This is a genomic window from Kitasatospora sp. NPDC051705, from assembly GCF_044453265.1.
In the GTDB taxonomy this organism is placed as follows: Bacteria; Actinomycetota; Actinomycetes; order Streptomycetales; family Streptomycetaceae; genus Kitasatospora.
The window spans coordinates 111934-168650 of the sequence record NZ_JBITCO010000009.1 but is presented as its reverse complement, the minus strand read 5'-3'; the positions used below and the strand labels follow the sequence as shown (position 1 = coordinate 168650).

Sequence of the window (56717 nt, the reverse complement as noted above, 5' to 3'; positions counted from 1 at the left end):
TCAGCAGCAGGGCGGCGGCCAGCGCCCCGCCCGCCCAGCGCAGCCGCCGGCCGGCCGCGTCGACGCCGGTCACGTCGCGCGCCGCCCGGACCTGGAACGCCGCGATCAGGCCGGTGTTGAGCAGCAGGACGGCGGAGGTCGTCCAGCGGGGGGCCGAGGTGTGCCCGACGATCCACAGCGGGAGCGCGAACGCGGGCACCGAGTAGTGCAGCTCCAGCAGCCCGTTGGCCGCCGTCGCGACCAGGAAGGGGCGGTTGCGCAGGGCCGTCCAGCCGGACCGCGGCCGGTCCGCCCCGGCCGCCCGCGGGGCCGGCCGGGGCAGCCGGGCCAGCACCAGCGCGCAGGCCAGGAAGGCCAGCACCCGGCCGACCAGCAGGGCGGTGTAGGCGCCGCGGGTGTCGGCCTGGACGGCCAGCCCGGCCAGCACCGCGCCCAGCGACAGGGCGAGGTTGGTCACCGCCTGCAGGTAGGCGCGGAACGCGGCCGGCCGGGTGCCGCCGAACGCGCGGACCAGCGGGTCGCGGCTGGCCGGGTTGGCCGCGTGCACGGCCGCGGTCAGGCAGGCGACGGCCAGGAACGGCCAGAACCCGCGGACGAACAGGTAGCCGGTCGTGAAGGCGGCGCCGAGCAGCATGACGCCGATCTGGGTCCGGCGGGCGCCCCAGCGGTCGGCGATCCGGCCGCCGGCGAGCCCGGCGAACAGCCCGGTGACGCCGCCCGCGGTGAGGCCGAGCGCGACCTGGCCGGTCGGCAGGCCGACCACCCGGGTGAAGTAGAGGGCGCTGCTCGCGACGAACAGGCCGCTGCCGAAGGTGTTCACCACCGTCGCGGCGGCGAGGACCCGCTGCGGCCCCGGCTCGGGGAGCAGCCGGGCCCACGGCGCCGGGCGGTGGGCAGCGGCGGGTGCGGCCGGTGTCCCGGGTGCCGCGGGTGCGGTGGGGGTCGGGGCGGTGAGCGTCATGCCGGGACCCCGACCGGCGCCGCGGACCCGTTCGGCACGGTGACCAGCCGGTCGTCGAACCAGCGGCGCAGCTCGTCGAAGCGGCGCAGCAGCGCGGCCTCGGACTCCGCGGCCACCAGGACCTGGGCGGCCCGCTGGTCGGTGCTCGCGAGCGAGTCGGACCAGCTGGTGCCCGGGGCGGCCTCCACCCGGGCGTACTCGACGCCGGGCAGGGCCTCCAGCTCCCCGGCGGAGGGGCAGGCGACCACGGTGCCCGGCCGGCCCGGCAGGAAGCTGCTGCCGATCACCCGGGGGTCGGTGCGCACCTCCCGGTCCGGCAGGCGGCCCAGCCCGCAGAGCAGCATGGCCTCGCCGAGGTCGATCCCGAACTTGGCCAGCGTCTCCTCGTGGATCAGCCCGCCGCCGCGGCGGGCCGCGCACTCGCTGAAGACCAGCCGGCCGTCGGCGGGGTCGTGGAAGAGCTCCATGTGGAACACCCCGTCGGTCAAGCCGAGGGCGGTGAGGGAGCGGCGCACGAGCGGCTCGGCCAGGGCGTACCGCCAGGCTTCGCGCTGCGGGTCGATCCGGCGCATCCAGAGCGGGCGGTCCTGGTCGACCACGCTCAGGCAGGGGCTGCCGTAGGCGCCGAGGGCCAGGAAGCGGACCTCGCCGTCGAGCACGAAGCCGTCCGCGATCCACTCCTCCCCGCTGACGAACTCCTCCAGCAGGAACGTCCGTTCGGTGGAGCGCCCGGCCCGCAGGCGGTCGCCGAAGGCGCGCAGTCCGGCGAGGTCGGTGACGGTGGCGGTCAGCCGGGTCGAGGCGCCGGCGACGGGCTTGACCACCGCGCGCGGGTAGGGGAGCGCGGTCAGCCCGGTCAGGTCGTGGACGTCCTCGATCACCGTGGTGCGGGCGGTCGGGACGCCGGCCGCGCGGACGGTGCGCTTCTGGACCTCCTTGTCGCGGAAGCGCACCGCGGTGTCCGGGTCGATGGCCCGGCAGCCCAGGTGGCGGGCCAGCAGTCCGGCCGTCACCAGGGCGAACTCGTCGGTGGTGACCACCGCGTCGTAGCGCAGACCGGCGAGGCCGGCCCGGTGCAGGGCGGCCAGTACGGACTCGGCGTCGCTCTGGCTGTCGGCGTGGACGGCGGTCAGCTGCGCCGGGACGGGCACCGCGCCGGCGTCCCGTTCCGGGGCGCCGGTGACCACGACGGCGTCGACGCCGAGGCGTACGCACGCGTCGAGGGTGTACCTGGCCGCGCCCAGGAGCAGGACGAGCGGCCGGGGGTCGTTCTCTGTCACGTTCCCTCCCTGTTCTCCGGCCGAGCATATACAGATGTTGCCAGTGAGAGGCAAGTTATTGCCAAGAGTTGCCAGGCCTTCTAGAGTCGACCCCGACAACCGGCGCCCAGCGCAGCCGCCCACTCAGACAAGGAGGGCATCCGGACCCATGTGCCGCCTGATCCTGGCCTCCGGGACGTTCGACCCGGCGGACATCGTGGCCGCCGCCGTACAGATGAGCCGTGGCCTGACCGCCGACCACGACAACGCCACCACCGTGCACGCACACGGCTGGGGCGCGGTCTGGCGCGACCCCGGGAGCGGAGCGCTGCGGGCGCACCGGGACGAGCGCCCGGCGGCCGAGAGCGCCCCCGACTCCCCGGTGGCCACCGCCCGCACCGACTTCCTGGCCATCCACGTCCGTAACGCCACACTGCCCGAGAACCGCGGCCCCGCCTTCACCCACCCGCTCGAACGCCCCGGCGACCCCTGGTACTTCATGCACAACGGGTACCTGCCGACGGCCTACCGCGGGCTCGGGCTGGCCGCCTCCGCCTTCGACTCCGCGGAGTACTTCGACTACCTGATCCCGCCCGGCACCGACCGGCTGGACGAACGGACGGCGCTCGCCCGGCTCCGGGCCCTGGAGCCCGGCGGCACCTCCGGCAACGCCGTCGCCGTGCACCCCGACCGGGCCCACCTCGTGCACTGGAGCCCGCCGGACACCCGCACCCCGCGCTTCTTCGCGATGCGGCGCACCACCACCGCGACGGCGCAGATCGTCGCCTCCGAGACCGTCCCGGCCCTGGCCCCGCCCGCCGCCTGGCGGCCGGTGGCCCCCGGCGCCGTGCTGACCTTCCCGTTCACCGCCCCCACCACCGAGAGGACCCCGACATGCCCGAGCTCTGGGGCCGCGTCGTCCACCACCTCGACCAGCCCGGCGAGCCCGCTCCGGACGGTCCCGGCCTCCTCAAGGGCCTGATCTCCGGCGACCACGCCGTCGTCGTCCTGCGCGGGCTGCTGTCGGAGGAGGAGTTCACCGCCAACCGGGAACGCGTCGTGCCGCTGTTCGGCCGGGCCGACACCACCGAGTACAGCAACGGCAGCCTGACCACCCTCGGGCCCTACCTGGCCAAGCACCTGGCCGCCCCGGACACGTACTTCGAGCAGGCGGCCGCCGCCGAACGGCTCACCGCCGGCGTCGGCTTCGACCTCGCCGACCGGGTGCGCGCCCGGCTCGCCGAGGTGCTCGGGCTGGACGCCTTCGACGTGGCCGCCGAACCGGACGGCCGCGAGTACGCCCGGAAGAACGTCCGGATCTACTCCGACGGCGTCCGCACCCCGCTGCACAACGACAACATGATGCGCGACGCCGCCGGGACCGGCCTGGTGCTGGCCGGGCTGCTGCACCACCTGAGCGTCGTGGTCTGCATCCAGGAGTGCGACGGCGGCGGCGAGTTGGAGATCCACCGCAAGCAGTGGGAGCCCCTGGACGAGGAGTTCAAGGTGGTCGGCGGCCTCGGCTACGACCAGGCCGTCACCCGCGGCGCCCCCGCCCACCGCTTCAAGCCGCAGACCGGCGACGTCTACCTGCTCAACCCGACCCACTACCACTCGATCGAGAAGCCGACCGGGACGGACCGGGTCACCATGGGCTTCTTCTTCGGGTTCTTCGACCCCGCCCTGACCCGCGCCGTGGCCTGGGTCTGACCCCCACCGCCCCCGGCCGCGCGGCGCCGTCCCCCGCCCCCGCCCCCGCGGGCGGCGGACGGGCCGGCGCCGCGCCCGAACCCCGGCCGCACCGGCGGCCCGGACCCCGGCCGTACCAGCGACCCGAACCCCGGCCGCACCAGTGGGCCCGAGCCCCCGGCCCGAACCCCGAGAGAGAGCCGAACCGACGATGGCGAGCCCTGACAGCAACGGCGGCGTGCCCGCCGCCGAATCCCGCGCGAGGATCCAGCGGATCGTCGAGCAGGAGGACATCGAACTGATCCGCTTCCTGTGGGTCGACCACAACTCCGTCACCCGCGGCAAGGCGGTCTCCCGCCAGGCCCTGCCCGGCCGGATGGACTCCGGCATCGGCCTGGCCCGGAGCCGGCAGGCGTCCAGTCTGCTCGACCTCGGCCAGCCCGTCCCCGGGTTCGACGCCGTCGGCGAGGTCCGGCTCGTCCCCGACCCCGACTCCTTCGTCCGCCTGCCGCACGCCCCCGGTTCGGCCGCGATGCTCTGCGACCTGCTCACCGTGGACGGCGACCCCTGGGACGCCTGCCCGCGCACCTTCCTCAAGGAGGCCCTGGCCGCCGCCGGCGAGTACCAGGTGGTCGCGGCCTTCGAGCCGGAGTTCACGCTCTGCTCCACCCAGCCGTCGCCGGGCGTGCTTGACCTGTTCGACGACAGCCTCTGCTTCGACAACGAGGGCTTCGACGCCGCCGACTCCTACACCGTGGACCTGCTGCGCGCGCTGCGCTTCCAGGGCCTGACCGTGGAGACGTACCACCCCGAGTTCGGAGCCGGCCAGCACGAGATGACGCTGCGGCACGCGCCGGCCCTGCGCGCCGCGGACAACTACGTCTGGCAGCGCGCCACCACCCGGGGCACGGCCCGACGCAAGGGCCTGTGGGCGACCTTCGCACCGGTACCGGCCCCCGGCATGCGCGGCAACGGCAACCACGCCCACCTCTCGCTCTGGCAGCCCGGCCAGGACGGCCGCCCCCCGGTGAACCTGTTCGCCGACCCCTCCGACGAGCTCGGACTCTCCACCCTGGCCCGGCACTTCATCGGCGGACTGCTGGCGCACCTGCCCGGGCTCACCGCGCTCACCAACGCCAGCGTCAACAGCTACCACCGCCTGCGGCCCGGCATGTGGGCGGGCGCCTTCGGCGCGTACGGACTGGACAACCGCGAGGCCGCGATCCGCATCCCCACCCGGCTGCGCGGTGACGAGGCGGGCTCCACCAACGTCGAGGTCAAGATCTGCGACTCCACCGCCAACCCCTACCTGGCGCTGGGCGCCCTGGTCCACGCCGGGATGGACGGCGTCCGCCGAGGCCTGGACCCGGGCGAGCCGCTGCACGCCGACCCCAACCGGCTCTCCGCCGACGAGCTGCGCCGGCTCGGCGTCACGGCGCTGCCGCGGACGCTGGAGGAAGCCGTGGACGCGCTGGAGCGGGACGAGTTCCTGATGTCCGTGCTCGGCCCGGCCCGCGCCGCCCTCTACCCGGCGATCAAGCGGGCGGACGTCCGGGACATGAAGGAACTGGGTTCCGACTCCGAGTACTTCACCCACGCCGTGCGGTTCTGAACCGGCACGGTCCGCACCGCCACCCGGCGGTCCGGACGGTCCCGTCCCGGACAGCCCCGTGGACTCCCGTCCTGAGCGCCGCCCCGGACCCCCGTCCCGGACCCCCGTCCCGGACCACTGTCCCGGGCCGCCGGACGGCAACGATCGGAGGCGCCAGCCATCGCGGCCGGCGCCTCCGATCGTGTGCGTGCGGGCTCCGCTCAGCGCCGTGCCGCCCGGGCCGCCAGCGGCGGTGCCAGCACGGCGGCGGCCGCGTAGCCCAGTCCGAGCACCACCCACCCGGCGCCGCCCAGCCCGGACAGCGCGAGCGTGATGACGAACGGCCCGCAGGAACGGCCCAGTTGGGTCCCCACGCTCCAGGCGCCCTGGTACTCGCCGAGCCGGCCGTCGACCGCGAGCTCGTAGGACAGGCCCCAGGCGCCGGCCGACTGCAGCAGCTCGGCGGCGGTCAGCAGGGCCACCGCGAGGAGCAGCACCGCCACCGCGGGCAGCGGCGGCAGCGACCCGGTGGTGGCGAAGACCAGCGAGCAGGCGAGCACGGCCAGCCCGCCCCGGCGCATCGCCCGGGCCGCGCTGCCGGTGTCGGTGACGCCCCGCCCCGCCCGCATCTGGAAGCCGATGGCCAGGAACACGTTGGCCAGCAGCAGCGCCGAGGCCGTCCAGGACGGCGCCGCGGTGTGCTGGGTGACCCACAGCGGCACGGCGATCTCCAGCAGCTCGCCGTGCAGGATCAGCAGCCCGTTCAGCAGGGCGAGGCCCAGGTACCAGCGGTCGCGCAGCACCGCGGCCCCGCCGCCGGTGCCGGCCGGGCGGCCGCGCGGCGTCTCCGGCAGGCGCAGCGCGACGAGCCCGACCAGCAGGACGCACACCGCGCCGCCGGCGATCAGCAGCCGGAAGGCGAACGGGGTGCCGACGACCAGCGCGGCGCCGAGCGCGGGCGTGCCCAGGGTGGCGCCGACGTTGTGCACCACCCGGTTGTAGGCCAGCGTGTCCACCCGGTTCTCCGGGGTGGTCAGCGCCCCGAGGTAGGCCTGCCGCACCGGGTCGACGGCGCTCTCGGCGAGCCCCGCCAGGCAGACCACCAGGAGGAACTCCGCGAAGGAGTCGACCAGCAGGTAGCTGCCGAGCAGCAGGCCGCGGACGACGCCGAGCCCGACCAGCAGCCGCCGGTGGCCGATCCGGTCGCCGAGCAGCCCGGCCGGCAGCGCGGCCGAGAGCCCGATGAGCGTCGCCATCGAGAGCCCGGTGCCGACCTGCACGGCGCCGAGCCCGGCGACCCGGGTGAAGAACAGCACGCCGCCCGCGAGCATCACCCCGCGGGCGAGCGAGTCGAAGAACGACAGGGCGGCGTAGACCCGCAGCGGCCCCCGCGGGGGCACCGCCCGGGCCCACCGGCCGGCGGCCGGGCCCGGCTCCGCGGCCGGCGGGGCGGCGGTGCCGCCCTCGGCGGTCCCCGGGGCGGTCCGGTCCGCGGCCGACGTGGTGGCGGCCAACCCGGAGGTGGCCGTCGTCGCGGTGGCCGCCGGGCCGACGGCGGTCGTGGTGGTGCTGGTGGCCGTCCCGTCGCCCGACGGGTTGTCACCGGCCATGGTCTCTCCTCTCCCGGTGTGCGGCGGCGGGGCCGGTGCGCACTGCCCCCGGCCCCGCCCTGGTCCCCGTGCGCTCAGCGCAGGCGGTACACCCGGTCCTTGAGGGTGTCGACCACCTCGCGGTCCCGGCGCAGCTCCTCCTGGTCCGCGCCGGCCATGAACAGCCGCAGCGGGCTGGACAGCAGGTCCACCGTCGGCCGGATGCGCCGGCCGGGCGCGGAGCGGACCACCACCGAGTGCACGGTGGGCAGTGCCGCGATCCGGTCCACGACGGACTCGTCGACCGAGTCGACGACCCCGTCCAGCGCGGTCGGGCTCTCGTAGACCGCCGCGGCCAGCCGCGGCCGGTAGACCCGCCCGCCGAGGCGGCGGGCGAAGTCCTCGGGCTCCAGCAGCGCGCGGGCGACCAGGGCCGCCGGGTTGGTGCCGAGCACGTGGTCGTAGAAGTCGGGCTGCATGGCGCCGTTGAACCGGGCGCCGATCTCCACCAGCGCCGGCCCCTGCGGGGTCATGATGACCTCGGCGTGCGAGGCGCCGTGCCGGATGCCGAGCGCGTCCAGCACCCGGCGCACGTACGCGACGAGGGCGGGCACCGGCTCCGCGTCCGGGTCGCGCAGGACGTCCCGGTCGTAGATCTTCCGGCCGCCGTCCACGACGTTCTTCTCGTACTCCCACACGGCCGCGACGAAGCTGTGGCCGTCGGCGCTGACCGAGTCCACGCAGTACTCGGTGCCCGGCAGGAAGGACTGCACCAGCACCTCGGTGTTGCGCTCGGCGAACATCGAGGTGCCGGCCAGCACCCGGTGGGCCGCGGACTCCACCTCGGCCTCGTCGTGGCAGATGTAGACGTTGTCCGAGGAGGCGGAGGACAGCGGCTTGACGACCACCGGGTAGTCGGCGCGCGCCCGGGCCCAGCCGACCACCGCCTCCGCGGTGTCGGCCTTGAACTGCTCGGCGCAGCGGATGCCCGCGGCCCGCAGCGCCTCGATCATCCGGAACTTGTCACGCCGGGCCGCCGACAGCGCGGTGCCGTTGCCGGGCAGGCCGAGCCGCTCGGCGAGTGCGTCGGCCAGCGGGACGCCCGGCTCCTGCCCGGCGACGACGGCGACCGGCGCGAGCGCGGCCAGCCGGGCGACGGTCGCCTCGAAGGCGGAGGCGTCCGGGCAGACCAGGCTCTCCCGGTAGTCCTCGGCGCGGGGCGGGATCATGGCGGGCCTGGGCTCGGCAGTGCTGAGGACGTGGACGGCCGGGTGGCCCGCGGCGGCGAAGGCGCTCACCAGGGCCGAGGCGTTGGAGTAGCCGTCCACGATCACGACGGGCCGGTCGGAGGGCACGGGGTGGGCGGCGCGCGGCGCCGGCGCGGTAGACGTGGTCAACGTGGGGTCGCTTTCTGGGAGTTCTGCCGGGAGGTGGCGCCGTGGTGCGGCACGTTCCCCGAACGGTCGAGGGCGGGGCTGGGCGGTCGAGGGCGGGGTGGGGCGGTCGACGGCGGGGCGGTCGAGGGCGGGGCGGGCGGGGAACAGGTCGGGCGGAGGGCGGGGCCGGTCAGCGGGCCAGCGCGGCGCGCCCGGCGAGCACCTTGCGGAAGGCCGCGGCGAGGTCGCGCACGTCGGACTCGTCGCCCAGCAGCGCGGCGTGGTGGAAGGTCAGGAAGCCGGCCGCCACCCGGCGGCTGACCGGCAGGTCGTAGCGGCCCGGGTCGAGCCGCTTCAGGTGGTCCGGGCCGAGGTCGAAGCGGCGCCTGGTGGCCGGGGCGTACAGCGGGCTCTCGTACAGCGGCCGGTACACCGGCCTGACGTGCAGGCCGAGTTCGGCGGTCAGGGCCTCGGCGACCAGGCCCGCGGGCAGGCCCCGGAACTCCTGCTCGGGCAGGCCGACCGCGTAGCCGAAGTACGTCCGGTCGGTGGTGCCGGGCGCGCTCGTCTGGGGGCGGAAGCCGTCCGCCGCGAGCAGCGCGTCGAGCCGCTCGGCGTTGGCCCGGCGGGCGGCGTTCTGGGCGTCCAGCTCCCGCAACTGCGCCACCAGCAGGGCGGACTGGAACTCGGACAGGCAGCGGTTGCTGCCCATCAGCTCGCCCGTCTCCACCAGCTCCGGCAGACCGACCGGTGGCGGTGCGGCGGCCCGGGTCCGGCCGTCGGCCCGCAGGTGCGCGATCCGGCGGGCGAGGGCCGGGTCGTCGGTGACGGCGGCCCCGCCCTCGCCGCTGGTGAGCACCTTGGTGTGGTGCATGCTGAACGTCCCGACGTCGCCCAGCGTGCCGGCCCGGCGGCCGCGGTAGACCGCGCCGTGGGCCTGGGCGGCGTCCTCGATCAGCGCCAGCCCGTGCCGGTCCGCGACCGCCCGCAGGCCGTCCAGGTCCGCCACCGCCGAGTACAGGTGCACCACGACGACGGCCCGGGTCGCGGGGGTGACGGCCGCCTCGACGGCCGCCGGGTCCAGGCACAGCGTGTCCGGGTCGACGTCGGCGAAGACCGGCACGGCGTTGACGCCGGCCACCGTCGAGGCCGAGGCGGCCCAGGACACGGCAGGGACGATCACCTCGTCGCCCGCGCCGACCCCGCAGGCCTCCAGGGCCGTCATCAGGGCCGCCGTGCCGCTGGCGGTGGGGACGCAGTGGGCCGCGCCCAGGTATCCGGCGAACGCGGCGGCGAAGCGCTCCTCCTGGGTCGGGGCCCCCAGGTACGGGCTGGCGATCGACCAGCGGCCGGAGTCCAGCACCTCGTTCAGCGCGGCCCGCGCGCCGGCCGCCGGGCGGGGCCAGCGCGGCCAGGCCCGGCCGGTCCGGACGGGTGCGCCGCCGTGGACGGCCAGTGCCGTGCTCATGCGCGCACCTCGCCGGGCCCGGCGGGGGCCGCCGCCCCGGCGCACCTCGCGGTGCCGAACTGGTCTCGCTCGCGCATGGGACGTCCTCCTGAGGGGGGTGCGGGGTGGGTGCCGCCGGGGCCGGCGGCACCGGACGGGCCGGGCCGGTGGGCGCCGACCCGGGCCGGAGCCGGCCGGCGCCGGTTCAGAGCAGGCCGCGGACGGTCCCGCCGTCCACGCCCCAGACGGAGCCGGTGACGAAGGACGCGGCCTCGGAGGCCAGGAAGGCGATCACCCGGGCCACCTCCTCCGGCGTGCCCATCCGGCCGAGCGGCAGCTGGCGCTTGCTCAGCTCGTGTTCGACGGCGGCCTTGGCGTCGCGGCCGTGGACGCTGCCGAGGGTGTCGGCGAAGCCGCCGGGGCGGGTCCACAGCGGGGTCCAGACCGGGCCCGGCGCGACGGCGTTGACCCGGACGGCCGGGCCCTCGGACAGGGCCAGGCTCTTGGTCAGGCTGAGCAACGCGACCTTGGAGACCTGGTAGTCGGCGGGCCCGGCCTCCGGCTGGCGGGCCAGGTCGGAGGCGTTGGTGACGATGCTGCCCCGGCCGCGCCGGCGCATCCCGGGCAGCACCAGCCGGGCGGCCCGGACGGCGCTCAGGAAGTTGAGCTCGAAGGTGTCCAGCCAGTCCTGGTCCGAGAGCTCGTCGAAGGTCCGGGCGTAGCACTGGCCGACGTTGTTGACCAGGACGTCCACCCGGCCGCCGAGGCCGTCCAGGGCCGCGCCGACGGCGTCGGCCACGCCGCCGGCGGTGGCGAGGTCCCCGGTCACCGTCAGGACGGCGGGTACGCCGTCCGCCCCGCCCAGCTCGGCCGCGAGCTGCTTCAGCCGGTCCTCGTCGCGGTCGACCAGGGCGAGCCGGGCGCCCTCGGCGGCGAACAGCCGGGCCGTCTCGGCGCCGATGCCGCTCGCGGCGCCGGTGATCAGGGCGTGCTGCCCGTCGAGTCCGAGCCTCATCCGACCCCCACCTCCGTGCTGATCAGCCGGAGGCGGTCCGAGACACCGGTGTTGGCCACGGTGACGGCGTACCCGGGGGGTACGGCCACCGACAGCCCGGCCGAGCCGACGGTGGGCACGCCGTCCACCGAGATCACGGCGCTGCCCTCCAGGACGTGCAGCACGATGCTGCGCCCGGCCGGCACCCGCTCCTCCAGCCGGCCCGAGGCCGGCACCTCCAGCAGCCGGAACCGGTGCCAGTCCCCGGTGAAGTACGGGGTGAGGTCGACCTCGGCGGCCAGGCCGGTGCCGGCCGGGGCGAGCAGGTCGGGGACGTGGATCCGGCCGGGGGCGGCGGCGGGGCCCTCGCCGGGGAAGACCTCGGTCACGAAGAAGTGCATGTCCTCGGTGCCGCGGTTGGCGATCGAGTGGGCGGAGCCGATCGGGGTGGTGACGAGGTCGCCGGCGGCCACCTCGATCTCGACCCCGTCCATGGTGACCACGGCCCGGCCGGAGACGATGTAGTAGATCTCCTCGGTGCGCAGGTGCACGTGCTCGCCGACCGAGCCGCCCGGCTCGATCACCACGTACTCGACGCAGTTCCACTCGCCTTCCAGGTGCATGCCGTTCATCAGCATCTTCCAGCGGCACACCCCCTCGCCGCCGACCTGCGCCCGGGTGACGGCGGGTCCGGAGACGTCGTTGGTGATGGGGCCGAAGGGGCGGCGCTCGCCGCGGACGACGGTGGCCATCAGGCGCTCACCAGCTCGGCGCGGCGGGCCAGCACGGAGTCGATGCCGATCCGGACCACGGCCTCCTCGACCTGGGTGATCTGGGCGCCGCCGGGGCGGTGCGGGCGGCCCAGGCCCTCCAGGAGGATCAGGTCGCAGCTGCCGTCGCGGTGCGGCAGGTAGCCGCGCTTGTTGTCGAGCCGCACGACGCCCAGCAGCGCGTCGGTCTCCAGCCCCGCGGGCAGCGCGGTGGGCGCGCCGTTGAGTTCCAGCAGGCGGCGGTGGGCCGCCTCGTCGGCGCGGTCGAGCAGCCCCAGCTCGCGGGAGACGCGGGCGGCGGCGAGCATGCCGACGCCGATGGCGAAGCCGTGCCGCAGCCGGCCGTCCGTCAGCAGCTCGGCCGCGTGGCCGACGGTGTGCCCGTACTCCAGGGCCAGGGCCCCGTGCTTCTCGGTCGGGTCGTCGTGCATCACCGAGGTCTTGGCGTCCACGCACAGGTCGATGAACGAGGTGATCACGTCGGGGGAGTAGCGGCCGTCCGGGCGCAGCAGCGCGGCGACCTCGTCGTACCGCTCCGGCACGATGGCCAGCACGTTCTTGATCATCTCGCAGAGCGCGGACTGGGTCTCCGCGGCCGGCAGCGACTCCAGGAAGTCCAGGTGGTTCCAGACCAGCACGGGGGCGTGGAAGGTGCCCAGGTGGTTCTTGCCGCAGCGGGAGTTGACCGCCTGCTTCAGCGAGAGCACCGAGTCGGACATGCCCAGCAGGGTGGTCGGCATGTGCACCAGCCGGATCCCGCGGAAGATCAGCGCCGCCAGCAGGCCGGCGATGTTCCCGACCACGCCGCCGCCGAGGGCCACCACGACCGAGCGCCGGGTGATGCCGCTGCGCAGCGCCTGCTCGGCGAGGCGGTCCAGGGTGGTGAGGCTCTTCTCGGTCTCGTCGGCGGCGGCGCTCAGGACGACGGTGGGGGCGAGCAGGGACAGCTGCCGCTCGGTCTCGGCGACGACGTGGGCGGGCAGGCCGGCGTCCGCGACGACCACGAAGCGGTCGGCGTCCAGCCGGGCGAAGCGGGTGCGCAGGTCGAGCCAGGCGGTGCGTCCGTGCCGGACGTGGAAGTCGTAGCGGACGTCGCCGAAGCGCACCTCGCGGTCGAGGCCGGCGGTCGGGGCGGTCGGGGCGGTCATGACGCTCATGGGTTCTCCCTCACGGAGACGGGGCGGTGGGTGTCGGTCGGGTGCGGGGCCGGGTGCGGCCCGCGCGGGAAGAGGGCGTCGACGAAGCCGTTGCGGAACTTGCCGTCGGGGTCGAGCCGGTGGGCCAGCGCCGCGAAGTCGGCGGCCCGCCGGTAGCCGGCGGCGGTCGCGGCCGGGGCGGCGGCGGTGAGCTTGCCCCAGTGCGGCCGGGCGCCCAGCGGCATCAGCCGCCGCTCCACGGCCTCCAGGACGGGCCGGACGACGGGCAGGTCCCGCACCCAGGTGAAGTGGAAGGTCGCCGAGTCGCGCCGGTAGGCGGGGCTCAGCCACAGGTCGTCCGCGCGGACCGTCCGCAGTTCGGCGACGTGCAGCACCGGGGCGACCAGCTCGCCGAGTTCGCGCACCGCGGCGATCGCGGCCGGGGCGGCCTCCCGCGGCAGGTAGTACTCGGACTGCAGTTCGGCGCCGGCGCCCGGGGTCAGGTCCGGCCGGAAGTGCGGCAGGCGTTCGTGCCAGGGCCCGGCGACGCCCAGCTGCGGCGTGCTGGAGCCGGCCGGCATGCCGGGGACGGGGTGCATCGGGCGGTCCGCCGGGCGGCCGCCGCTCCAGGTGCCGGCGGGGCGGTCGACGCGGTGCTTGAGCCAGACGTCGGCCCGGCCGCTGCGCCAGTCGGTGAATGCGCTGACGCTGTAGGCGGCGCCGAACACCTCGTCGTAGCGGTCGGCGACCTCCTCCAGCGGCACGTCGACCCGCACCCGCTGGGCGACCCGGTAGGCCGGTTCGACGGCCAGGGTCAGCCGGGTGACGACGCCGAGCGCGCCGAGCGCGACCACCGCGCCGGGGAAGACCTCCGGGTCGTCGGCCCGGCTGAGCCGGACGGTCCCGCCGTCGGGGCCGACCAGTTCCAGTGCGGTGACGGCGCCGGACAGGCACTGCTGCCCGTCGCCGGAGCCGTGCGTGCCGGTGGCGACGGAGCCCGCCACCGAGATGTGCGGCAGCGAGGCCAGGTTCGCCAGGGCCAGGCCGGAGCGGTGCAGGGCGGCCGCGACGTCGCCGTAGCGCAGGCCGGCCGCCACGGTCGCCGTCGACCGGTCGGGGGCGACGACGACCTCGGGCGGGAGGCCGTCCAGCACCACCTGGTCGTCGACGGTGTCGGCGACCAGGCTGAAGGAGTGGCCGCTGCCCAGGGCGCGGATCCGGGCGGTCCGTGCCACCAGACGGCGCAACTCCTCGACGCTGCAGGGGCGGTGGAGCCGCTTGCGGGCGTAGACGACGTTCCCGGCCCAGTTCGCGGCCGGTTCCCGGGCGCTCACCGGGCACGCTCCGCGCGGCCCGCGCCCGCCGGGGACGCGCCGCTGAGGCCCGCGCCCACCGGGGGCGCCTGGGTGGGCGGCGCCAGCTCGTCGACGGTGACGAAGCGGTAGCCGCGCCCGTGCAGCCCCTCGATGATGGCGGGCAGCGCGTCCACGGTCTGGGTGCGGTCGCCGCCGCCGTCGTGCAGCAGCACGATGGAGCCCGGCCGGGCCTGCTCCAGCACCAGGGCGGAGATCGCCTCGGCGCCCGGCATGGTCCAGTCGTCGGGGGCGACGTCCCAGAGCGCGATCCGCGCGAAGGTCTCCTCCAGCCAGCCCAGCACCTCGGGCGTCCGCGCCCCGTACGGGGGGCGGAACAGGGTGGGGGCCGGGCCGCCGGAGGCCGTGGCGATGGCCTCGTCGGTGCGCTCCAGCTGCTCGACGAGCTGCGCGCGGGTCAGCTCGGGCAGGAACGGGTGCGACCAGGTGTGGTTGCCGATCCGGTGGCCCTGCTCGCGCATCCGGACCAGCAGGTCGGGGTGCGCGCCCGCGTTCATGCCGACGCAGAAGAACGTCGCGGGGACGCCGTAGCGCTCCAGCACGTCGAGGATCCGGTCGGTGTAGGGCGGCAGCGGGCCGTCGTCGAAGGTCAGCGCGACCTCGCGGCGTCCGGGCCCGCCGTGGCTGATCAGGCGTCCGGCCCGGGTGAGGGCGGCCACTTCGGCGGTGGTGGAGGCGATCCAGGCCTCCAGCTCGCCCTCCCGGCCGGTCTGGGTGCCGCGCCGGCGCTCCAGCGGGACGAGTGCGGAGGGCCGCAGCCGTGCGGTGCGGGCCAGTTCCCCGGCGCCGACCGAGCTGAACGGCGGGCGCGCGGGCAGGGCGTGGGCGTCGATCCGGTGCACGGTGATCCCGGCGGCCATCAGGCGGCCGTCGAGGATCCCGTTGGTGCTCTCCACCACGGTGACCAGCGGCCCGTCGAGGCCGCGCAGGTGGCGGATCAGTTCCTCGGTGCGCGCCGGTGCGAAGTGCAGCGGCGCCGCTGCGAGGCCGTCCTGGTCGACGGTGTGGACGTGGTACCCCTCGGCGCTCCAGGAGACTCCCGAGTAGAACATCCGAGTTCCTTCCTTGGGTGGTCCGGTGGTCCGGTCACGCGGGCTTGCGGTACTCCGTGAAGTGCCGCTCCGCGAAGAGCTCCGGCCGCGTCCCGCGGTCGAGCTCCAACTCGCGTGCCCGGCGCAGCATGTGGCGCCAGTACGGCTTCACCGGCGGCCACAGGGCGCCGGTCTGGCAGTACGACGCGTCGACGAAGTAGCGCTCCTTGCCGGGGTGGTGCGGGTTCGGCCGGCGGGCGTGGAACAGCGCCGAGTGCAGCACCACCGTGGAGCCGGGCGGGAGTTCGTCGACGACGACCTCGCCGGGCAGCACCCCGGTGTCCAGGTGGGCGAGGGCGGTCTTGGGCGCGGCCCGGTGGTGCGAGCCGGGCAGTACGACCAGGGCCGAGGTCTCGCGGTCGAGCCCGTCGAGGTAGTGCAGGGTGTGCACCATGCCGTACGCGCGGTCCGAGGCGAGGGCCTGCTCGTAGTCGTGGTGCCACTGCTTGCCGGCCAGGCCGGGGGCCTGGCGGTCGCTGTGCAGGTGGTGGAAGACGAAGGACGGGCCGAGCAGCCGGTCGAGCACGGCCAGCAGCGGCGGGTGACCGATCAGTTCGCCGTGGGCCGGCAGTTCGAGTTCCAGCACGGGCGGGTCGCCGTGCACCGCGGGTTGGAGGCAGCAGGCGATGGAGCGGGCCCGCAGGCCCTCGTCGACCCAGCGGTCGACCTCCGGTCTGAGCCGGTCCACCAGGTCTGCGGGGAGGAACGAGGGGAGGATCAGGTAGCCCTGTTCCGCGAACCGGTCGAGCTGTTCGGGGCTCAGCGGCGCCGTGGCGTCGAGTGGGGTCGCGGTGGCGTCGAGGCGGGTCGGGTAGTGGAGCGACACGTGCGTTGACTCCGTTCGGCTGGTTCGGACGAGCGGGCGTGGGGGCCGCTTACGGCCAGTCGATGCCGTTGCCCGGGGTGTTGATCCCGGGGCCGTGGGTGCCGCCGGTGGCGGTGGGCGTCGGGGTGGCGGTGGGAGTGGCGCCGGACGGCCCGGTGGGCCAGTCGATGCCGTTGTCCGGGCCGCTGGCGGCGCTGGTGCGGGTCGGCGGGGCCGGCCAGTCGATGCCGTTGCCGGGACCGTTCAGGCCGGCCACGGCGGCGAGGCCGAGGACGGCGAACAGGGCGGCGGCGGTCAGCCGGGTGCGAGCACGCATGGGTCACTCCAGGACATGGGTGTGTGTGGGGGGTGTTGCCGGTGGCAACTCGTGGTGTCTGCCGTTGCCAGCGAGGCCAACTTAGTCAGGCCGTCCGAGCCTTGGCAATAGGTTGCCTCAAGTTGGCAAGTCTAGACCAACTGACGTAGCCTAGGTTTGCCCATCTGTCCCGATTTCCACTACGCTGCGGTGCTGTCATCAGCTCTCGCCCGCCATCGGATGCTGAATTCAGGCGGCTTCGCACTCGCTGAGCAGCACCTGAATGCGGGCCTCCGGACATCAGGGACTCACATTGATGGAACAGCCTCTTTTCGGGCGCCGACTGAAGGAATTGCGCGCCAAGCGCGGCCTCTCCCAGGCGGCACTGGCCGGCGAGGAGATCTCCACCGGATACCTCTCGAGACTGGAGTCGGGGCTGCGGCAGCCGACCGACCGGGTGGTGGGTTACCTCGCCGGGAAACTCGACGTGGACCGGTCCGCCTTCGACCTGCCGCCGTCGGGCAACTCGCTTGCCCAGGCGCTGAGCATCGCCACCTCGATGGAGGGCGACGAGGCCGTCGAGGGGCTCATCACCGCCCTCGAGTCCGGCGACGAGCAGGACCCGCTGCAGCGCTGGCAGGCGCTCTGGCTGGTCGCCCGGCACTGGCGCACCCTCGGCGACCGCCCCCGGGAGCTGGCCTGCCTGCAGGAGCTCGCCGCGATCGGCGGCGAGCTGGCGCTCCCCGAGCTGCAGTGCCGGGCGTGGACCCAGCTGGCCCGATTCGAGCGCTCCGCCGGCGAGATCGACGAGGCCATCGGGCACGCGGCCGGCGCGCACCGCCTGGCCAAGGAGTCCGGGCTGTCCGTGCTCACCGTGGCCGGGGCCCTGCTGGCCCTGGTCTCCGCGGAGGCCGAGGCGGGCCGGCTGCCGGACGCGCGGGCGCACGTGGACGAGCTGCTCGGCCTGGTCGGGGACCGCACCGACGCGCTGCGCGCCGAGGCGCTCTGGGCGGCCGCCACCGTGCGCTACCGCCAGGGCGACCACGAGGGCGCGATCGAGCACCTGGAGCGGGCCATCGAATGGCTGGACAGCCGGGTGGACCTCACCCTCTGGATGCGGCTGCGCCTGGCCGGCGCGTCCCTCGCGCTGCAGCTGACGCCGCCGCGCACCGAGCTGGCCCGGGCCAGGATGGCGGAGGCCGAGTCGGCGCTCGCGCTGGTCGGCACCCCGATGCTGCGCCAGGAGTTCCGCACGCTGCAGGCCTACCTGGCCTTCGAGGAGGGCCGCCACGCCGACGCGCGGGCCGCCCACGACGAGCTGTTCCGGGGCGACCTGCGGCTGACCTACCGGGACCAGATCCGGCTGAGCATCATGAACAGCCGGCTGCTGATCATCGAGGGCCGGCGGAGCGAGGGCATCAAGCAGCTGAAGGAGCTGGCCGAACAGGCCCGGCAGGCCTCCAACATCGATCTCGCGGCCGAGGTCTGGCGCATTCTGGCGGAGATCCTGGAGGAGGGTCCGGCCTGAGACACTTTTCTTGTCACGTCGTTGCCTGAGAGTTGCCTACTCTGGCACAGTTGCTTCATGGCCCGCGGTCGCGACCCTCACTGCCCGCGGGCCTGACCCCGGCAACTGAAAGGAGACCCAGGCCGTGACAAGACGTGCCAACGGGCACCACCAGGCAGCAGCGCACCGGCCCGCCCCCCGGTCGGAGCGGACATGAGCGCCACCACCGCCGAACTGCGCCGTCGCACCGCCCGCTGGCTCTCGGTGGCCCGGCTGCTGCGCCACGTCCCACCCGGGACCCTCGCGGCGACCCTGCTGCTGAACGTGCTGCTCGGGATCCTGCCCGTCGGCTTCGTCGTGGCCATGAGCGTCCTGCTCCAGCGGGTGCCCGCCGCCGTCACCGGCGCCGCCCCGCACGCCTGGACCGCCGTCCTGACCGCCCTCGGGGTGGCCGCCCTCGCGCTCGCCCTGCAACAGGCCCTCGCCCCCTTCCAGGCCGCCGCGGGCGAACTGGTGATGCGTCACGTCGACCAGCGCTGCCGCGGCCTGCTGATGCACGCGGCCCTCACCGACGCCCCCGCGATGGCCCTCGACGACCCGCGCCTGCTCGACCGGCTCGACGCCGCCAGGACCGCCTTCGACCGTGAGTCCGCCTCCCCCGGCGACGCCGCCGCCGGCGCCCTCGCCCTGGTCGCCCGCTACACCCAGCTCACCGGCTCGGTGCTCCTCGTGGGCTTCGCGCTGTCCCCCGCCGCGGCCGTGGTGATCGGCCTGACCGCCCTGGTGATCCGCTTCGGCCAGCGCGGCTCGCTCGGCGCCTTCGGCGACTTCTACGACGGCATCACCGGCCACAAGCGCCGCGTCGGCTACCTGCGCACCCTCGCCTCGGGCACGCACGCCGCCAAGGAGATCCGGCTGCTCGGCCTGATCGGCTGGCTGCGCGACCGGTACGCGCGCGAGAACCTCGGCTACCTGACCACCATGTGGCAGGGACGGCGGCGCATCCTCGGCCGCCCCTTCGTCCTGCTGTCGGCCGTCGGCGTGGCCGGATCGGCCGCCACCGTCGCCATGCTCGCCGTCGCCGCGGTGGACCACGGCCTCGGCTTGCTGGAACTCGGCATCGCCCTGCAGGCCGTCCTCACCCTGATGCGCTTCGGCGTCTACTTCCCCGAGTGCGACGTCCAGACCCAGTACGGCGCCATCGCGCACCAGGCCCTGCTGGACTTCCGCGACGGCGCCCGCGCCCTGCCCGCCCTGACCCCCGGCGCCGACCGCCCGGCGGCCGGCCTGCCCGAACGCTCGATCCGCTTCCACGACGTCGGCTTCCGCTACGGCGCGGGCGGCCGCGCCGTCCTCGACGGCCTCGACCTGGAACTGCCCGCCGGCACCTCGACCGCACTGGTCGGCCTCAACGGCGCCGGCAAGACCACCCTCGTCAAGCTCCTCACCCGGATGTACGACCCGACCGCCGGCCGGATCACCGTCGACGGCCACGACCTCACCGACATCGCGCCCGAGGAGTGGCACCGGCGGCTCGCCGTCATCTTCCAGGACTACGTCCGCTACGAGCTGAGCGCCCGCGAGAACATCGCCCTGGGCGCACCCGGCTTCGCCGGCGACGAGGCCGACCTGCTCGCCGCCGCCCGCCGCGCCGGCGCCACCGAGGTCCTCGCCGCGCTCCCGCAGGGCCTGGACACCGTGCTCTCCCGCCAGTACCGCGACGGCCGCGACCTCTCCGGCGGCCAGTGGCAGCGGATCGGCCTCGCCCGCGCCATGTACGCCGTGCGCGCCGGCGCCTCGGTCATGGTCCTCGACGAGCCCACAGCCCAACTCGACGTCCGCGCCGAGGTCGAGTTCTACGACCGCTTCCTCGAGATGACCCGCGGGCTCACCACGCTGATCATCTCCCACCGCTTCTCGACCGTCCGCCGGGCCGACCAGATCGTCGTCCTGGAACACGGGAAGGTCGTCGAACGCGGCAGCCACGACGAACTGGTCGCCGCCGGCGGCCGGTACGCCACCCTGTTCCGCCTGCAGGCCGAGCGCTTCACCGACCAGGCCGAGCCGGCGGAACCCGACCTGCTGACGGACGCCGCCTCATGACCCACCTCGCCCGCACCATGCGCTGGCTGTTCGGACTCGCCTGGCGCACCGACCGCGGCCGGTTCCTCAAGGCCGCCACCCTGATCTCCCTCGGCCACCTGGCCGTCCCGCTGGGCGCGCTCGCCCTGCGGGCCTTCACCGACGACCTGCTCGACCACCGCCTCGCCCCCGCCCTGCTGCTGGCCGGTGTCATCGCGGCGGCCCTGGTGGCCGAGCTGATGATGGGGCACTTCGCCCACCTCCACTACTTCGAGCTCGGCGAGCAGGCCGAGGGCGAGGTCACCTCCGAACTGATGGCCCTCGCCAACGGCACGCCCGGGATCGAGCACCTGGACAGCTCCGAGTTCGCCGACACCGTCGAGCTGGTCCGGGAGGAGGTCCAGCGGATGCGGGCCTACGTCGAGGCCCTGCTGCAGATCGTGGCCCTCGTCGTGCAACTGGCCATCACCACGGCCGTCCTCGGCTCGCTGGAACCCTGGCTGCTGCTCCTCCCGCTCGCCGCCCTGCCCCCGGTGCTGACCGGCCGGTCCGCACAGCGCCGCATCGACCGCTCGCGCACCGCCGCCGCCGAACAGAACCGCCGCGCCCGCCACCTGCTGCACACCGCGACCACCGCCAGGTCGGCCAAGGAGGCCCGGCTGTTCGGGACGGAGTCCGCGCTGGTCCGCCTGCACGACCGCAGCTGGGAGCAGGCCGCCGGGCGGCTCTGGCGCGGCCAGCTGTCCGCCGCCGCGTTCCGGGCGCTCGGCCAGCTCGCCTTCGCCGCGGCCTGTTGCGGGGCGGTCTACCTGGTCATCCGGCAGGCCGTCCGCGGCCGGCTGACGATCGGTGACGTCGTCCTGGTGATCACCCTGGCCGTCCAGGTCAACGGCCAGGTGGCCGCCGCCCTGAGCACCCTGTCGACGCTCCAGGCGGCCGGGCACACCGTCCAGCGGCTGCTCGGCCTGCGGGCCTGGCCCGCCCGGCAGGCCGGCACCGCCACCGCGGGCGGGGCCGCGCCGGGAGCCGGCCCCGCGGCCGCCGCGCCGGCCGGGAGCGTCCCGTTGCGGCTGAGCCGCGGCATCCGGCTGGAGGGCGTCGGCTTCAGCTACCCCGGGACCGACCGCCCCGTCCTGCGCGGTGTCGACCTCGACCTGCCGGCCGGGAGCACGGTGGCACTGGTCGGCGAGAACGGCGCCGGCAAGAGCACGCTGGTCAAGCTGCTCTGCGGGCTCTACCAGCCGACCTCGGGGCGGATCCTGGTCGACGGCGTGGACCTGCGCGACGCACCGCCGCAGGAGTGGCAGGCCCGGGTCTCCACGCTGTTCCAGGACTTCGCCCGGTTCGAGCTCACCCTGCGGGAGAACGTCGGCGTCGGCGACCTCGCCCGGATCGACGCGGACGAGATCCTCGTCGCCGCGCTCGAACAGGCCGGTGCCGGGCCGGTCCTGCCCCGGGTCCCCGGCGGCCTGGACGGTCCGCTCGGACGCGGCTACGTGGACGGCGCCGAACTGTCCGGCGGCCAGTGGCAGAGTCTCGGCCTGGCCCGCTCCGCGCTGCGGGACGAACCGCTGCTGCTGATCCTGGACGAGCCGGCCGCCGCGCTGGACGCCGCCGCGGAGCACCGCGTCTTCGAGCGCTACGCGGGCTCCGCCGAGCAGGTGGGCCGGCACGGCGGTGTCACGCTCTTCGTCTCGCACCGCTTCTCCACCGTCCGGATGGCCGACCGGATCGTCGTGCTGGACGGCGGCACCGTCGCCGAGTGCGGCGACCACGTCGAGCTGGTGGCGCGCGGCGGACTCTACGCGGACCTGTTCGCGCTCCAGGCGCGCAGCTACAGCTGAGGGACGACCGCGGGGACGGACGACGGCGGTGCGGCAGGCCCTGGGCCCGCCGCACCGCCGTCGTCCGTCCGTACGCCCCGGTCCGTACGCCCTCGTCCGCGCACCGTCGTCCGGGTGTTCTCGTCCGGGCGTCGGGCCCGGTCACGCCTCGGGGCCGTGGACCGCTCGGCAGCGGTCCACGGCCCCGGAGAGGCGGGCCCGAACAGGCGGGCCGGGTCAGGCGGTCAGCCGGCCACCGCCGCGGCGCCAGCCAGGACGGCGTCCCGCACCAGCGGACGGAGCAGCGCGCCGACCGCCGGCAGCAGCCGGTCCGGCACCACCCGGCGGACGGCGCCCGGGCCGAGGGTCGCCAGCGCCGCGCCGGCCAGCGGGCGGTCCGGGTCGATGCCCGCGCCGCGCCCCGGGTCCACCTCCGCGGTGATGACGCCGAGCAGGAACGAGACGATCCAGACCTCGGTGAGCACCACCTCGCTCACCCGGTCGGTCAGCAGCTCGCTCTCCGGGCGCCGGCCCAGCGACTCCCGCAGCTCGGCCGTCAACCGGTCCACGGTGACGCCGCGCTCCAGCAGGGCCTCGCGCGCCGAGGTCCGCACCCGCCCGTCCACCGTGGAGTCGTCCGGCACGCAGGCGTCCGAGTACTGGCCCCAGAAGTCGTAGTACGGGACGGTCTCCAGGCCGGTGAGCAGCGAGTACGGGCCGCCCGCCGGGAGGGCCGCGCCGACCGGGGCCAGGCAGGCGGCGGAACGGCGGCCGTGCACGTTGTTGCCGACCAGGCTGACGTCGTTGTGGTGGTCGACCAGGTTGGCCACCGGGATCAGCGTCCGGGTGCCCCGGTCCGCCAGGTAGTTCAGCAGCGCCAGGTCGTCCGGGTGCCCGCTGTCGGCCTTGGTCCGGACGAACTCGCCGAAGCCCAGCGCCACGTCGGCGGGCAGGACCAGCGCGACCGAGGGCACGTAGTCGTCGACGGCGGGCGCCAGGTCGTGCCCGAGCAGCGCGGCGATCCGGACCGCGTACGAGGTGCGCGAACCCCACTCGGTGAACAGGCACAGGGCGGCGTCCGGTTCGGCCTCGATCAGCGGGAGCAGGCGGTCGAGGAGGTCCTCGACCGGCAGGGCGTCGTCCTGGAGCACCAGGTGGTGGGTGGCCCCGGGGCGGACCGACTCCCAGGCCACCCGGGCGCTGCGCAGCGCCGAGGGCGGGCCGTCGGGCTCCGGGTCGAGCGCGATGGTGAGGTCCAGGCCGGGGAAGCGCTCGACCAGGGCGTGGGCGGCCGCGGCCCGCCGGGGGTGGGTCATCACGGCGGCGGAGAGCCGGATCGGGGGCGGGGTCATGTCTCGTCTCCTCGTCTTCGGTGTCTTCTGGTGTCTGCTGGTGCCGGCGGTGGCGCCGGCGTCGTCGGCGAACGGACGCGGGGCCGGCGAAACGGGTGCGGGGCCGGCGGCACGGCCGCGCGCCGCCGCCCCGGGGCGGTCAGCGCCGGTCGTCGCCGGCCGGTGCGCCGACCTTGCGCGCGACGCGCTCGGCGGAGTTCCGGACGGCCGCCCGGTAGGGCTCGCCGAGGCCGCAGACCGGTGCCAGCAGCCGGCACTCGTCGACGCTCGCGTCCTCGTACGGCAGGGCGAAGCCGACCAGCGGGAGCACCTCGGCCGGGGCGCGTCCGGCGAACAGTGCTGCCGCCTCCGGGTCGGCGATCCGCCCGTGCTCGTCGAGCAGCACGCCGAGGGCCAGCACGTCGCGTCCGTCGACGGTGCCGCGGACGGCACCGAGGGTGTGCCCGGGGGCGGCTGCGGCCAGCTCCCGCTCGACCTCCGGCATCAGCCGGTCGGCCTCCAGCCACCCGCCGAAGGCGAGGGCCAGTTCCAGGTCGAGCCGGGGCCACTTGGCCAGGTAGTACCGGTTGGTCTCGACGGCCGAGCGGTCCTGGGCGCCGGAGTCCCGCCGGTGCGGCAGGTGGACGCCGTAGACGTCCTGGCCGAGCGTGATCGGGATCCCGGCCCGGGCGATCCGCAGCCCCCACTCCTGGTCCTCGGCGCCCCAGCCGAGGAAGCCCTCGTCGAGCAGCAGCCCGTGGGTGCGGACGGCGGCGGTCGGCAGGGCCATCAGGCCGGTGCGGGCGAAGGCCCAGGGGAACCGGGCGAAGGCCGGGGCGTGTCCGGCGGACCAGCGAGGGTCCAGCCGGGCCCGGTCCGCCGACTCCAGGTCGGCGAGGACCTGGCGGTAGTGCGCGTAGTCCGGGGCCTCGACGGTGTCCAGGTCGGTGGAGATCACCTCGTCGTAGCCGAAGACCTGGCCGAGCACGCAGACCTGCTGGCCGTGCTGGAAGTGCCGTTCGTAGAGGGTGCGCAGGGCAGCCGGGGGGATGACGACGTCGGCGTCGAGCACCATGACGGCCTTCCCGGTGGCGTGCCGGATGCCCAGGTTCCGGGCGTGGCTGGTGTTCCACTCCTTGCTGGTGAGCACCGAGACGATGTCGAGCCGCCCGGTGAACTCGCGGCACAGCGCGACGTACGCCGGGTCGTACTCCATCACCCCGACCACGACCTCGAACTCGGAGCGGTCCAGGGTCTGTTCGGCGAGCGAGGTGAACACCGCCCGGATGTTGTCCAGGCGCTGCTTGTAGGGGATCACCACGCTGATCTTCGGTTCGGTCACTGCTGCCTCTCGTCTGGCCGTGGGGAGCTGAACTGGCGCACCCCAGCCTAGGAGGATTGGCAACATCAGGCAATAACGTGACTGAACTTTGGAAACTCAAGGCAAGCTCTGGCAAGGTGGCTGGTGCGGCCGGGTTCCGACCCGCCCGCACCTGCCCGGACGTGCGAAAACGGCTCCGCACCGGTGAACCTGCACCGGTGCGGAGCCGTTTCCGTTCCGCCGCCCACCCCGCGGGAGGCGCCGTCCAAGGAGCCCTAGCGGGCGCCCCACGCCTCGTCGGTCGGCACGACCTCGCGGCCGAGCGGCATCAGCGAGATCGGGATCATCTTCAGGTTCGCCCACCCGAAGGGGATCCCGATGATCGACAGGAACAACGGGACGCTGGTGATCAGGTGCGCGAGGGCCAGCCACCACCCCGCGAAGATCAGCCAGATCACGTTCCCGATGCAGGACGCCGCCCCGGCCTCCGGCTTCTCCACCGTCGTCCGCCCGAACGGCCAGAGGATGAAACCGGCGATCCGGAAGGACGCAATGCCAAATGGAATGGTGATGATGAGAATGCAGCAGATGATTCCCGCGACCGCGTAGGCGATCGCCATCCAGATCCCACAGAAAAGCAGCCAGATGACATTGAGGATGAATTTGAAAACCGTCATGGCTGACACCTTCTCACGGCTGGCGGGCTGGCCCCTACGATCCAGCCATTCCCGCCCCACCCCGTGTCTACGCCCCTAGGGGTCGATCGTCGGGGTCCGCTCGGGGGTGCGGGTCGGGACGGCCGTGCAGGCGCGGGACCAGCCACGGGTGCCGGACCCCCGTCCGGCCGGGTGGGGGCGGGCCGAGGCGTCGACCATCGGGCCCGCCCGGCCGCCGGTGGCCGGGGCCGGGGGCTGCAGGGGTCACGGCCGCGGCCTGGCGGCGGATTTCCGCGGACGGGAATTCCTCCTCGCCTCTGCCGGTGTGTGACGGCCCGGTTCCCCGGAATCCCCGCGCCGGCGGTCGGGGCGGGATATCCCGCGATTCCGGCAGCCGGCCGCGATGACGGGCGGACGGATCCGGCCGGCGGATTCGGGCCGCGGTCGCGGTGGCGGCCGGGCGGCGGGTGCAGGGCCCGCCGCCCGGCCTTCGGGGGCCGCGCGGCCCGCCCGGCGCCGGCGGGCGGTGTGGCCGTGCGGCGGCCCGGTCGGCCCGGTGCGGATCCCACACGGTCCGCACCGGGCCGGGTCGAGGGGAGGGCCTACCGGCGCAGCGGGCCCTCGCAGGTGTAGTCGGCGGTGCCGGCCCGGCCGGTGGGCCAGACGTCGACCTTGCCGAAGGTGCAGTTCATGTCGTTGAGGTTGTCGGCGCCGGCGACGTCCCTGGTGCGGGCGAGGACGAAGTAGTCGACGGTGTCGGACATGTCCTTGAAGACCTTGTCCGGGTCGGTGGCGTCGGTGAGGTTGGCGGTGATGCGGCCGGTGCAGACGAAGCGCATCGGCTTGTTGGCCCAGTCGCCGTTGTCCTTGCAGTCCGGGGTGTTCTGGGTGGCCGCGGCGAAGGCCGTCCGGACCTCGGAGGCCCAGGCGAGGTCGAGCGAGCCGTTGGCGGTGAAGGAGGTGGACGGCACGTACAGGTGGTCGACGTCCTTGATCTGCGCGTCGAGGAAGGCGGAGTACTCGCGGTTCAAGGCGGCGTCGGCGCCGAGGCGCTCGCGCCAGGCGTCGAAGCCGGCCGGGTCGTCGGCGCGCTGGTGGTCGTACATCTCGCGGAGCAGCGAGGGGTGGGCGGTCCAGAGGAACTCGAAGAAGGTGCCGGCGTAGTTGTAGAAGTGGAACGCCGGGGTGTCGTCGTAACCGGCGTGCAGGATCTGGGCGATGGTCATCCGGGGGATGCCGGAGGCCTCGTCGGAGGCGAGCTTGGCGACCAGCGACTTGCGGACCCGGATGCCCTGGTCGCGGGTGGATCCGTCGAAGAACTCGGCGGTGCCCTCGTCCATCGCGGTGGTCCGGTCACCGGCGTACCAGCGGGTGTCACCGAAGTAACCCGGCACCGCCCAGCGGCCGTTGAGGTAGTGCACGTACTCGTGGCGGAAGAGTTCCTCGAGGGTGAGGGTGGAGTCCTGCGGGACGCGCCGCTGGTAGGTGTAGAAGGTGGCGCCGCGCTCGATGTAGATGCCGCCGTTGTTGGTGCTGTAGCCGGTGAGGATCGGGTGGTAGACCTCGTAGTCGGCGCGGGAGGCGTAGAGCTGGATGTGCAGGGTGCTGTTGACGTCGCCGGCGAGCGGCTGGTCGGTGCCGAGGACGCGCAGGAACTGGCTCTTGACCTGCTTGCTGGCGTAGTACATCTGGTCGACGGTGGCCTTGTCGAGGGCGGTGCGGACCTCGATGGCGCCGTTGTCGTAGGTGTAGGTGTTGGGGAAGAGACGCTTCTCGAGGTCGGCGACGCAGACGCCGAACTGCTGGCAGACGCCGTAGGTGTTGGCCCAGCCGATGAGCTTGGCCCACGGGTCGGACCACTCGCCGAAGGTGGCCTTGGTGGTGGTGAGCAGGGCGCCGAGTTCGGCGACCACGCCGTCGTGCAGGGCCGCGACCTGGCCGAGGCGGCCGTACTCGCCCATCGCGTCGCGGGCCGCCCAGGCGTTGGCGGTGCCCTTGAGGTGGCCCCAGCCGGCGTAGGCGCGGATCGCGGCGCGGAAGTCGCCGTCGGCGGTGACGGCGGCGAGGTAGGCCGGGTCCTGGTTGGCGACGCCGAGGTAGTTCATGTTGAGGGCCTGGAGGACGGCGTTGCCCCACGCGGAGCTGTCGGCGACCGTGGTGCCGGGGGCGAGGACTCCGAGCAGGCGACGGGCGAGGCCGAGGTTGTGCTGGCGCAGCCCGTCGGCGCCGGCGGTGATGGTGGCCTCGCGCAGGATGTCGGCGGCGAGGTCGGTGCGGTCGAAGGCGTGCGCGCTGCCGGTGTAGGCGGTGACGGCCTCCTGGAGGGCCGCGAGCGTGCCGGGGTCGGTGACGTTCAGTTCGTGGTGGCTGAAGCCGTGGTAGACGGTGGCGTGCAGGTACGTCCACAGCTCGTAGAGGTGCGAGGCGTTGCTGCCGTCGTCGGTGGCGGACAGCTGGGTGATCCGGTGGGCGACGGCCTGGACGTGGGCGTTGTCCATGGTGGTGGTGAAGCGGGCGTCCCAGGTCCAGATGATGCCGCGCAGGCAGCCGTCGGCGGTGACGGCCGGGTCGGTGAGGAAGGCGACCAGCTGGTCGGCGCCGAGGCCGGTCAGTCCGTCGACGGTGCAGGGCACGCCGGCGCGGGTGGTGGGTGCGGCGGTGGCGGTGGCGGGGGAGGCCGGGGCGGCGGTGGGTGCGGGGGCGCCGACGCGGTCGGGCAGCAGGCCGGGGACGGGGGAGCCGCCGAGCGAGCCGCCGCCGGGGGCCGGGGCGGCGGAGCCGGGTCGGGCGGCGGCGCTGCCGAGGTGGTCGGCGTCGTCGTAGGCGGTGCGCTGGTCGGCGCCGACGGGGCTTCCGGCGGTGGACGCGGTGGCGCCGGAGGTGGGGGCGGTGGCCGTCGTGGCGGCCGGGGTGAGCGCCTGGGCGGTCTGCAGGGTGGGCAGCGTGAGGGTGGCGGCCATGGTGGCGGCGAGCAGGACCCGCTTGGCGACACGGGAGGTTGACACCGGTACTCCTGGTGGGGGAAGTGGCAGGGCGGTGCGAGGCGGCAGTGCCGTGGGTTTCCGGCCCGGGACTGCCGGGGGGTGGGGTGGGGCCGGGGCGGACGGTGGGGTCGTCGGTGCCCTTGGGGTGCTGCGTAACATAGCAATGTGAAATTGCACCTGCCAAGAGGGTGAACGAAGTTGACCCCGGATCGGGTGGACGGCCCGGCTCCGGGTAGCCTTCGGGATACCCTGCGGGGGTACGTGGGCGGCCTCGGTCGGAGGCACGGACGGTCGGGAGGCGGAGGATGGCGCGGTCGCGACCCCTCGGGCCGGCCCGGCTCGCCCTGCCCCCGGCGCCCCGGGCACTGCGGCTGCTGCTCCTCGCCGCCCTGCTGCTCGGCCTCGTCACCATGCACACCCTCGGCCACCCCGCGGGCGGGCACGGTCCCGGTGGCAACGGCACGGGCGCCCCGGGGCACGCGGCCGCCGCCGCGCCGCACCGGGCGACGGCCGCGCAGCCCGGCGAGCCCGCCGCGCCGCACCCGCCGACCGCCGGACGGCCGGCCGGCTCCGCCACCGCCCACCCCGCGGCGGCCGGTACCGACCCGATGTCCGTCTGCCTCGCCGTCCTCGTGGCCTGGACGCTGCTGCTCCTCGCCGCCGGCCCGCTGCCGCACCGCGACCGCGACGCCGCGGCCGCCGTCCGGGCCCGGCTGCTGGCGGCCGTCCGCGCGCTGCCCCCGCCCGGGGGCGGGCGGATCCTCCTCGCCCGGCTGTCGGTGCTGCGTCAGTAGGCGCGCGCCGGCCGTCCCGTGCCCGCGCGCGGAACGGCCGACGCGTCGTCCGACTCACCCACACCACCGCACGAGGTGCACTCCGTCATGCGCACACCCACCCGTCGTACCCTGCTCGGCGCGGCGCTCGCCGCCGCCGGCACCGGCCTGCTCACCGCCTGCTCCTCCGGCGGCACGGGAGGCATGGACCACTCCGCCATGGGCCACTCCGGCCCGAACGGCACGCCCGTCCCGCCCGGCGCGAGCGACCCGAACGCCCCGGCCGCCACCGCCACGACCACCGCCCCCGGCGGCTTCGTCACCCCCGACGGCCCCGAGGTCGCCGCCGCCGAGGCCGCGCGCCGGCCCGGACCCGAGCGCAGGGTCGCCCTCACCGCCACCGAGACGACGCTCGACCTCGGCGGCCGGACCGTCAGGAGCTGGGCCTACGGCGACCGGCTGCCCGGCCGGGAGATCCGCGCCACCGCCGGCGAGACCCTCGCCGTCACCCTCGCCAACCACCTTCCGCAGCCGACCTCGTTGCACTGGCACGGTCTCGCGCTGCGCAACGACATGGACGGCGTGCCGGGCCTCACCCGGGAGGCCGTCCGGCCCGGCGCCGCCGCCGAGCACCGCTTCGCGCTCGGCCACCCGGGCACCCACTGGTTCCACCCGCACTCCGGGGTGCAGCAGGAGCGCGGCCTGTACGCGCCGCTGATCGTCGAGGACCCGAGGGAGCCGCTGCGCTACGACCGGGAGTGGGTCGTCGTCCTGGACGACTGGCTGGACGGCGTCGACGGCAGCACCCCGGACGCCGTCCTGGCCGAACTCGCCGCAGGCGCGGGCGGGACGGACCACGCGGCGGGCGGCCACGACATGCCGGGGATGTCCGGCACGGCCGGCGCCACCGGTCCCTCCCGGATGCTGATGGGCGCCCGCAGCGCCCTGCTCGGCGGCGACGCCGGCGACGTCGCCCACCCCTTCCACCTGGTCAACGGCCGCCTGGCGGCCGCACCCGAGACCTTCACCGCCAAGCCCGGCGACCGGGTGCGGATCCGGCTGGTCAACGCGGGCGGCGACACCGCCTACCGGGTCGCCCTCGGCGGCCACGAGCTGACGGTCACCCACACCGACGGCTTCCCCGTGGAGCAGACCACCACCCAGGCGCTGCTGCTCGGCATGGGCGAGCGCTACGACGTCCTGGTCACCGTCAAGGACGGCGTCTTCCCGCTCACCGCGCTCGCCGAGGGCAAGGGTGCCACCGCGCTCGCCCTGCTGCGCACCGGTGGCGGCACGGCCCCGGACGCCTCGGTGCGCCCGGTCGAGCTGGACGGGCGGCTGGTCACCGCGGCGCGGCTCAAGGCCGATCCGGCGGTGCGGCTGCCGGCCAGGGCGCCGGACCGCACGGTGCGACTGGACCTCACCGGCGGTATGGCGAAGGCCGATTGGGCGTTCAACGGACGCCGGTACGAGCCGTCGCAGCGCCATCCGGTGGCGGCGGGGGAGCGGGTCCGGCTGGAGTTCCGCAACACCACGGGCATGTGGCACCCCGTCCACCTGCACGGGCACAGCTTCGCGCTGGCCGGTGACGGGCCCCGCAAGGACACCGCGGTGGTGCTGCCGGGCGAGACGCTGGCGGTCGACTTCGACGCCGACAACCCGGGTCTGTGGATGGTGCACTGCCACAACGTGTACCACGCGGAGGCGGGCATGATGACCGTCCTGGGGTACCGGGCCTGACCGGCGGGTGCCGGGGCGGGGCCGTCCGTCCGTCCGTCCCGCTCCGGCGCCTGCTCGGCGGGGGCCCGCCCCGGCGCCCTTTCGCCCGGGTCCCGCTCTCGCCGTTCGCCCCCCCCGCAGGAGTCCCGCCGCGGTGCCGTGGGAGTCCCGCCCGGTGCCGGGCTCCGGCGGCACCCCCGCGCCCCCGCCGTGCCACCCGCCGCGACCTGCGGAGCAATGACGCTTTCTTAACGCGGGCCGATGACGATTCCTTGACGCCCGTCGCATAGCCTGGCGCACTGCCGTCGCCCGACGGCGCTTTTACGGGGTCTTTAAACAAGAGGTGCAAGGTGGCTTCGTCGGGGTCGACGGACACGGCGACGGCGGATCCGTCGTCGGCGCGAATACGGTTGCGCAACTGGCTGCTGGAGGACGTGTCCGCGGAGAAGCCCTCCGCCGCCGAGGCCGCCGAGGGCTCCGGGCACGGTGGGGCGGAGTCGGGGGACTCCGGCGCCCACAAGGGCGAGCGCTGGTGGCGGGTGATGTGCCTGACCGGCCTGGACTACTTCTCGACGCTCGGCTACCAGCCGGGCATCGCCGCCCTGGCCGCGGGTGTGCTGTCGCCGATCGCGACGATCGTGCTGGTGGTCGTCACCCTGCTGGGAGCGTTGCCGGTCTACCGCCGGGTCGCCCAGGAGAGCCCGCGCGGCGAGGGTTCGATCGCGATGCTGGAGCGGCTGCTCTCGTTCTGGAAGGGCAAGCTGTTCGTCCTCGCACTGCTGGGTTTCGCGGCGACGGACTTCCTGATCACCATCACGCTGTCGGCCGCCGACGCGAGCGCGCACCTGGTGGAGAACCCGCACCTGACCGGCGTCCTGGGCGGCAAGCAGGTGCTGATCACGCTGGTCCTGGTCGCGATGCTCGGAGCGGTCTTCCTCAAGGGCTTCGGCGAGGCGATCGGCCTGGCCGTCGTCCTGGTCGGGATCTACCTGGTGCTCAACGTGGTCGTGGTGGCCGTCGGCCTCTGGAAGGTCGTCGAGGCCCCGCACGTCGTCACCGACTGGACCGACGCGCTGACCGCCCAGCACGGCAACCCGGTCCTCATGGTCGGCGTCGCGCTGGTGGTGTTCCCGAAGCTCGCGCTGGGCCTGTCCGGCTTCGAGACCGGTGTCGCCGTGATGCCGCACATCGAGGGCGACCCGGACGACACCGAGGAGAAGCCCACCGGCCGGATCCGCGGCACCCGCAAGCTGCTCACCACCGCCGCCGTGATCATGAGCTGCTTCCTGATCGCCACCAGCTTCATCACCACGCTGCTGATCCCGGCCGACCAGTTCAAGCCGGGCGGCGACGCCAACGGCCGCGCGCTGGCCTACCTGGCGCACCAATACCTCGGCGGGGCCTTCGGCAGCGTCTACGACCTCTCCACCATCGCCATCCTCTGGTTCGCCGGCGCCTCCGCGATGGCCGGCATGCTCAACCTGCTGCCCCGCTACCTGCCGCGCTACGGCATGGCGCCGCACTGGGCGCGCGCGGTGCGGCCGATGGTGATCGTGCTGACCCTGATCGGCTTCCTGGTCACCTGGATCTTCCACGCCGACGTGGACGCCCAGGGCGGCGCCTACGCGACCGGTGTGCTGGTGCTGATCAGCTCGGCCGCGATCGCGGTCACCATCGCCGCGTACAAGGCGCGCCAGCGCGGCTGGACCACCGCCTTCGCGATCATCGCGGTGATCTTCCTCTACACCACGGTGCTGAACGTGACCGAGCGCCCCGACGGTCTGAAGATCGGCGCCTGCTTCATCGCCGGCATCATCCTGGTCTCGCTGCTGTCCAGGCTCCGGCGGGCCTTCGAGCTGCGGGTCACCGACGTGGCCCTGGACGAGGTGGCGGAACGCTTCGTCAGGGACTACGCGCACCGCCCGCTGCGGCTGATCGCCAACGAGCCCACCCACCGCGACGTCGCCGAGTACCGCGACAAGATCCGCCAGATCCGCGCCGACAACGACATCCCCGGTGAGGACGACCTGGTCTTCGTCGAGGTCACCGTCCGGGACGCCTCCGACTTCGAGGCCGCGCTGACCGTGCGCGGCGAGGTGCTGCACGGCCGCTACCGGGTGCTGACGCTGGAGAGCTCCAGCATCCCCAACGCGATCGCCGCCCTCGCCCTCACCGTCCGCGACCGCACCGGCCAGCAGCCGCACCTCTACTTCGAGTGGACCGAGGGCAACCCCTTCGCCCAGTTCCTGCGGTTCTTCCTGTTCGGTCAGGGCGAGGTCGCGCCCGTCACCCGTGAGGTCCTGCGCGAGGCCGAGCCGGACCGCTCCCGCCGCCCCCGCGTCCACGTCGGGTAGGGCGCCCGTCCGGCCCCTGCACCCGCGGCAACGCCGTCGGCCCGCCCGGTCCACAGCGGACCGGGCGGGCCGACGGCGTTCACGGCTCCCTAGGAGGGCAGGCGCAGCAGGAGTCCGGGCTGGATGAGGTCCGGGTCCCCGCCGACGGCGGCGCGGTTGAGCGCGTAGAGGGCGGGCCAGCCGCCGGGCACGCGCAGGGCGTCGGCGAGGTCGGCCAGGGTGTCGTCCTCGCGGACCGTCCAGGTGCCGGCCCCGGCGGTCGGGGTGGTGGTCGGGGCGGTGGCCGGGGCCGCGGCGGCCGGTGCGGCCGGCAGGGGGAGGGCCTCGTCGTGCGCGCGCCCGTGGTCGCGGGTGGCGCGGGCGCCGCACACCGGCCAGGGCGAGAGGCCGCGCTTCGCGGCGAGGTGCTGGGCCACCGCGATCTGCTCCTCGCGGCTGGCGAGGTCGGCGCGCGGGGCGTAGGCGAGGCCGCCGTACTCCCGCCAGGTGGGGGCGTCGAACTGGAGGCCGCCGAAGTAGCCGTTGCCGGTGTTGACGTGCCAGTCGCCGCTGCTCTCGCAGGCCGCCACGCTCTCCCAGTCGTACCTGCCGCCGTGCCTCCCGCCGGGGTCGGATCCGGTGGCGCGGCCCGGTGGCGCGGCCTGGGCCGTGGGGGCGGCGACGGCGACGGCGACGGCGCACAGGGCGGCGGGGAGGAGACGTCGGAGACACGCGGTGGCAGGCATGGGCGGCTCTCAGGTTCGGGAACAGGGCCTGCACCGCCCGGAGGCGGCGCACTCCCAACCGACGCACGCCGAGTGGGGCGGGCCGCCGCCGACACGTCCGGCAGGTCACCCGCCCGGCCGCGCCGGACCACCCCGCCGGCCCGCGGCCATCCGGCCGTACCGGCCGTTCGGGATCCGCGCGGGATCCGTTCGGGATCCGGGCGGGAACGGCGCGGCGGACGGAGCGGGGAGGGGCCTGGCGAGCCTCCCGGAGGACCGGCGCCCCGAGCCCGGGCCGGCACCCCGGCCCGGGCCGTTCCGCGGGGTCAGGCCTTGATGGTGAGCCAGGCGCCCAGGCCGTTGCAGCCGCCGGCGTCGTAGCTGGTGCTGCGGTAGCCCGCCGGGATCGGCGAGTAGGGGCAGGTCCAGACGCCGTTGCGGACCAGCTCCTGGAACCAGGCGCCGACGCCGCTGCACCCCTGGGGGTTGTAGTTGGTCAGCACGTAGCCGGAGACGATCGGGGAGCCCGAACAGGTCCAGAGGCGGTTCTGCGCGGGCTGCTGGTACCACGAGCCGTGGTTGTTGCAGCCGCTCGCGTTGTACATGGTGATCACGTAGCCGGCCGGGACGGGCGCCCCGGAGCAGCTCCAGCCGCCGGCCGCGGAGGCGGTGCCGGCCGTCGTGCCGGTGAGGGCGGCCGCCAGCACGGCGACCACCGCGGCGGCCCTTCCGAAGCGGGTCATCAGTCGGCGCAGGATCCTGGTCACGGCGACACCGTTCCGATCGTCGTCAGCCGGCCGTCGGGACGGCGCGGGGAGGGAGGAGCAGAGGAGGGCGGGGCTGCGCCGCACCCTAGCGGCGGACGATCGGTCGGCGGCAGGTCCGGACCGAAAGATCGCCGAAGCTGACCGGAAACGATCCGTCAGCCCCGGGCGGGTGGGCACGAGCACCCGCAGTGGCGGGCGGCGGACGTGGAGTAGGGGGTACGGCCGACGTCTTGTCGCAGCTCGGGGCATCTGGCAGGCTCGGCCGCGACGCCGCGAAGGGTGCCGCCGGGGCACTCCTTACCGAGGGGCCGAGAGGCGGTTGGGCGACAGCCGCACGCGTGGTGCACGACCGGCACCCTGCAAGACCCCCTGGACCCCGGCGCCAGCTTCCACCTCCCCTGTGGGGTGCCAGGGCGCGGGCCCGTGCCGGGGGCCCGTGGCCCGGTGCGGCCGCGGTCCGGGCGGGACCGCGGCCGAGCGTTCAACTGCCGTTCGCCGGCCGCACCGTCCGAAGTGGCGCGCCGGTTCCCGTCCGGCTGGGACTCTCCTGGGCGTTTCCCCGAGCCCAGGAGGCGGCAGTGGCACACCCTTCGGAGCACCCCACGTACCCGGCGCACCCGGCGCACCCGGCGCACCCCGCGCCCCCGGCACGCCCCTCGCGCCGGACGGTCCTGCGCACCGGTACGGCGGCCGGCGCCCTCGCCGCGCTGCCCGCGTCCACCCTGCTGTGGACCCGGCCGGCGATCGCCGGCACCCCCGGCCCCGAACAGATCCACCTGCAGTGGGGCGAGGAGCCCTCCCGCGAGATGACGGTCTCCTGGGCGACCGCCGGCAGCGTGCGCCGGCCCCGGGTCCGGATCGGCACCCCGCGCGGCGGCGCCGGCCACAGCGTCGACGCCGAGACGCGGACCTACGTGGACGGGCTCAACAAGGTCGAGACCTACACCCACCACGCCCGTCTGGACGGCCTGCGGCCCGACACCACCTACGTCTACGAGGTGCTGCACGACGGCTCCGACCCGGTGCGCGGCACCTTCCGCACCGCCCCCGCCCGCGGCCGGGCCGCCTTCCGCTTCACCAGCTTCGGGGACCTGGGCACCGGCGACGGCGTGTTCAAGAAGTCCTCGATCCACGGCGCCGCGGCCGTCCGCCAGGTGGAGCGGTTCGCGCCGCTGTTCCACCTCCTCAACGGCGACCTCGCCTACGCCAACAACAACACGGACCTCCAGCCGCAGTGCTGGAACGCGTTCATGAACAACCTGTCCACCTCCGCCGCGAACCGCCCGTGGATGCCCGCGCCCGGCAACCACGAGGTCGAGGCCGGCGGCGGGGACCTCGGCTACGCCTCCTACCTGACCCGCTTCGAGCTCCCCGACAACGGCACCCGCGACCACTGCGGCACCTGGTACAGCTTCCAGATCGGCGCGGTGCTCTTCGTCAGCCTCGACGGCAACGAGATCGCGGTCGAGGACGACGCCAGCATCGACCCGGCCACCGGGCTGTCCATCTACATCAGCGGCTACAGCGAGGGCGCCCAACTCCGCTGGCTGGAGCGGGTCCTGGCACGCGCCCGGCGCGGCCGCGAGGTGGACTGGATCGTCGTCAACCTGCACCAGTTCGCGATGTCCTCCTCGGCCGCCAGCCACGGCGGCGACATGGGCATCCGCGAGCACCTGCTGCCGGTGCTCGACCGCTACTCCGTCGACCTCGTGCTGGCCGGTCACGACCACGACTACGAGCGCACCCACCCGGTCCGCGGCACCGAGCCCGGCGGCCTGCTCACCCCGGCCGTCGCCGACGACGACACGCGCCTGATCGACACCTCCAAGGGCACCGTCCACCTGATCCTCGGCGGGGGCGGCACCGCCGGGCACGACGACGTCTACCTGCCCACCGACCCCGACGGCGTGCGGCAGGCCTCGGTCCGCACCCAGCGCCTCACCTTCAAGGCCGACCCGGACGCGAAGGAGAAGGCGCACTGGTCCGCGGTCATCGACCCGGACACCGCCTTCCCCCACGGCGTCGCGGTGTTCGACGTCGACCCGGGCACCCTGCCGGGCGGCCGGACCACCATCACCGTCAGCTACTACCACTCGGCGCCCGCGACCGTCGCCGACCCGTTCCCCGTGCCGGTGCTCTTCGACCGCTTCACCCTCCGGCGCGACCGCAGCGACGGCCGGCACCGCCACGACGAGGACGGCGCCACCGACGCACGGGCGGAGGCGGCCGCCGGCCGTTAGGGCGTGTCCGACCCGGGGTGTCACGCCGAGGGCGGGAGCGGGACGTCGGACCGGCCGACCTCCCGCTCCCGCCCTTCGGCGCGCGGTGGTCAGCCGAGCAGGAGGAACTTGGTGGAGGTGGCGCCCCGGTAGGTGCTGCAGTCGTAGTTCTGGGTGGTCTGGCTGTACGTGAAGCCGCTGGGGACGTCACAGGCCCAGAGGCCGCTGACCGGCTTGCGGAGGTGGAAGGCGTTCGACTGGACGCCCTGGGTGAGGCTGCAGGCGGTGCCCCAGGTGAGGTAGTCGTAGGTGAACTCCGGCGTGCCCATGCAGGCGGTGAGACCGTCGTAGGGCTTGCGCAGGTGGTACTGGTTGGACGTCACGCCGGAGATCTGGCTGCAGGCACTGCCCCAGGTGATGGCGTCGTAGACGAAGCCGGGCGCGCTCTTGCAGGCCGTCAGGCCGTCGACGGGGGTCCGCAGGTGGAACTGCGGCGAGTTCCAGCTGCCGCCGCCGCTGCAGGAGCGGTTCATCGACACCTGGTCGTAGACGTACCCGGCCGGGACGTCGCAGGCCCAGGCGCCGTCGAGGCTGCTGGTGGTGGCCTGCGCCGGGGTGGCGGCGACCGCGCCGGAGAGCAGCAGGACGAGGGCCGCCAGTGCGGCGAGCACCAGACGGACGGGGCGGGTGTGTGCGGCGGGCATGTCTCTCCCAGGGTCGAGGCCGGACGAGGGGGTGGCACGGGAACGACGGGGCGTGCGGTACCGGGCGGGCAACGGGAGTTGCGGCCCGCCGACGGTTCTAGCGCGGCGTGCTCACGGCCGCCTCGGGCGCCGGTCGAGGCGGGTGGCGCCGCCCGGCAGCGCGCCGCGGTGCCGTGACGCCTGACGGGCGGCGGCGGCCCGCGGGGGAGTGCCGCGGATCACACCGCGGATCGCCCGGTGCGCGAAATGCGCCGGACGCCGTGGCGGTTGGAACCGCACGTATTCCATGCACGTGCACATAACGTCCGCTACCCGCGAGGAACACCCATGACCGTCACCGCGTCCGCCGCCTCCCGCGCGGCCGAGATCCTCTCCCGTCCGGTCACCCTGAACGGCCTGACCGTCCCCAACCGCATCGTGATGGCGCCGATGACGCGCATGTTCTCCCCGGGCGGCGTCCCCGGCGCGGACGTGGAGTCGTACTACGCCCGCCGTGCGGCCGCGGGCGTGGGCCTGATCGTCACCGAGGGCACCTACGTCGGCCACGAGTCCGCCGGGCAGAGCGACCGGGTGCCCCGGTTCCACGGCGAGGAGCAGCTGGCGGGGTGGGCGAAGGTCGCCGAGTCCGTGCACGCGGCGGGCGGCACGATCGTGCCGCAGCTGTGGCACATCGGCATGGTGCGCAACCAGGGAGAGCCGCCCTACGCCGACGCCCCCGCCGTCGGCCCCTCCGGCCTGCGCCTCGACGGCACCGAGGGCGCCGGCCGGGCGATGACCCGGAGCGACCTGGACGAGGTCGTCGGCGCCTTCGCCGAGTCCGCCGCGGCGGCCGAGCGGATCGGCTTCGACGGCGTCGAGCTGCACGGCGCCCACGGCTACCTCGTCGACCAGTTCCTGTGGGCGGGGACGAACCGCCGCACCGACGCCTACGGCGGGGACCCGGTGGCCCGCACGAAGTTCGCGGCGGAGATCGTGGCCGCGGTCCGGGAGCGGGTCTCGGCCGACTTCCCGGTGATCTTCCGCTACTCGCAGTGGAAGCAGGAGGCGTACGACGCGCGGCTCGCCGAGACCCCGGAGGAGCTGGAGTCGATCCTGGCCCCGCTCGCCGCGGCCGGCGTCGACGCCTTCCACGCCTCGACCCGCCGCTACTGGGTGCCGGAGTTCGAGGGCTCGGACCTCAACCTGGCGGGCTGGACCAGGAAGCTCACCGGCCGGCCCACGATCACCGTCGGCTCCGTCGGCCTCGACGGCGACTTCATCCACGCGTTCGCCGGCGAGGGCGCGCCGGTCCAGGGCCTCGACAACCTGCTGGACCGCATGGAGCGCGACGAGTTCGACCTGGTCGCGGTCGGCCGTGCGCTGCTCCAGGACCCGGAGTGGGCGGCGAAGGTCCTCGGCGACCGGTTCTCCGAGCTGAAGCCGTACGACGCGGCGGCGGTGCGGACGCTCAGCTGACGCCGGTCGTCAGCCCGGCCCCGGCCCCGGCCCCCCGGCCCGTCGCGCGCAGCAGCGCGGCGGGCCGTCGCACGCTCCGGTGGCGGCCCGGGCCCGGGCCGTGGTGCGTCGCCCGGGCGGGCGGACGGCCAGGCCGCTCAGGCCGCCGGGCGCAGCGCCGCCGCCTCCCGGGCCTCGTCGTAGCGGTGCAGCACGAGGCGGGCGACGGCCGGGTGGGCGGACAGCGGAGCGCTGGTCCAGGTCGCGGCGGTGGTGGCGGCGCGGCGGGCGAAGAAGCCGGGGGCGAGCAGGTAGCTGGCGAGCGCGGTGCGGGGGTGACCGGCCTCCCGGAGGGCGGCGACGGCCCGGTGCGGGGTGGGCTCGGCGGCGGAGAGGTGGGCGGGGGTGACGGTGCCGCCGAGGCGGGCGGCGAGCAACCGGGCCATCCGGGCGGTGTCGGCGAGGGCGGTCGGGTCGGTGGAGCCGGCGCCGGCGAGGACCACCGGGGCGCCGGGCGGGGCGCCGGCCTCGGCGAGGCGGTCGGCGAGGGCGTCGGCGAGCAGCGGGTGGGGGCCGAGCGCGGGGGCGAGGTGGGAGAGCGGCAGACGGGCGCCGGCCAGGGCCGCGGGCAGGTCGACCCGCACGTGGTGGCCGGTGCCGAGGAGGAGCGGGACGAGGATCGGCCGCGCACCGGAGAGCCGGGCGAGGGCGTCGCCGAGCGAGGGGCGGGCGAGGTCCAGGAAGCAGCAGCGGACGGTCAGTCCGGGCCGGAGGGCGCGGACCAGCCGGAGCAGGGACCGGGTCGAGGCGGCGGCCACCGGGTCCCGGCTGCCGTGGGCGACGGCGAGCAGGACGGGCGGCATCAGCCCGCCGCCAGGCGGTAGCCGCGCTTGGGGACGGTGCGGATCAGGGCGGCGTGCGGCCCGAGCGCGGCCCGCAGCCGGCCGACGGCGGCCTCCACGGCGTGCTCGTCGGCGGTGGCGTCCGGCCAGGCGGCGCGCAGCAGCTCGGCGCGGCTGAGGACGCGGCCGGGCCGTTCGGCGAGGGCGCGCAGGACGGCGGCGCCGCGCGGGCTGAGCCAGTGGCTCTCGCCGTCGACCAGGGCGGCGTTTCCCTGCAGCGTCAGGACCGTTCCGGACAGGGCGAGTTCGCGCCTGCCGCGGTTGGGCAGGGTGTCGGCCAGCAGCCGGACCAGCGAGCCGAGCCGGCCGCGTTCGGGGTGGACGGCGGGCAGGCCGAGGTCGGTGAGCGGCCGGGCGCACAGGGCGCCGACGCAGACCGGCAGGACGTCGGTGCGCAGGGCGTCGACCAGTGCCTCGTACAGGCCCTCGGTCTCCGCGGTGGCCAGCAGGGCGGTGATGGCGGGGGCGCTGGTGAAGGTGAGCGCGTGCACCTGCCGGCGGACGGTCTGGTCGAGCAGGCGCCGCACCGCGCCCGGGTCCTCGGGCTGCGCCCACCGGTAGACCGGGACGGAGATGACCTCGGCGCCGCGTTCGCGCAGCGCGGCGGCGAAGGAGTCCAGGCGCACGCCGTGCTCCTGGACGGCGATCCGGCGCCCGGCGAGCGGGCGGGCGAGCAGCCAGGTGAGCAGTTCGTCGGTGGCCTCGGTGCCGGGGGAGTAGCCCTCGTCGAGCCCGCTGGCGCGCACCGCGCCGGTGGCCTTGGGGCCACGGCTGAGCACGACCGCGCCCCGGCAGGCCAGGGCGAGCTCCGCGCCCCGGCCCCAGCCCTCCGCGGCGCTCATCCAGCCGCGCCAGCCGACGCCGGTGGTGGCGACGACGTAGTCGAGCGGGCCGGCCAGGCAGCGGTCGGTGGCCGCGCGCAGGGCGAGGTCGTCCGCGAGGGGGAGGATGCGCAGCACCGGGGCCTCGACCACCTGGGCGCCGCGCCGGCTGAGCAGGGCGCTGAGCTCCTCGCGGCGGCGCGCCGCGGTGACCCCGACGGTGAAGCCGGTGAGCGGTCCTGGCTGGGTGAGGGTTGCCATGCCGGGAAGCGTGCGGTGCGCGTGTTACGGGGGCGTTGCCCGGCCGTCACCCACAGGTAAGCGAAACCAGGGCTCCGGTTACGGCGGATGTCCGGGAGCGCACCCGGTGGCCCGGGCGCCGTGAGCGAGGCGTACCGCGCCCGCAACACCCGTGACCCGGACCGGAAACAGCGGGCGGTCAGATTTCCGGCATGACGACAAGCACCCACGACCGGATCCGGGACCTCGTCCTCGTCGGCCACGGCATGGTCGGCCAGCGCTTCCTGGAAGCCTGGACGGAGCAGCCCGCGGCACGCGGCTGGCGGGTCACGGTGCTCGCCGAGGAGCCCCGGCCCGCCTACGACCGGGTCCACCTCAGCTCGCTGTTCGACGGCAGCACCCCCGAGGACCTCTCGCTCTGCCCGGACGGCTTCGTCGCCGAGCACGGCGTCGACCTGCGCCTGGGCGACCCGGTCACCGCGATCGACCGGACGGCACGGACCGTCACCACCCGCTCCGGCGCGACCGTCCGCTACGACGCGCTGGTACTGGCCACCGGATCCGTGCCGTTCGTGCCACCGGTGCCCGGCAAGGACGCCCCGGGCTGCCACGTCTACCGCACCGTCGAGGACGTGGCCGCGATCCGGGAGGACGCGGCCACGGCCGGCACCGGCGTGGTGGTCGGCGGCGGGCTGCTCGGACTGGAGGCGGCCGGAGCCCTGCGGGCCGGCGGACTGGCCACCCACGTGGTCGAGTTCGCGCCCCGTCTGATGGCCGTGCAGGTCGACGACGGCGGCGGCGCGGTGCTGCGCCGCAAGATCGAGGACCTCGGCGTGACGGTCCACACCGGCGCCGGCGCGAGCGCCGTGCTGACCGGCCCGGACGGGCGGGTGCGCGGCCTGGCCCTCTCCGACGGGCGGGAACTCGCCGCCGGGCTGGTGGTGTTCTCGGCCGGGGTGCGCGCCCGTGACCAGCTGGCCCGCGACTGCGGCCTGCCGGTCGGCGAGCGCGGCGGCGTCGTCGTCGACGCGCACTGCCGCACCGCCGACCCGGCCGTCCTCGCCGTCGGCGAGTGCGCCCAGGCCGCCGACGGCCGGGTGTACGGCCTGGTCGCCCCCGGCTACCAGATGGCCGAGACCGCGGCCCGCACCCTGGCGGAGCTCGACGGCGAGGGCGCCGGGCGGCTCGGCGAGGGCTTCACCGGCGCCGACACCTCCACCAAGCTGAAGCTGCTCGGCGTCGACGTGGCCAGCTTCGGCGACCCGCACGGCAGCGCCGAGGGCGCGCTCGACGTGCTGTACAGCGACAGCCGCAGCGGGGTCTACCGCAAGCTCGTCATCGGCGCGGACGGCGCGCTGCTCGGCGGCGTCCTGGTCGGCGACACCGACGCCTACGGCACCCTGCGCCCGCTCGCGGTGGCCGGCAAGCCGCTCACCGTCGCCCCCGAACAGCTCGTGCTGCCGGCCGGGTTCGGCGCCGCGGGCCCGGTGGCGCTGCCCGACGACGCGGTGCTCTGCTCCTGCCACAACGTCACCCAGGGCGCCGTCCGCGCGGCCGTCCGCGAGCAGGGCTGCGACGGCGTCGCCGCGGTCAAGAAGTGCACCCGGGCCGGCACCGGCTGCGGCAGCTGCCTCAAGCAGCTCGGCACCGTCGTCACCGAGGAGCTGGAGGCCGCAGGCGTCAGCACCGCCAAGGGGCTCTGTGAGCACTTCGCCCACACCCGCGCCGAGTTGTACGAGATCGCCAGGGTCACCGGCGCCACGACCTTCTCGGAGCTGCGCGACCGCCACGGCTCCGGTGAGGGCTGCGAGGTCTGCAAGCCCACCGTCGCCTCGATCCTGGCCAGCCTCGGCAACGGCCACATCCTGGACGGCGAGCAGGGCGCCCTGCAGGACTCCAACGACCACTTCCTGGCCAACCTCCAGCGCAACGGCTCCTACTCGGTGGTGCCCCGGGTGCCCGGCGGCGAGATCACCCCCGAGGGCCTGATCGTGATCGGCGAGATCGCCCGGGACTTCGGCCTCTACACCAAGATCACCGGCGGACAGCGGATCGACCTCTTCGGCGCCACCGTGGACCAGCTCCCGGTCATCTGGAGCAGGCTGGTCGACGCCGGCTTCGAGTCGGGCCACGCCTACGGCAAGGCGCTGCGCACCGTGAAGTCCTGCGTCGGCGAGACCTGGTGCCGCTACGGGGTGCAGGACTCCACCGCCCTCGCCATCGAACTGGAGCTCCGCTACCGGGGGTTGCGTTCCCCGCACAAGCTCAAGTCCGCCGTCTCCGGCTGTGCCCGGGAGTGCGCCGAGGCCCAGAGCAAGGACTTCGGCGTCATCGCCACCTCGGCCGGCTGGAACCTCTACGTCGGCGGCAACGGCGGCATGACCCCGCGGCACGCCGACCTGCTCGCCGCGGACCTCGACCGCGAGACCCTCATCCGCACCATCGACCGCTACCTGATGTTCTACATCCGCACCGCCGACCGGCTGGAACGCACCTCGGTCTGGCTGGAGCGACTGGAGGGCGGCCTCGACCACCTGCGGGCCGTCGTCCTCGACGACTCGCTCGGCATCGCCGCCGAGCTGGACGACCTGATGGCCCGTCATGTCGGCGCCTACCAGGACGAATGGGCGCAGACCCTCGCCGATCCCGACCGGATGCGTCGCTTCTCCTCCTTCGTCAACGCCCCGGGCACCCCCGACCCCGCGGTGACCTTCGTCCCCGAACGCGGCCAGATCCGCCCCGCCCGCCCCGGCGAGGCCGGACAGACCCTCACCGCCCCGGTCCTGATCGCCGGGGCCCGACTGGAGGTGGTCACCCCGTGACCGTACAGATCCACGACGGTACCGCCTGGCGGACCGCCTGCGCCCTGGAGGACCTGCAACCCGGCCGCGGAGTGGCCGTGTTGCTCCCCGCCGCAGGACAGATCGCGCTGTTCCGCGACGCCGCCGGCACGCTGTACGCCGTCGACAACCTCGACCCGTTCAGCGGTGCGCAGGTGCTCTCCCGCGGTCTGCTCGGCAGCCGCGGCGACCGGCCGACCCTCATCTCGCCGATGTACAAGCAGGTCTACGATCTCACCGACGGCCGCTGCCTGGACGAGGACACCGCCCCCGACGGCGCTCCCGCCGTCCTGCGCCGCTGGCCGGTACGGATCGCCCCGGATGGACTCGCCCCGGAAGGAGAGGCGGCATGACCACCGTCGCCGACGTCAGACAGCCCGCAGCGCTCAGCGGTTGGGATCCGGAGGACGAGGAGTTCTGGGCCCGTGCCGGGGCCCGGATCGCCCGGCGCAACCTGGTCTTCTCCGTCCTCTCCGAGCACATCGGCTTCTCGGTGTGGAGCCTGTGGTCGGTCCTCGTGCTGTTCCTCGGGCCCGAGTACCACATCGACACCGCGGGCAAGTTCACCCTCACCGCGCTGCCGACCGCGCTCGGCGCCCTGCTGCGGCTGCCCTACGCCTTCGCCGTCGCCCGCTTCGGCGGGCGCAACTGGACGGTGGTCAGCGCACTGCTGCTGCTCGTCCCCGCCGCGCTCGCCGCCCTGGTGCTGGAACCCGGGGTCTCCTACGGGACGCTGCTCGCGGTGGCCTGCGTGGCCGGCGTCGGCGGCGGCAACTTCGCCTCCTCGATGGCCAACATCAACGCCTTCTACCCGCACCGGCTCAAGGGCTGGGCGCTCGGCGTCAACGCCGGCGGCGGCAACCTCGGCGTCCCGGCCGTCCAACTGCTCGGCCTCCTCGTGCTGGCCACCGCCGGCGCCGCCCACCCGCGGCTGCTGCCGCTGATCTACCTGCCGCTGATCGTGCTCGCCGCGGCCGGGGCGTGGTGGCGGATGGACAACCTCGCCGTCTCCCCGGCGGGGGAGGGCCGGGCGCTGCGCGAGGTCGCCCGCGACCCGTACGGCTGGGCCGTCTCCACCCTCTACATCGGCACCTTCGGCTCCTTCATCGGCTTCGGCTTCGCCTTCGGGCAGGTGCTCCAGGTGCAGTTCCACGCGCGCTTCGACACCCCGGTCAAGGCCGCCGCGCTCACCTTCCTCGGGCCGCTGCTGGGTTCGCTGCTGCGCCCGGTCGGCGGGCGGCTCGCGGACCGCTTCGGCGGCGCCCGGGTCACCCTCGCCACCTTCGCGGCCATGGGCGCCGGGACGGCCGTGGTGATCACCGCCTCCCGGGCCGGCTCGCTGCCGCTGTTCCTCGGCGGGTTCATCGCCCTGTTCGTGCTCAGCGGCATCGGCAACGGCTCGACGTACAAGATGATCCCCGCCCACTACCAGGCCCTCGCGCGGGCGGCGGTCGCGGCCGGGGCCGACCCGGCGGCCGCCGAGGCCGACTCCCGGCGCCGCGCCGGCGCGCTGATCGGCCTCGCGGGCGCGGTGGGGGCCTTCGGGGGCGTCCTGGTGAACCTGGCGTTCCGGCAGTCCTTCCTGGCCAGCCACAACGGGGACGCCGCCTACCTGGGCTTCCTCGCGGCGTACCTGGGATGCTCGGTGCTCACCTGGGCGGTGTGGCTGCGCCGGCGCTGAGGTCCGTGGCCCGCCCCGGGGCCGCTGGGCCGTCCGTGCGACGACCGGACGGCTCGGCGCGCGGGCCGACGGCCGGGAGGCTAGCGTCGGCCGCAACACGTCCTCGGATCCGGGAGGTTGGCAGTGCAGCGGTGGCTCGTCCTGACGGTTCTCACCACGGCCCTCACCGGCCTCACGGCGCCGGCCCTGGCCGCCGACCCCGATCCCGGCTCCGACCCGGCCGCCGCGGCGCCCGTCACGGTGCCGGTCGCCGATCCCTCGGCGCCGACCGACCCGGGGCCGACGGACCCGGCACCGACCGACCCGGTGCCGGTCACGGACCCGGTGCCGCCCGCCACGGCGGTCACCATCGGCGACGTCCTGATCGACCCGAAGATCCCCGGCCGGGTCCGCTTCAACGTCGGCTACCTCTGCGGGGTCGCCGGCGGGGCCCGCTCGCTGACCGTCTCGGTGGAGCAGAAGGACCCGGAGGACTCCTCCTCGATCGCCTTCGGCTCCAGTCGGACGGCCGAGGCCGACGTCGTCTGCGACGGGACGCCGCAGCAGCGGCAGCTGATCGTCCAGTCCAAGACGGTCAACTGGATCCCGGGCGCACCCGCGACGGTGATCGCCACGGTCGCCGACATCGGCTCCACGCCGCCGGCCTCCGCCGACGCGCGCGCGGTGAACCTCGCCGTCGCCCCGGCGCCGGCCTCCTGACCCCGCCGGACCGCCCCGGCCGCCACCCGACGTGCGGGTGGCGGCCGGCGGCGTGCCCGGGGTGCGGCCGGAGGCGGGAGCGGCGGGCGAGAAGCGGCCGGGGCGGCTCGTCAGTCCGCCGCGTGGACCAACTCCCCGCCCACGTAGGTGCGCAGGACCCGGGCGTCGGCGATCTCCGCGGCCGGGGCGGTGAGGATGTCCCGGTCGAGGACCACCAGGTCGGCGAGCCGCCCGGCCGCGAGGACGCCCGCGTCGTCGTGGCCGTTCACGTGCGCAGACCCGGCCGTGTAGGCGGCGATCGCGGAGGCCAGGTCGAGGCGCTGCTCGGGCAGGAAGACCCGGCCGTCGGAGGCCCCCGGCTCCATCCGGTTGACGGCCACGTGCAGGCCGGCCAGCGGGTCCGGGCTGCTCACCGGCCAGTCGCTGCCCGCGGCCAGGGTCGCCCCCGCGCGTTGCAGCGCGCCGAACGGGTACTGCCAGGCGGCGCGCTCCGGGCCGAGGAACGGGATCGTCAGTTCGTCCATCTGCGGCTCGTGGGCGGCCCACAGCGGCTGGATGTTGGCGATCGCGCCGAGCCGCGCGAAGCGGTCGACGTCCTGCGGGTGGACCACCTGCAGATGGGCGAGGTGGTGCCGGGTGTCCCGCCACCCGTTGGCCGCGCGGGCGGCCTCGACCGCGTCCAGCGCCTCGCGCACCGCCCGGTCGCCGAGGGCGTGGAAGTGCACCTGGAAGCCGAGGGCGTCCAGCTCGGTGACGTGGCCGCGCAGGGCGAGCGGATCCACGAAGCTGAGGCCGGAGTTGGCGGTGGCGCAGCCGCAGCCGTCCAGGTACGGGCTGGTCATCGCGGCGGTGAAGTTCTCCGCGATGCCGTCCTGCATGATCTTCACCGAGCCGGCCCGGAACCGGCCGTGGCTCAGTTCGCTGCGGCGGGCCACGAGTTCGGGGATCTGCTCGGATCCCCGTTCGCGGTCCCACCAGAGCGCCCCGGTGACCCGGGCGGTGAGCGTGCCGGCCCGGGCGGCGGCCAGGTAGGCGTCGGACGGGTCGGGCTGCCCGTTGAACTCGCCGAGCAGCGCGTCCTGCCAGCCGGTGATGCCCAGCGAGTGCAGCAGCCGCTGCGCGCGCAGCAGCCCGGCGAGCCGGTCGGCGGCGGTGGACGGCGGGACCAGCCTGGCGACGAGCGCGGTGGCGCCTTCCTGCAGGGTGCCGCCCGGGGTGCCGTCGGCCTCGCGCTCGATCCGCCCGTCCGCCGGGTCGGGGGTGTCCCGGGTGACGCCGGCGAGCTCCAGGGCGCGGGTGTTCGCCCAGGCGCCGTGGTGGTCGCGGTTGGTGAGGTACACCGGGCGGTCCGGGACGACCGAGTCCAGCAGCCGGCGGCTCGGCAGGCCGCCGTCGAAGCTCTCCATCGACCAGCCGCTGCCGGTGATCCAGGCCTGCTCCGGGTTGGCCTCGGCGTAGGCGCGGATCCGCTCCAGGTAGTCGGCGACGCCGACGGTGCCGGTGAGGTCGCAGCCGGCCAGCTCGGAGCCGCCGTAGACCGCGTGGACGTGCGCGTCCTGGAAGCCCGGCAGCAGCAGCCGGCCGGTGAGGTCCACGACCTCCGTGCCCGGCCCGATCAGCTGCCGGACCTCGTCGTGGCCGACGGCGGTGATCCGCTGTCCGGTCACGGCCAGGCTGGTCGCCCGGGTGCGGGCGGCGTCACCGGTGTGGATCGGGCCGTGGGTGAAGACCAGATCGGCATCGGTCATGGGTGGTGCTCCGTTCTCGGGGGATCAGGGTGGGGCGTCCGGCGGCCGCCGGGCGTCAGCCCGCGTCGCGCAGGAAGTACGGCGAGCGGCGCCGCCAGCGGGCCCAGGCCGCGGCCGGCAGCCCGGTGACGACCATCAACGCCGTCACCGTCAGCTCGAACCACCCGTTGTCGGCGGCCAGTTCGAAGTGGTCGGCGGAGTCGTAGAACGACCAGGCGAGGTAGCCGCCGACGGCGAGCAGCGCCGCGGCGCCCAGCAGCGGACCGACCACCGCCCGCAGCGCCTCGCCCACGCCGGCCCGCAGCAGGTGGCGGAAGCGGACGGCCGCGGCCACGGCGGTCAGCGCGTAGTAGAGGGCGACGACGATGCCGATCGCGTTGACGGCGGCGGATATCAGGTCGTTGACGGTCGGGATGACCAGTGAGGCCACGGCCAGCAGCGCGGCGACGCCGGTGATCAGCAGGGTGCCGACGGCGGGGGTGGCGTGCCGCGGGTGCAGCCGGGTCCAGACCGGGCCGAGGACGCCGTCGCGGCCCATCGCGTACATCCCGCGGGCGGTGGGGATCACCGAGGACTGCAGCGAGGCGACGGCGGAGAACATCAGGGCGATCAGGGGCAGCGCGGCGAGCGGCTGGCGGGCCAGCGCGGCGCCGAAGTACGTCAGCCCGTGCGCGCCGTTGTCGGCCAACTCGCCCAGTGGGAGGACCCGTTGGAAGGCCGTTCCGGCGAGCAGGAACAGCAGCATCATCACCACCAGGGCGACCATGCCGCCGCGCGAGGCGTCCCGGGGGTCGCGCACCTCCTCGCCGACGCTGAACACCGACTCGAAGCCCCAGTAGCAGAACACCGCGAGCACCATGCCCTGGGCGAGCGCGTCGAAGGACGGGATGTCGAACGGGTTGAACCACTGCAGCGAGAACGGCTGGTCGCCGGCGAACAGCCCGTACCCGCAGAAGCCGATCAGCACCACGTACTCGAAGACCAGCAGCGCCTTCTGCAGCCGGGCGGCGAGGTCCAGCCCGCGCACGGCCACCAGCGCCGCCCCGACCAGCACGACCAGGCCGAGCAGCGTGCACTGCACGGTGGAGTCCGCGTCCAGCCGCAGCCCGGCGACGCTGCGCAGGTGCGCCTCGTCGAGCAGCTGGATGACGGCGGAGCCGGTGACGGTCGTGGTGTACGCCATGAAGACGATCGTGCCGACGGTGTTCACCCAGCCGGTCAGGAATCCGAGCCAGGGGCTGAGCGTGCGGCCCACCCAGCGGTAGCTGCTCCCGGCGTCCGGGTCGACGGCGTTCAGCCGCCCGTAGCCGCCGGCGATGGCCAGCACCGGCAGGAAGGCCAGCAGCATGATCGCCGGCAGGTGCAGACCGACCACGCCGGCCATCAGCCCGAGGCCGATGCCGATGCTGCTGGTGGCCGCCGTACTGGAGGCGGCGATCGCCGCCCCGTCCAGCAGCCCGATGGACTTGCGCATCTCGACACGGCTCGCGTCCGCTCTCGGACCGGCACTCTCGTCGTTCACCGTCGATGCCAACGGATCACCGCCTTGGTCGTGGGGGGTGTGCGGGGGGTGCGGTCATGAAACCGGTGCCGCGCAAACACGTCAATGCCGTTGTCATAAGAACCCCCGGCCCGGGTGCCGGGCCCGATTCCGGGCGCCGGGCGCCGGGGTGGGCGGGTGAGCAGGGCTGCTGTCGGGCGCCAGCTTGTTCTACAGTGCTGTAGAACAAGCTGGAGAGGGAACGGGGACGCGCATGGACAGGCCGCTTCGACTGCCGCAGCAGGACCGGGCCGACTTCGAGACGGTGCTGGGCCGGGTGCTCGCCGGGCCGCAGGTGCGGGCGGCCCTGCGGGCGGCGGGCGGCGAGGCGGGCGGGGTCGAGCGGCTGCGGCGCAGCGCCCGGGAGAACGCGGAGTTCGTCCTGGCGGCCGCGGCCCCGGAGTACGAGCGGTACGCGGCGCTGCGCGCGGACGCCGATGCGGTGGCGCGGCTCCCGGTGGACGGCCCGGAGCGGGGGCGGGTCGCCGGGTGGTGGGGGGTGCTGGCGGTGATCGTGCCGGTGGTGGCCGGGGCGGCCGCCGGGGTCCTGTTGCTGCTCGGGTACGTCCTGGGGCTCGACGAGGACGTGGAGGTGCTGGGGCACGCGCTGGTGGGCGCCGGGTGGGTCGCGGCCGGGGTGGCGGCGGTGGCGCTGGCGGTGGGCGGGTTCGGGCTGCTGGGGGCGGCCTCGCGCTCCGGTGCGGGCGAGGCCGGCCAGGAGCCCGGCGGCGTGGGCGAGTTGGCCTCGGCGCGGGACGCCTGGCGGGCCGCGCTGGCCGAACGCGGACTGATGCCGTTCCTGCTCGCGCAGGTGAACGCGGGGGCGCCCGGTCAGCGGCGCTGACCGGGCCCGCGGCCCCGGGCGGTGTCGACCAGCAGGTGGGCGGCGTCCAGCGGGACGGCGAGCCGGCGGGCGATCCAGGGGGCGCTGCGGCCGGTCCGGGCGAGCATCCAGGCCGAGTACAGCTGGCCCAGCTGGGGCGCGTGCGGGCAGAGCAGGAGGGGCCGGACGGCGTCCATCGGGAAGTCGTGCAGCGCCTCGGCGCTGTACTCGCGGCCGTTGGGGCCGGGCGGCGGGAGCGGGAGCGGCCGGCGGGCGTCGAGCCAGCGGCCGAGCAGGACGGCGCCGACGGCGAGCAGGCCGGAGCCGGAGGCGCCGATCAGGATGGCGTGGATGACTGGGCGGTCCTCCTCCTCGGCGAGGCCGAGGGCGAGCTCCTCGGCGACGAGCAGGGCGAGGACGGTGAGCAGGACCGCGGCCTCGCCGGGGCGCGGGTAGGGCCGGGACGTCGTCATGGGGTGCCTCATTCCGCGGCTGTGCGGACCGGGGTGGGGTGAGGGCGGCCGTGGGCGGCGTGGCGGAGCCCGCGGGGCCCTGGTTGTGACGTGGCGTCAGGCTGGTTGCGCGGAGGGCCGGTTCACCGTCTGGGAGAGGCGGACTCGGGGCTTCCGGAGCGGGGTCGGCGGTGCCGGCGGCCCGGACTGCTGGTGTCCATGCGTCTCGCCTCCTTCCGGTCGGGCGCGCCGCGCGGGCGCGTTCGTCGACGGGGCGGGTGCTTCCTCCCAGGCTCCGGACAGCATAGCCCGGCCCGTCGGCGAACTTCGACACGGCTGTCGAAGTTCGAGCCCGGTCGGACCGGCCCGCTGGACGATCGACCAGGTCGCGACGGGCGCGACTGGTGCGGGTGCCCACTCGTGCCAGCGGGCCGGCCCGGCTTCAATCGGCCTACCGAAGGAAATCGACCGGCCGGGGACGGTGCAGCGACATGGATCTGAACACGGTGGCGGAGGTGCGTGACGCCCGCCGCGGCGGCACCTGGCGGCCCGGCGACGCCTGGCTCGGCGGCGGCACCTACCTGTTCTCCGAGTCGCAGCCGCACATCCGCCGGCTGATCGACCTCGGCCGGACGGGCTGGGAGCCGCTCGCCCCCACCCCCGAGGGCGGCCTGGAGATCGCCGCGACCTGCACGATCGCCCAACTGTCCCGCTTCGCCGAGACGCTGGACCGGCCGGCCGCGCCGCTGTTCGAGCAGTGCTGCCGGGCGTTCCTCGCCTCCTGGAAGATCTGGAACATGGCCACCGTCGGCGGCAACCTCTGCAACGGGCTGCCCGCCGGGCCGATGATCTCGCTGACCGCCGCCCTGGACGGGCGCTGCCTGCTGCGGGCCCCGTCCGGTGAGCAACGCAGCGTCCCGGTGGCCGAGTTCGTCACCGGAGCCGGCGTCAAGGACCTGCGGCCGGGCGAGCTGCTGCGCTCGATCACGCTGCCCGCCCGCGCACTGGAGAGCCGGACGGCGTTCCGGCAGGCCTCGCTCTACGGGCTGGGGCGGTCCGGCGCCCTGCTGATCGGCACCGTCGACCCGGTGGACGGCTCGCTGACCATCACCGTGACCGCCTCCACCGTGCGCCCGATCCGGCTCTGGTTCCCGCCCCGGCCCAACGCCGCGGCCGTCGAGGAGGCCGTCCGGGACGGCATCCGGGCGGAGGAGTACTTCGACGACATCCACGGGCTGCCCGCCTGGCGGCGCCACATGACCTTCCGCTTCGCGGAGCAGATCCGCGCCGAACTGGCCTAGGGCGTGCTCGGGTGTCAGCGGGCCGGCAGCGGGAGCGGCGCGCCGTTGCGGGCCGGGAGCTCGAGCCGGGTCAGCAGCGCGGACGGCGCCACCTCGACGACCCGGCAGCCCGCGCGGTGCCGGCAGTACCGGGCCACCGAGCCGTGCCGCAGGCGCTCCAGGCGGCGGCGGGTGGCGGCGCCGAGGACGAGCAGGTCGTCCGCCCCGGTGACGGCGCCGACCAGCGCGGGCCCCGGCTCGGCGTCGACCACCAGCGGGTGGACGACCACCCCGGACGGGTAGCCGCCGTAGGCCTGCTCGAAGGCCACGTCCAGCCGCCGCCGCGCGGCGTGCTCCAGCTCGTCGCGCCCCCGGAGGTCGCCCCGCTCGCCCGCCGTCCACGCGGCGACGGGCACCAGCAGCGCCCGCGCGCGGGCCGCCTCCCCGACGGCGTGGTAGAGGGCGGCCAGGCTGCTCAGTGACCCGTTCAGGCCGACGATCACTCGGGTGGTCCCGGTCATGGCCGTTCGCCTCCGTCTGTCCGGTGCCGCACTCCCCGTTTCGGATGACTCCAGTGAACCCCGGAACCCGCCCGTCCGTACCGCTGTTGACACCACCATGACGCCCGCCGCACACCTCCTGACGGACTGCTGACGCCGGGGCCCGCACACGCCCGGGCGGCCCGCGGCACGGGCCGGTGCCGGTCCGTCCCGTCCCGACCCGGCCGGTGTCAGGGCGGCGTCAAGGTCGGCGGCCGGGGCGTAGGCCCTGCGTCAAGGACGGGTGCGGCCGGTGCGCGGAGGGTCTCCACTGGAGGAGCCCGGCCGCACGGCCGCCATCCGAAGGGACCGCACCATGACCACCGCGACCACCACCGCCGACACCGACGCGCCGCTGGGGCGCCCCGTCCGCCTGCTGCCCGTCACCGGCCGCCGGGACCGGCCCGAGCCGCCCGAGCCGTCCCCCGCGCCGGGCGTCGGGCCGGAGGGCGGCCACGACCGCACCCGGCCGGCGCACTGCCGGTTCGCCATGCACGTCGAGGACTGACCGGCACCGTCGAGGACCGACCGGCACCGTCCGCGCCAGGCGGGGCCAGGCGGGGCCAGGTGGGACCGACCAGCACCGTCGACGCCCGTCGAGGACAGCCCCGAGCACCGACCCGACCGCGCGCCACCGGCACCACACCCACAGGAGCAGCCGTCATGACCCAGCTCAGCACCCCGGCCGTCCCCACCCCCGCCCCCGCGACGGCCGCCGAGGGCCTCGGCGGCCCCTGGCCGGCCTCGGCGCGGTCCGGCCCGGGTGGCGAGGTGCTGGTCGGCGGAGTCGGACTGGCCGAGGCCGCCGAGCGGTTCGGCACCCCGCTGTACGTGCTGGACGAGGCCGAGGTCCGTTCCCGGGCCCGGGCCTACCGCCGGGCGCTGCCGCACGCCGAGGTGCTGTACGCGGCGAAGGCCTTCCTGTGCAGCGCGATGGCCGACTGGGTCGCCGAGGAGGGCCTGGGCCTCGACGTCTGCTCCTCCGGCGAGCTCTGGCTGGCCGCCTCGGCCGGCTTCCCCCCGCAGCGGATCCTGCTGCACGGCAACGCCAAGTCGCCGGAGGAGCTGCGGCTGGCACGGCGGCTGCGGGTCGGCCGGATCGTCATCGACGGACCGGCGGAGATCGCCCGGCTGGCGGCGCTGGTCGCCGCCGACGCCCCGCAGCGCGTGCTGGTCCGGGTGGTGCCCGGGATCGCGGCCGGGCACCACCCGGCGGTGCGGACGGGCGTCGGCGGGCAGAAGTTCGGCTTCCCGGTGGACGGTGGCGACGCGGCCGGGGCGATCGCCCGGGTCCTGGACCAGCCCGGGCTCGAACTCGTCGGCCTGCACTGTCACCTGGGCTCGCAGATCACCGCGGTGGAGCCCTACCTGGAGGCGGTGGACGCCCTGGTGCGGCTGCTCGCCGAGGTGCGGGAGCGGCACGGCGTCGTCCTGCCCGAGCTGGACCTCGGCGGCGGCCACGGCATCCGCTACCTGCCCGGGGACGCGGAACTGGACGTCGCGGACTTCGCCGCCCGGGTGACGGAGCGGCTGGCGCTGCGCTGCGCCGGGGCCGGCCTGGCGGTGCCGCGCCTGGTCGTCGAGCCGGGCCGGGCACTGGTCGGGCCGGCCGCGGTGGCGGTCTACCGGGTGCTGTCGGTGAAGCACACGGCGGACGGCCGCTGCTTCGCGGCGGTGGACGGCGGCATGAGCGACAACCCGCGCCCGGCGCTGTACGGATCGCCGTACAGCGTGCGGCTGGTGGGGCGGCGGTCGACGGCCGGGGAGGCCCGGGTGGACGTGGTGGGCCGGCACTGCGAGGCCGGCGACGTGCTGGTGCGGGACGCCGTCCTGCCCGCCGACCTGCGGCCGGGGGACCTGCTGGCGGTGCCCGCGGCGGGCGCGTACCAGCTGTCCATGGCCTCCGGCTACAACCTGGTGGGCCGTCCGGCGGTGGCGGCGGTGAAGGACGGCCGGGCGCGGCTGCTGATCCGCCGCGAGACCGTGGAGGACTTCCGCGCCCGGGAGGTCGGCCGCTGACCCGCGGCCACAGCGACCCGGGGGCAGTCGTTGACGGAGCATCAGAAACGGTGCGTGCCGAGGTCGCGGACGGTGTCGGCGAGCGCGCGGATCGCCTCGTTCTCCGACGCGGTCCGCCAGACCAGCGCGTAGGAGAGGGTCGCCAGGTCGGGGACGGGTATCCAGCGGATGTTCGGCATGCCCCAGTGCCGGGTGACGTGGCTGGGGAAGCCGTGGACGATCTCGCCCATGCCGACCCGGTTGATCAGCTCCTCCGCGTTGGTCACCGGCTCGCCGCGCTCGATCGCCCGGCCCCGGGAGGTGTGGAAGGGCAGGTAGCCGTCCTCCCAGTAGTCCGGCATCGCGGGCGGCATGGCGTGCTGGAAGTCGGCGAACATGTCCAGCCGCGCGGTGGTCCGGTCGGCGAGCTCGTGGTCGGCGGACACGGCGAGGATCCGGGGGTCCGTCAGCAGGACCGGGCCGACGGTGAAGTCCGGTTCCTCCACGGGCAGCCAGACCACGAGGACGTCCAGGTCGCCGTCCCGGAGCCGGCCGAACGGATCGAGGTACACCAGCTGGCGGACCTCCAGCTCCCACTGCGGGTGCCGCCGGCGGAACTCCTTCCAGTAGCCGTGCAGGTCGACGACGTTGAACGGCATCATGCCGACGCGGAGCCGGCCGGTGGCGCCGCGCGCGGCCAGCCGGGCGCGGTCCAGGGACGCGTGCAGGCCCGCGTAGACCGGTTGCAGGTCGTCGCGCAGCTGGCGCCCGACGGCGGTCAGGCGCACGGTGCGGCTGGTGCGCTCGAACAGGGGGGCGCCGATGCGCCGCTCCTGCGTCCTGATGGCCTGGCTGACCCGGGCCTGGGAGAGCCGGACCCGTTCCGCGGTCCGGCCGAAGTGCAGTTCCTCGGCCAGCGTCAGGAAGATCTCGATCTCCCGAAGCTCCATGACGCCCCTCCCGGTGCCCCCTCCCGCCGGCCCGGCGGCCGCCGGGGCCGCAGAAGTATACGGTGATCGTTTCTCCTGCCCGGCCGGCTGTCGAGGGGTCAGAACCGCTTCTCCACGGGGGAAGCCGACGTGGTCGGGTCCCCGGCCGGCCGGGCCCGCCGCGCGGCGCCCCCGGTCGGCCGTTCAGGCCTTGCCCGGGGCGTCCCAGGCGTCGCAGTACTCGATGTGGATCTCGCGGGCGTTGCCGAGGACGCCGTCGTTGGTGTGCAGTTCCGTGCAGTAGTGCGGGCGTCCCGGGTGGAGCGGCGCGTGGACCGGGCCCTCGCGGGCGACGTCGAGGAAGTGCCGTGCCGTCTCCCGGAAGACCTTGGCGCTGCCGGTCATGAACAGCGTCTCGGCGTGGAGGTGCTGGTGGAACAGGTCGCGGTTCTCCCGGTGGTGCCGGGCCGCGAAGTCGGGCTCCGTGCCGGCGTCGTGGTCCGCCTCGGGCAGGTCCGCGGTCCCGGGGCGGCCGGGGCCGAGGCGGCCGCGCAGCTGCTTCCAGCGCGCGGGGGCGAACCGCAGCGAGTGGTGCAGGAGGACAAGGTCGAGGTACCGGCCGGCGCCGTCCGGTTCCGCCCCGGCCGGCGGGCGGTTGGCCCGCAGCGGCAGGTGGATCAGCGAGCGCGGTGAGCGGGCGGCGAGCAGCCACAGTCCGGCGACGGTCAGGGCGGCGGTGTGGTCGAGGTACGCGCCCAGGTACCGGTCGTGGTCGACGAGCAGGGCGCGGGCCGGCGGCCGGGCGGGCCGGACGACCCGGAACTCGTCGGCTCCCAGGCGGGCCCGGTGGACGGCGACGGACAGTTTCACGGCTTCTCCGGTGTGCTGCTGCGGCGAGGGTGCTCGACCCCCGCGGTGTGCTCGAGCTCCCCGCGCGGGACGGCCCGCCCTCGGACTGTCCGGTGGGCGCGCACCGGTGCGGCGGCCGGCGGCCCCGCTCGGTATGACCATGATCACACCGAATCCCGGCTTCCCTGCACGGGCCCCCACCGCATCTGTCCCTGCGGGGGGTCTGTATGCCCACGAGTGAGTCGGAGGCGGGATTGTGCGTGCTGATCGGGCCGGCGGGGACGGGACGTCCGGGCGGCGTCGGTGGATCGACTACCCGCGCCGCGGGCGGCGCGGGGTGCGCCGCTGGCTGCCGTCCTGGCGGCTGCTGCTCCTGGTGTCGGGGGCCGCGGCGGCGGCGCCGGTCGGGCTGGTGGCCTGGTTCTTCGTCCGGACGGCCGTCCCGGAGGACCTGAACTCCTTCGCGACCCAGCAGAACAACGTCTACTACTGGGCGGACGGCACCGAGATGGCGCGGGTGGGCCAGATCAACCGGCAGGAGGTGCCGCTGGACCGGGTGCCGGAGCCGGTGCAGTGGGCCGTGCTGGCGGCCGAGAACGAG

General features: G+C 75.1%; 47 protein-coding genes (2 of these 47 only partly in view). 20 read left to right on the top strand and 27 right to left on the bottom strand.

Going from position 1 to position 56717, the window contains the following annotated elements:
* Both ACIA8Q_RS14830 and ACIA8Q_RS14825 read right to left on the bottom strand, forming a co-directional pair.
* Positions 1-961: the 5' portion of an MFS transporter gene (locus tag ACIA8Q_RS14830; protein WP_360217893.1), read on the bottom strand. 347 nt of this gene lie to the left of the window's left edge; 961 of the gene's 1308 nt are visible here — the first part of the coding sequence; the start codon lies at positions 959-961; its stop codon lies beyond the left edge, outside the window.
* Positions 958-2241: a hypothetical protein gene (locus ACIA8Q_RS14825; protein WP_360217890.1), complete on the bottom strand. Its 1284-nt coding sequence runs from the start codon at positions 2239-2241 to the stop codon at positions 958-960. Before ACIA8Q_RS14825 ends, ACIA8Q_RS14830 begins: the two co-directional genes overlap by 4 nt.
* Positions 2242-2389: 148 nt before the next feature.
* Between ACIA8Q_RS14825 and ACIA8Q_RS14820 the strand changes: the two genes are divergently transcribed.
* From ACIA8Q_RS14820 to ACIA8Q_RS14810, 3 genes are all read left to right on the top strand, one after another.
* Positions 2390-3202: a class II glutamine amidotransferase gene (locus tag ACIA8Q_RS14820; RefSeq protein ID WP_360217888.1), complete on the top strand. Its 813-nt coding sequence runs from the start codon at positions 2390-2392 to the stop codon at positions 3200-3202.
* Entirely contained in the window at positions 3115-3930 is an 816-nt protein-coding gene (locus ACIA8Q_RS14815; protein ID WP_360217885.1) for a hypothetical protein, read from the top strand. Before ACIA8Q_RS14820 ends, ACIA8Q_RS14815 begins: the two co-directional genes overlap by 88 nt.
* A 190-nt stretch (positions 3931-4120) precedes the next feature.
* Complete coding sequence (locus ACIA8Q_RS14810) at positions 4121-5521, top strand: glutamine synthetase family protein (protein ID WP_360217882.1); 1401 nt, start codon at positions 4121-4123, stop codon at positions 5519-5521.
* A 200-nt stretch (positions 5522-5721) separates the two neighbouring features.
* Here the strand turns inward: ACIA8Q_RS14810 and ACIA8Q_RS14805 are convergent, their stop codons facing one another.
* From ACIA8Q_RS14805 to ACIA8Q_RS14760, 10 genes are all read right to left on the bottom strand, one after another.
* The gene (locus tag ACIA8Q_RS14805; protein ID WP_396317252.1) at positions 5722-7110 is read right to left on the bottom strand and encodes an MFS transporter; all 1389 of its coding nucleotides are present in this window, start codon (positions 7108-7110) and stop codon (positions 5722-5724) included.
* A 74-nt stretch (positions 7111-7184) separates the two neighbouring features.
* Positions 7185-8486 (bottom strand): ATP-grasp domain-containing protein, encoded by a 1302-nt coding sequence (locus ACIA8Q_RS14800; protein ID WP_360217876.1) that lies wholly within the window; start codon positions 8484-8486, stop codon positions 7185-7187.
* Between the two features lie 169 nt (positions 8487-8655).
* Positions 8656-9933, bottom strand: a complete 1278-nt coding sequence (locus tag ACIA8Q_RS14795; RefSeq protein ID WP_360217873.1) for a DegT/DnrJ/EryC1/StrS family aminotransferase — start codon at positions 9931-9933, stop codon at positions 8656-8658.
* A 184-nt stretch (positions 9934-10117) separates the two neighbouring features.
* Positions 10118-10927, bottom strand: coding sequence for an SDR family oxidoreductase (locus tag ACIA8Q_RS14790; protein ID WP_360217870.1), 810 nt, complete (start codon positions 10925-10927; stop codon positions 10118-10120).
* Positions 10924-11658 (bottom strand): cupin domain-containing protein, encoded by a 735-nt coding sequence (locus ACIA8Q_RS14785; protein ID WP_360217867.1) that lies wholly within the window; start codon positions 11656-11658, stop codon positions 10924-10926. The genes ACIA8Q_RS14790 and ACIA8Q_RS14785 overlap by 4 nt, the downstream gene beginning before the upstream one ends.
* Complete coding sequence (locus ACIA8Q_RS14780) at positions 11658-12833, bottom strand: 2-deoxy-scyllo-inosose synthase (RefSeq protein ID WP_360217864.1); 1176 nt, start codon at positions 12831-12833, stop codon at positions 11658-11660. Before ACIA8Q_RS14780 ends, ACIA8Q_RS14785 begins: the two co-directional genes overlap by 1 nt.
* Positions 12830-14146, bottom strand: coding sequence for a D-arabinono-1,4-lactone oxidase (locus ACIA8Q_RS14775; protein ID WP_360217861.1), 1317 nt, complete (start codon positions 14144-14146; stop codon positions 12830-12832). Before ACIA8Q_RS14775 ends, ACIA8Q_RS14780 begins: the two co-directional genes overlap by 4 nt.
* On the bottom strand, positions 14143-15237 hold the full coding sequence (locus ACIA8Q_RS14770; RefSeq protein ID WP_396317251.1) for a polysaccharide deacetylase family protein: 1095 nt from the start codon (positions 15235-15237) through the stop codon (positions 14143-14145). The genes ACIA8Q_RS14775 and ACIA8Q_RS14770 overlap by 4 nt, the downstream gene beginning before the upstream one ends.
* 34 nt (positions 15238-15271) lie before the next feature.
* A complete protein-coding gene (locus tag ACIA8Q_RS14765; RefSeq protein ID WP_360217855.1) occupies positions 15272-16102 on the bottom strand; it encodes a phytanoyl-CoA dioxygenase family protein in 831 nt (276 codons plus the stop codon).
* 49 nt (positions 16103-16151) lie between these two features.
* Positions 16152-16418 (bottom strand): hypothetical protein, encoded by a 267-nt coding sequence (locus ACIA8Q_RS14760; protein ID WP_396317250.1) that lies wholly within the window; start codon positions 16416-16418, stop codon positions 16152-16154.
* 295 nt (positions 16419-16713) lie between these two features.
* On the opposite strand from ACIA8Q_RS14760, the gene ACIA8Q_RS14755 reads away from it, so the two are divergent.
* From ACIA8Q_RS14755 to ACIA8Q_RS14745, 3 genes are all read left to right on the top strand, one after another.
* Entirely contained in the window at positions 16714-17925 is a 1212-nt protein-coding gene (locus tag ACIA8Q_RS14755) for a helix-turn-helix domain-containing protein (protein WP_396317249.1), read from the top strand.
* Between the two features lie 192 nt (positions 17926-18117).
* On the top strand, positions 18118-20007 hold the full coding sequence (locus ACIA8Q_RS14750) for an ABC transporter ATP-binding protein (protein ID WP_396317248.1): 1890 nt from the start codon (positions 18118-18120) through the stop codon (positions 20005-20007).
* Positions 20004-21830: an ABC transporter ATP-binding protein gene (locus ACIA8Q_RS14745; RefSeq protein WP_396317247.1), complete on the top strand. Its 1827-nt coding sequence runs from the start codon at positions 20004-20006 to the stop codon at positions 21828-21830. Before ACIA8Q_RS14750 ends, ACIA8Q_RS14745 begins: the two co-directional genes overlap by 4 nt.
* 224 nt (positions 21831-22054) lie before the next feature.
* Here the strand turns inward: ACIA8Q_RS14745 and ACIA8Q_RS14740 are convergent, their stop codons facing one another.
* From ACIA8Q_RS14740 to ACIA8Q_RS14725, 4 genes are all read right to left on the bottom strand, one after another.
* Positions 22055-23161, bottom strand: a complete 1107-nt coding sequence (locus ACIA8Q_RS14740) for a hypothetical protein (protein WP_360217840.1) — start codon at positions 23159-23161, stop codon at positions 22055-22057.
* A 139-nt stretch (positions 23162-23300) separates the two neighbouring features.
* Positions 23301-24482: a glycosyltransferase gene (locus tag ACIA8Q_RS14735; RefSeq protein WP_360217837.1), complete on the bottom strand. Its 1182-nt coding sequence runs from the start codon at positions 24480-24482 to the stop codon at positions 23301-23303.
* 254 nt (positions 24483-24736) lie between these two features.
* A complete protein-coding gene (locus tag ACIA8Q_RS14730; RefSeq protein WP_360217834.1) occupies positions 24737-25138 on the bottom strand; it encodes a YccF domain-containing protein in 402 nt (133 codons plus the stop codon).
* A gap of 581 nt (positions 25139-25719) precedes the next feature.
* Positions 25720-28122, bottom strand: coding sequence for a collagenase (locus ACIA8Q_RS14725; protein ID WP_360217831.1), 2403 nt, complete (start codon positions 28120-28122; stop codon positions 25720-25722).
* A 284-nt stretch (positions 28123-28406) separates the two neighbouring features.
* Here ACIA8Q_RS14725 and ACIA8Q_RS14720 point away from each other — a divergent pair, with 284 nt between their 5' ends.
* The 3 genes from ACIA8Q_RS14720 to ACIA8Q_RS14710 all read left to right on the top strand — a co-directional run bounded on the left by ACIA8Q_RS14720 (position 28407) and on the right by ACIA8Q_RS14710 (position 32947).
* Positions 28407-28895, top strand: coding sequence for a hypothetical protein (locus ACIA8Q_RS14720; RefSeq protein ID WP_360217828.1), 489 nt, complete (start codon positions 28407-28409; stop codon positions 28893-28895).
* 87 nt (positions 28896-28982) lie between these two features.
* Positions 28983-30614: a multicopper oxidase family protein gene (locus ACIA8Q_RS14715; protein ID WP_360217825.1), complete on the top strand. Its 1632-nt coding sequence runs from the start codon at positions 28983-28985 to the stop codon at positions 30612-30614.
* Positions 30615-31135: 521 nt separating this feature from the next.
* Entirely contained in the window at positions 31136-32947 is a 1812-nt protein-coding gene (locus ACIA8Q_RS14710; RefSeq protein WP_360217925.1) for an amino acid transporter, read from the top strand.
* A gap of 89 nt (positions 32948-33036) precedes the next feature.
* On the opposite strand, the gene ACIA8Q_RS14705 is transcribed toward ACIA8Q_RS14710, so the two are convergent.
* Both ACIA8Q_RS14705 and ACIA8Q_RS14700 read right to left on the bottom strand, forming a co-directional pair.
* The gene (locus ACIA8Q_RS14705) at positions 33037-33672 is read right to left on the bottom strand and encodes a transglycosylase family protein (protein WP_360214924.1); all 636 of its coding nucleotides are present in this window, start codon (positions 33670-33672) and stop codon (positions 33037-33039) included.
* 305 nt (positions 33673-33977) lie between these two features.
* Complete coding sequence (locus ACIA8Q_RS14700; protein WP_360214921.1) at positions 33978-34418, bottom strand: hypothetical protein; 441 nt, start codon at positions 34416-34418, stop codon at positions 33978-33980.
* Positions 34419-34996: 578 nt separating this feature from the next.
* Between ACIA8Q_RS14700 and ACIA8Q_RS14695 the strand changes: the two genes are divergently transcribed.
* Positions 34997-36658, top strand: a complete 1662-nt coding sequence (locus ACIA8Q_RS14695; protein ID WP_396317246.1) for a purple acid phosphatase family protein — start codon at positions 34997-34999, stop codon at positions 36656-36658.
* A gap of 89 nt (positions 36659-36747) precedes the next feature.
* Here ACIA8Q_RS14695 and ACIA8Q_RS14690 read toward each other — a convergent pair whose 3' ends face one another.
* On the bottom strand, positions 36748-37341 hold the full coding sequence (locus ACIA8Q_RS14690) for a hypothetical protein (protein WP_360214915.1): 594 nt from the start codon (positions 37339-37341) through the stop codon (positions 36748-36750).
* Between the two features lie 327 nt (positions 37342-37668).
* Here ACIA8Q_RS14690 and ACIA8Q_RS14685 point away from each other — a divergent pair, with 327 nt between their 5' ends.
* A complete protein-coding gene (locus ACIA8Q_RS14685) occupies positions 37669-38796 on the top strand; it encodes an NADH:flavin oxidoreductase (protein WP_360214912.1) in 1128 nt (375 codons plus the stop codon).
* A 137-nt stretch (positions 38797-38933) separates the two neighbouring features.
* On the opposite strand, the gene ACIA8Q_RS14680 is transcribed toward ACIA8Q_RS14685, so the two are convergent.
* On the bottom strand, positions 38934-39638 hold the full coding sequence (locus ACIA8Q_RS14680) for a sirohydrochlorin chelatase (RefSeq protein WP_360214909.1): 705 nt from the start codon (positions 39636-39638) through the stop codon (positions 38934-38936).
* Positions 39638-40759: a uroporphyrinogen-III synthase gene (locus tag ACIA8Q_RS14675; RefSeq protein ID WP_360214906.1), complete on the bottom strand. Its 1122-nt coding sequence runs from the start codon at positions 40757-40759 to the stop codon at positions 39638-39640. Before ACIA8Q_RS14675 ends, ACIA8Q_RS14680 begins: the two co-directional genes overlap by 1 nt.
* 191 nt (positions 40760-40950) lie before the next feature.
* On the opposite strand from ACIA8Q_RS14675, the gene nirB reads away from it, so the two are divergent.
* From nirB to ACIA8Q_RS14655, 4 genes are all read left to right on the top strand, one after another.
* Positions 40951-43560 (top strand): nitrite reductase large subunit NirB, encoded by a 2610-nt coding sequence (nirB, locus tag ACIA8Q_RS14670; protein WP_360214903.1) that lies wholly within the window; start codon positions 40951-40953, stop codon positions 43558-43560.
* Positions 43557-43931, top strand: a complete 375-nt coding sequence (gene nirD / locus ACIA8Q_RS14665; protein WP_360214900.1) for a nitrite reductase small subunit NirD — start codon at positions 43557-43559, stop codon at positions 43929-43931. Before nirB ends, nirD begins: the two co-directional genes overlap by 4 nt.
* Positions 43928-45259, top strand: a complete 1332-nt coding sequence (locus ACIA8Q_RS14660; RefSeq protein WP_360214897.1) for an MFS transporter — start codon at positions 43928-43930, stop codon at positions 45257-45259. Before nirD ends, ACIA8Q_RS14660 begins: the two co-directional genes overlap by 4 nt.
* 117 nt (positions 45260-45376) lie before the next feature.
* Positions 45377-45958, top strand: coding sequence for a hypothetical protein (locus ACIA8Q_RS14655; protein WP_360214894.1), 582 nt, complete (start codon positions 45377-45379; stop codon positions 45956-45958).
* 110 nt (positions 45959-46068) lie between these two features.
* Here ACIA8Q_RS14655 and ACIA8Q_RS14650 read toward each other — a convergent pair whose 3' ends face one another.
* Together ACIA8Q_RS14650 and ACIA8Q_RS14645 are read right to left on the bottom strand one after the other, a co-directional pair.
* Entirely contained in the window at positions 46069-47706 is a 1638-nt protein-coding gene (locus ACIA8Q_RS14650; protein WP_360214891.1) for an amidohydrolase, read from the bottom strand.
* Between the two features lie 55 nt (positions 47707-47761).
* A complete protein-coding gene (locus ACIA8Q_RS14645) occupies positions 47762-49180 on the bottom strand; it encodes an APC family permease (RefSeq protein ID WP_360214888.1) in 1419 nt (472 codons plus the stop codon).
* A gap of 280 nt (positions 49181-49460) precedes the next feature.
* Between ACIA8Q_RS14645 and ACIA8Q_RS14640 the strand changes: the two genes are divergently transcribed.
* On the top strand, positions 49461-50090 hold the full coding sequence (locus ACIA8Q_RS14640) for a hypothetical protein (protein ID WP_396317245.1): 630 nt from the start codon (positions 49461-49463) through the stop codon (positions 50088-50090).
* On the opposite strand, the gene ACIA8Q_RS14635 is transcribed toward ACIA8Q_RS14640, so the two are convergent.
* Entirely contained in the window at positions 50078-50542 is a 465-nt protein-coding gene (locus ACIA8Q_RS14635) for a hypothetical protein (protein WP_396317244.1), read from the bottom strand. The genes ACIA8Q_RS14640 and ACIA8Q_RS14635 overlap by 13 nt on opposite strands.
* Positions 50543-51012: 470 nt before the next feature.
* On the opposite strand from ACIA8Q_RS14635, the gene ACIA8Q_RS14630 reads away from it, so the two are divergent.
* Entirely contained in the window at positions 51013-51822 is an 810-nt protein-coding gene (locus ACIA8Q_RS14630; RefSeq protein ID WP_360214879.1) for an FAD binding domain-containing protein, read from the top strand.
* A gap of 14 nt (positions 51823-51836) precedes the next feature.
* Here the strand turns inward: ACIA8Q_RS14630 and ACIA8Q_RS14625 are convergent, their stop codons facing one another.
* Positions 51837-52322: a universal stress protein gene (locus tag ACIA8Q_RS14625; protein WP_360214876.1), complete on the bottom strand. Its 486-nt coding sequence runs from the start codon at positions 52320-52322 to the stop codon at positions 51837-51839.
* Positions 52323-52656: 334 nt separating this feature from the next.
* Between ACIA8Q_RS14625 and ACIA8Q_RS14620 the strand changes: the two genes are divergently transcribed.
* Together ACIA8Q_RS14620 and lysA are read left to right on the top strand one after the other, a co-directional pair.
* A complete protein-coding gene (locus tag ACIA8Q_RS14620) occupies positions 52657-52848 on the top strand; it encodes a hypothetical protein (protein WP_360214873.1) in 192 nt (63 codons plus the stop codon).
* 155 nt (positions 52849-53003) lie between these two features.
* Positions 53004-54359, top strand: coding sequence for a diaminopimelate decarboxylase (gene lysA / locus ACIA8Q_RS14615; protein ID WP_396317243.1), 1356 nt, complete (start codon positions 53004-53006; stop codon positions 54357-54359).
* A gap of 41 nt (positions 54360-54400) precedes the next feature.
* Here the strand turns inward: lysA and ACIA8Q_RS14610 are convergent, their stop codons facing one another.
* On the bottom strand, positions 54401-55288 hold the full coding sequence (locus ACIA8Q_RS14610) for a LysR family transcriptional regulator (RefSeq protein WP_396317242.1): 888 nt from the start codon (positions 55286-55288) through the stop codon (positions 54401-54403).
* A gap of 183 nt (positions 55289-55471) precedes the next feature.
* On the bottom strand, positions 55472-56137 hold the full coding sequence (locus ACIA8Q_RS14605; protein ID WP_396317241.1) for a hypothetical protein: 666 nt from the start codon (positions 56135-56137) through the stop codon (positions 55472-55474).
* Between the two features lie 235 nt (positions 56138-56372).
* On the opposite strand from ACIA8Q_RS14605, the gene ACIA8Q_RS14600 reads away from it, so the two are divergent.
* Positions 56373-56717 carry the 5' portion of a transglycosylase domain-containing protein gene (locus ACIA8Q_RS14600; protein WP_396317240.1) on the top strand. It continues 1644 nt past the right edge of the window, so the window shows 345 of its 1989 coding nt (coding positions 1-345); its start codon is at positions 56373-56375; its stop codon lies off the right edge, out of view.

Coding starts and splice junctions, on each gene's coding strand:
- ACIA8Q_RS14635 (WP_396317244.1), bottom strand. CDS start 50,542: ATGACGACGTCCCGGCCCTACCCGCGCCCCGGCGAGGCCGCGGTCCTG.
- ACIA8Q_RS14805 (WP_396317252.1), bottom strand. CDS start 7,110: ATGGCCGGTGACAACCCGTCGGGCGACGGGACGGCCACCAGCACCACC.
- ACIA8Q_RS14760 (WP_396317250.1), bottom strand. CDS start 16,418: ATGCGTGCTCGCACCCGGCTGACCGCCGCCGCCCTGTTCGCCGTCCTC.
- ACIA8Q_RS14680 (WP_360214909.1), bottom strand. CDS start 39,638: ATGCCGCCCGTCCTGCTCGCCGTCGCCCACGGCAGCCGGGACCCGGTG.
- ACIA8Q_RS14645 (WP_360214888.1), bottom strand. CDS start 49,180: ATGCGCAAGTCCATCGGGCTGCTGGACGGGGCGGCGATCGCCGCCTCC.
- ACIA8Q_RS14750 (WP_396317248.1), top strand. CDS start 18,118: ATGAGCGCCACCACCGCCGAACTGCGCCGTCGCACCGCCCGCTGGCTC.
- ACIA8Q_RS14690 (WP_360214915.1), bottom strand. CDS start 37,341: ATGCCCGCCGCACACACCCGCCCCGTCCGTCTGGTGCTCGCCGCACTG.
- ACIA8Q_RS14705 (WP_360214924.1), bottom strand. CDS start 33,672: ATGCCTGCCACCGCGTGTCTCCGACGTCTCCTCCCCGCCGCCCTGTGC.
- ACIA8Q_RS14780 (WP_360217864.1), bottom strand. CDS start 12,833: ATGAGCGTCATGACCGCCCCGACCGCCCCGACCGCCGGCCTCGACCGC.
- ACIA8Q_RS14745 (WP_396317247.1), top strand. CDS start 20,004: ATGACCCACCTCGCCCGCACCATGCGCTGGCTGTTCGGACTCGCCTGG.
- ACIA8Q_RS14650 (WP_360214891.1), bottom strand. CDS start 47,706: ATGACCGATGCCGATCTGGTCTTCACCCACGGCCCGATCCACACCGGT.
- ACIA8Q_RS14620 (WP_360214873.1), top strand. CDS start 52,657: ATGACCACCGCGACCACCACCGCCGACACCGACGCGCCGCTGGGGCGC.
- ACIA8Q_RS14660 (WP_360214897.1), top strand. CDS start 43,928: ATGACCACCGTCGCCGACGTCAGACAGCCCGCAGCGCTCAGCGGTTGG.
- ACIA8Q_RS14685 (WP_360214912.1), top strand. CDS start 37,669: ATGACCGTCACCGCGTCCGCCGCCTCCCGCGCGGCCGAGATCCTCTCC.
- ACIA8Q_RS14640 (WP_396317245.1), top strand. CDS start 49,461: ATGGACAGGCCGCTTCGACTGCCGCAGCAGGACCGGGCCGACTTCGAG.
- ACIA8Q_RS14820 (WP_360217888.1), top strand. CDS start 2,390: ATGTGCCGCCTGATCCTGGCCTCCGGGACGTTCGACCCGGCGGACATC.
- ACIA8Q_RS14610 (WP_396317242.1), bottom strand. CDS start 55,288: ATGGAGCTTCGGGAGATCGAGATCTTCCTGACGCTGGCCGAGGAACTG.
- ACIA8Q_RS14810 (WP_360217882.1), top strand. CDS start 4,121: ATGGCGAGCCCTGACAGCAACGGCGGCGTGCCCGCCGCCGAATCCCGC.
- ACIA8Q_RS14740 (WP_360217840.1), bottom strand. CDS start 23,161: ATGACCCCGCCCCCGATCCGGCTCTCCGCCGCCGTGATGACCCACCCC.
- ACIA8Q_RS14785 (WP_360217867.1), bottom strand. CDS start 11,658: ATGGCCACCGTCGTCCGCGGCGAGCGCCGCCCCTTCGGCCCCATCACC.
- nirB (WP_360214903.1), top strand. CDS start 40,951: ATGACGACAAGCACCCACGACCGGATCCGGGACCTCGTCCTCGTCGGC.
- ACIA8Q_RS14770 (WP_396317251.1), bottom strand. CDS start 15,237: ATGTTCTACTCGGGAGTCTCCTGGAGCGCCGAGGGGTACCACGTCCAC.
- ACIA8Q_RS14720 (WP_360217828.1), top strand. CDS start 28,407: ATGGCGCGGTCGCGACCCCTCGGGCCGGCCCGGCTCGCCCTGCCCCCG.
- ACIA8Q_RS14795 (WP_360217873.1), bottom strand. CDS start 9,933: ATGAGCACGGCACTGGCCGTCCACGGCGGCGCACCCGTCCGGACCGGC.
- ACIA8Q_RS14625 (WP_360214876.1), bottom strand. CDS start 52,322: ATGACCGGGACCACCCGAGTGATCGTCGGCCTGAACGGGTCACTGAGC.
- ACIA8Q_RS14730 (WP_360217834.1), bottom strand. CDS start 25,138: ATGACGGTTTTCAAATTCATCCTCAATGTCATCTGGCTGCTTTTCTGT.
- ACIA8Q_RS14710 (WP_360217925.1), top strand. CDS start 31,136: ATGTGCCTGACCGGCCTGGACTACTTCTCGACGCTCGGCTACCAGCCG.
- ACIA8Q_RS14755 (WP_396317249.1), top strand. CDS start 16,714: ATGGAACAGCCTCTTTTCGGGCGCCGACTGAAGGAATTGCGCGCCAAG.
- ACIA8Q_RS14815 (WP_360217885.1), top strand. CDS start 3,115: ATGCCCGAGCTCTGGGGCCGCGTCGTCCACCACCTCGACCAGCCCGGC.
- ACIA8Q_RS14715 (WP_360217825.1), top strand. CDS start 28,983: ATGCGCACACCCACCCGTCGTACCCTGCTCGGCGCGGCGCTCGCCGCC.
- ACIA8Q_RS14630 (WP_360214879.1), top strand. CDS start 51,013: ATGGATCTGAACACGGTGGCGGAGGTGCGTGACGCCCGCCGCGGCGGC.
- lysA (WP_396317243.1), top strand. CDS start 53,004: ATGACCCAGCTCAGCACCCCGGCCGTCCCCACCCCCGCCCCCGCGACG.
- ACIA8Q_RS14675 (WP_360214906.1), bottom strand. CDS start 40,759: ATGGCAACCCTCACCCAGCCAGGACCGCTCACCGGCTTCACCGTCGGG.
- ACIA8Q_RS14790 (WP_360217870.1), bottom strand. CDS start 10,927: ATGAGGCTCGGACTCGACGGGCAGCACGCCCTGATCACCGGCGCCGCG.